The 57,671-nt window shown below is 71.1% G+C and carries 52 protein-coding genes (1 of these 52 only partly in view); 46 read left to right on the forward strand and 6 right to left on the reverse strand.

Going from position 1 to position 57,671, the window contains the following annotated elements:
* Nucleotides 1-53: 53 nt before the first annotated feature.
* The 17 genes from pgsA to QSK34_RS36120 all read left to right on the forward strand — a co-directional run bounded on the left by pgsA (nucleotide 54) and on the right by QSK34_RS36120 (nucleotide 16,820).
* The gene (pgsA, locus tag QSK34_RS36040; RefSeq protein WP_285591082.1) at nucleotides 54-659 is read left to right on the forward strand and encodes a phosphatidylinositol phosphate synthase; all 606 of its coding nucleotides are present in this window, start codon (nucleotides 54-56) and stop codon (nucleotides 657-659) included.
* Nucleotides 646-1,560 (forward strand): phosphatidylinositol mannoside acyltransferase, encoded by a 915-nt coding sequence (locus QSK34_RS36045; protein WP_285591084.1) that lies wholly within the window; start codon nucleotides 646-648, stop codon nucleotides 1,558-1,560. The genes pgsA and QSK34_RS36045 overlap by 14 nt, the downstream gene beginning before the upstream one ends.
* The gene (locus QSK34_RS36050) at nucleotides 1,557-2,681 is read left to right on the forward strand and encodes a glycosyltransferase family 4 protein (protein WP_285591086.1); all 1,125 of its coding nucleotides are present in this window, start codon (nucleotides 1,557-1,559) and stop codon (nucleotides 2,679-2,681) included. The genes QSK34_RS36045 and QSK34_RS36050 overlap by 4 nt, the downstream gene beginning before the upstream one ends.
* On the forward strand, nucleotides 2,681-3,208 hold the full coding sequence (locus tag QSK34_RS36055; RefSeq protein ID WP_161484268.1) for a hypothetical protein: 528 nt from the start codon (nucleotides 2,681-2,683) through the stop codon (nucleotides 3,206-3,208). The genes QSK34_RS36050 and QSK34_RS36055 overlap by 1 nt, the downstream gene beginning before the upstream one ends.
* Nucleotides 3,209-3,290: 82 nt before the next feature.
* Nucleotides 3,291-4,301, forward strand: coding sequence for a DUF3048 domain-containing protein (locus QSK34_RS36060; RefSeq protein WP_285591090.1), 1,011 nt, complete (start codon nucleotides 3,291-3,293; stop codon nucleotides 4,299-4,301).
* A gap of 111 nt (nucleotides 4,302-4,412) precedes the next feature.
* Nucleotides 4,413-5,315 carry a pyridoxal 5'-phosphate synthase lyase subunit PdxS gene (pdxS, locus tag QSK34_RS36065; protein WP_030456898.1) on the forward strand — a complete coding sequence of 301 codons (903 nt, stop codon included), beginning with the start codon at nucleotides 4,413-4,415 and terminating at the stop codon, nucleotides 5,313-5,315.
* Nucleotides 5,309-5,893: a pyridoxal 5'-phosphate synthase glutaminase subunit PdxT gene (gene pdxT / locus QSK34_RS36070; protein WP_030456899.1), complete on the forward strand. Its 585-nt coding sequence runs from the start codon at nucleotides 5,309-5,311 to the stop codon at nucleotides 5,891-5,893. Before pdxS ends, pdxT begins: the two co-directional genes overlap by 7 nt.
* Before the next feature lie 3 nt (nucleotides 5,894-5,896).
* Nucleotides 5,897-6,676, forward strand: coding sequence for a YebC/PmpR family DNA-binding transcriptional regulator (locus QSK34_RS36075; protein ID WP_030456900.1), 780 nt, complete (start codon nucleotides 5,897-5,899; stop codon nucleotides 6,674-6,676).
* 49 nt (nucleotides 6,677-6,725) lie between these two features.
* Nucleotides 6,726-7,874: a GNAT family N-acetyltransferase gene (locus QSK34_RS36080; protein WP_285591093.1), complete on the forward strand. Its 1,149-nt coding sequence runs from the start codon at nucleotides 6,726-6,728 to the stop codon at nucleotides 7,872-7,874.
* Nucleotides 7,875-7,918: 44 nt separating this feature from the next.
* Nucleotides 7,919-8,449 (forward strand): crossover junction endodeoxyribonuclease RuvC, encoded by a 531-nt coding sequence (gene ruvC / locus QSK34_RS36085; RefSeq protein WP_161484266.1) that lies wholly within the window; start codon nucleotides 7,919-7,921, stop codon nucleotides 8,447-8,449.
* A gap of 148 nt (nucleotides 8,450-8,597) precedes the next feature.
* On the forward strand, nucleotides 8,598-9,218 hold the full coding sequence (ruvA, locus tag QSK34_RS36090) for a Holliday junction branch migration protein RuvA (protein ID WP_285591096.1): 621 nt from the start codon (nucleotides 8,598-8,600) through the stop codon (nucleotides 9,216-9,218).
* On the forward strand, nucleotides 9,215-10,393 hold the full coding sequence (gene ruvB, locus QSK34_RS36095; RefSeq protein WP_285591098.1) for a Holliday junction branch migration DNA helicase RuvB: 1,179 nt from the start codon (nucleotides 9,215-9,217) through the stop codon (nucleotides 10,391-10,393). Before ruvA ends, ruvB begins: the two co-directional genes overlap by 4 nt.
* A 255-nt stretch (nucleotides 10,394-10,648) precedes the next feature.
* Nucleotides 10,649-11,011, forward strand: coding sequence for a preprotein translocase subunit YajC (gene yajC / locus QSK34_RS36100; RefSeq protein ID WP_285591100.1), 363 nt, complete (start codon nucleotides 10,649-10,651; stop codon nucleotides 11,009-11,011).
* Nucleotides 11,012-11,052: 41 nt separating this feature from the next.
* Complete coding sequence (gene secD, locus QSK34_RS36105; protein WP_285591101.1) at nucleotides 11,053-12,846, forward strand: protein translocase subunit SecD; 1,794 nt, start codon at nucleotides 11,053-11,055, stop codon at nucleotides 12,844-12,846.
* Complete coding sequence (gene secF / locus QSK34_RS36110) at nucleotides 12,846-13,853, forward strand: protein translocase subunit SecF (protein WP_285591102.1); 1,008 nt, start codon at nucleotides 12,846-12,848, stop codon at nucleotides 13,851-13,853. Before secD ends, secF begins: the two co-directional genes overlap by 1 nt.
* Nucleotides 13,854-13,939: 86 nt before the next feature.
* Nucleotides 13,940-14,446 carry an adenine phosphoribosyltransferase gene (locus QSK34_RS36115; RefSeq protein WP_285591103.1) on the forward strand — a complete coding sequence of 169 codons (507 nt, stop codon included), beginning with the start codon at nucleotides 13,940-13,942 and terminating at the stop codon, nucleotides 14,444-14,446.
* Nucleotides 14,447-14,630: 184 nt separating this feature from the next.
* Nucleotides 14,631-16,820, forward strand: coding sequence for a RelA/SpoT family protein (locus tag QSK34_RS36120; RefSeq protein WP_161484284.1), 2,190 nt, complete (start codon nucleotides 14,631-14,633; stop codon nucleotides 16,818-16,820).
* A 30-nt stretch (nucleotides 16,821-16,850) separates the two neighbouring features.
* Here QSK34_RS36120 and QSK34_RS36125 read toward each other — a convergent pair whose 3' ends face one another.
* Together QSK34_RS36125 and QSK34_RS36130 are read right to left on the reverse strand one after the other, a co-directional pair.
* Nucleotides 16,851-18,089: a DUF349 domain-containing protein gene (locus tag QSK34_RS36125; RefSeq protein WP_285591104.1), complete on the reverse strand. Its 1,239-nt coding sequence runs from the start codon at nucleotides 18,087-18,089 to the stop codon at nucleotides 16,851-16,853.
* 42 nt (nucleotides 18,090-18,131) lie between these two features.
* Nucleotides 18,132-18,971, reverse strand: a complete 840-nt coding sequence (locus QSK34_RS36130; RefSeq protein WP_285591106.1) for a peptidylprolyl isomerase — start codon at nucleotides 18,969-18,971, stop codon at nucleotides 18,132-18,134.
* Between the two features lie 146 nt (nucleotides 18,972-19,117).
* Here QSK34_RS36130 and QSK34_RS36135 point away from each other — a divergent pair, with 146 nt between their 5' ends.
* The 3 genes from QSK34_RS36135 to aspS are packed head-to-tail and all read left to right on the forward strand — an operon-like array spanning nucleotide 19,118 to nucleotide 22,778.
* A complete protein-coding gene (locus tag QSK34_RS36135) occupies nucleotides 19,118-19,798 on the forward strand; it encodes an MBL fold metallo-hydrolase (RefSeq protein WP_285591109.1) in 681 nt (226 codons plus the stop codon).
* Complete coding sequence (gene hisS / locus QSK34_RS36140; RefSeq protein ID WP_285591111.1) at nucleotides 19,798-21,054, forward strand: histidine--tRNA ligase; 1,257 nt, start codon at nucleotides 19,798-19,800, stop codon at nucleotides 21,052-21,054. Before QSK34_RS36135 ends, hisS begins: the two co-directional genes overlap by 1 nt.
* A complete protein-coding gene (gene aspS, locus QSK34_RS36145; RefSeq protein WP_030456914.1) occupies nucleotides 21,051-22,778 on the forward strand; it encodes an aspartate--tRNA ligase in 1,728 nt (575 codons plus the stop codon). The genes hisS and aspS overlap by 4 nt, the downstream gene beginning before the upstream one ends.
* A 44-nt stretch (nucleotides 22,779-22,822) precedes the next feature.
* On the opposite strand, the gene QSK34_RS36150 is transcribed toward aspS, so the two are convergent.
* Together QSK34_RS36150 and QSK34_RS36155 are read right to left on the reverse strand one after the other, a co-directional pair.
* Nucleotides 22,823-23,671 (reverse strand): SAM-dependent methyltransferase, encoded by an 849-nt coding sequence (locus tag QSK34_RS36150; protein WP_285591113.1) that lies wholly within the window; start codon nucleotides 23,669-23,671, stop codon nucleotides 22,823-22,825.
* A gap of 117 nt (nucleotides 23,672-23,788) precedes the next feature.
* Nucleotides 23,789-24,580, reverse strand: coding sequence for a peptidylprolyl isomerase (locus QSK34_RS36155; protein ID WP_285591115.1), 792 nt, complete (start codon nucleotides 24,578-24,580; stop codon nucleotides 23,789-23,791).
* Between the two features lie 215 nt (nucleotides 24,581-24,795).
* Between QSK34_RS36155 and QSK34_RS36160 the strand changes: the two genes are divergently transcribed.
* The 19 genes from QSK34_RS36160 to QSK34_RS36250 all read left to right on the forward strand — a co-directional run bounded on the left by QSK34_RS36160 (nucleotide 24,796) and on the right by QSK34_RS36250 (nucleotide 48,433).
* A complete protein-coding gene (locus QSK34_RS36160) occupies nucleotides 24,796-27,981 on the forward strand; it encodes a S41 family peptidase (RefSeq protein ID WP_285591117.1) in 3,186 nt (1,061 codons plus the stop codon).
* A gap of 86 nt (nucleotides 27,982-28,067) precedes the next feature.
* The gene (locus QSK34_RS36165; protein WP_285591119.1) at nucleotides 28,068-28,520 is read left to right on the forward strand and encodes a DUF2231 domain-containing protein; all 453 of its coding nucleotides are present in this window, start codon (nucleotides 28,068-28,070) and stop codon (nucleotides 28,518-28,520) included.
* Nucleotides 28,521-28,586: 66 nt separating this feature from the next.
* Nucleotides 28,587-29,831 carry a replication-associated recombination protein A gene (locus QSK34_RS36170; protein ID WP_285591173.1) on the forward strand — a complete coding sequence of 415 codons (1,245 nt, stop codon included), beginning with the start codon at nucleotides 28,587-28,589 and terminating at the stop codon, nucleotides 29,829-29,831.
* Nucleotides 29,832-29,935: 104 nt separating this feature from the next.
* Nucleotides 29,936-30,316: a DUF948 domain-containing protein gene (locus QSK34_RS36175; protein ID WP_030456920.1), complete on the forward strand. Its 381-nt coding sequence runs from the start codon at nucleotides 29,936-29,938 to the stop codon at nucleotides 30,314-30,316.
* Nucleotides 30,313-30,543: a hypothetical protein gene (locus QSK34_RS36180; protein ID WP_161484253.1), complete on the forward strand. Its 231-nt coding sequence runs from the start codon at nucleotides 30,313-30,315 to the stop codon at nucleotides 30,541-30,543. Before QSK34_RS36175 ends, QSK34_RS36180 begins: the two co-directional genes overlap by 4 nt.
* A 1-nt stretch (nucleotide 30,544) precedes the next feature.
* The gene (gene alaS / locus QSK34_RS36185; protein ID WP_285591122.1) at nucleotides 30,545-33,208 is read left to right on the forward strand and encodes an alanine--tRNA ligase; all 2,664 of its coding nucleotides are present in this window, start codon (nucleotides 30,545-30,547) and stop codon (nucleotides 33,206-33,208) included.
* A gap of 4 nt (nucleotides 33,209-33,212) precedes the next feature.
* A complete protein-coding gene (ruvX, locus tag QSK34_RS36190) occupies nucleotides 33,213-33,701 on the forward strand; it encodes a Holliday junction resolvase RuvX (protein ID WP_285591124.1) in 489 nt (162 codons plus the stop codon).
* A complete protein-coding gene (gene mltG, locus QSK34_RS36195) occupies nucleotides 33,698-34,789 on the forward strand; it encodes an endolytic transglycosylase MltG (RefSeq protein ID WP_285591126.1) in 1,092 nt (363 codons plus the stop codon). Before ruvX ends, mltG (QSK34_RS36195) begins: the two co-directional genes overlap by 4 nt.
* Nucleotides 34,790-34,925: 136 nt before the next feature.
* Nucleotides 34,926-36,050 carry an endolytic transglycosylase MltG gene (gene mltG, locus QSK34_RS36200; RefSeq protein ID WP_285591128.1) on the forward strand — a complete coding sequence of 375 codons (1,125 nt, stop codon included), beginning with the start codon at nucleotides 34,926-34,928 and terminating at the stop codon, nucleotides 36,048-36,050.
* A 4-nt stretch (nucleotides 36,051-36,054) separates the two neighbouring features.
* On the forward strand, nucleotides 36,055-36,855 hold the full coding sequence (locus QSK34_RS36205; protein WP_502875563.1) for a shikimate dehydrogenase: 801 nt from the start codon (nucleotides 36,055-36,057) through the stop codon (nucleotides 36,853-36,855).
* Nucleotides 36,856-37,080: 225 nt separating this feature from the next.
* Nucleotides 37,081-37,659 (forward strand): translation initiation factor IF-3, encoded by a 579-nt coding sequence (gene infC / locus QSK34_RS36210; RefSeq protein ID WP_285591177.1) that lies wholly within the window; start codon nucleotides 37,081-37,083, stop codon nucleotides 37,657-37,659.
* Between the two features lie 129 nt (nucleotides 37,660-37,788).
* A complete protein-coding gene (gene rpmI, locus QSK34_RS36215; protein ID WP_030456928.1) occupies nucleotides 37,789-37,983 on the forward strand; it encodes a 50S ribosomal protein L35 in 195 nt (64 codons plus the stop codon).
* A gap of 23 nt (nucleotides 37,984-38,006) precedes the next feature.
* Entirely contained in the window at nucleotides 38,007-38,387 is a 381-nt protein-coding gene (gene rplT, locus QSK34_RS36220; protein WP_030456929.1) for a 50S ribosomal protein L20, read from the forward strand.
* 76 nt (nucleotides 38,388-38,463) lie between these two features.
* Nucleotides 38,464-39,255, forward strand: coding sequence for a TrmH family RNA methyltransferase (locus QSK34_RS36225; RefSeq protein WP_285591132.1), 792 nt, complete (start codon nucleotides 38,464-38,466; stop codon nucleotides 39,253-39,255).
* 108 nt (nucleotides 39,256-39,363) lie between these two features.
* Nucleotides 39,364-40,437, forward strand: a complete 1,074-nt coding sequence (locus tag QSK34_RS36230) for a sensor histidine kinase (RefSeq protein ID WP_285591134.1) — start codon at nucleotides 39,364-39,366, stop codon at nucleotides 40,435-40,437.
* Nucleotides 40,438-40,705: 268 nt separating this feature from the next.
* The gene (pheS, locus tag QSK34_RS36235; RefSeq protein WP_456319075.1) at nucleotides 40,706-41,842 is read left to right on the forward strand and encodes a phenylalanine--tRNA ligase subunit alpha; all 1,137 of its coding nucleotides are present in this window, start codon (nucleotides 40,706-40,708) and stop codon (nucleotides 41,840-41,842) included.
* Nucleotides 41,842-44,394, forward strand: a complete 2,553-nt coding sequence (locus QSK34_RS36240) for a phenylalanine--tRNA ligase subunit beta (RefSeq protein WP_285591137.1) — start codon at nucleotides 41,842-41,844, stop codon at nucleotides 44,392-44,394. The genes pheS and QSK34_RS36240 overlap by 1 nt, the downstream gene beginning before the upstream one ends.
* A 224-nt stretch (nucleotides 44,395-44,618) precedes the next feature.
* Nucleotides 44,619-46,400 carry an ATP-binding protein gene (locus tag QSK34_RS36245; RefSeq protein ID WP_285591139.1) on the forward strand — a complete coding sequence of 594 codons (1,782 nt, stop codon included), beginning with the start codon at nucleotides 44,619-44,621 and terminating at the stop codon, nucleotides 46,398-46,400.
* The gene (locus QSK34_RS36250; protein ID WP_285591141.1) at nucleotides 46,400-48,433 is read left to right on the forward strand and encodes an ATP-binding protein; all 2,034 of its coding nucleotides are present in this window, start codon (nucleotides 46,400-46,402) and stop codon (nucleotides 48,431-48,433) included. Before QSK34_RS36245 ends, QSK34_RS36250 begins: the two co-directional genes overlap by 1 nt.
* 293 nt (nucleotides 48,434-48,726) lie before the next feature.
* On the opposite strand, the gene QSK34_RS36255 is transcribed toward QSK34_RS36250, so the two are convergent.
* Nucleotides 48,727-50,022: an MFS transporter gene (locus QSK34_RS36255; protein WP_285591143.1), complete on the reverse strand. Its 1,296-nt coding sequence runs from the start codon at nucleotides 50,020-50,022 to the stop codon at nucleotides 48,727-48,729.
* A 46-nt stretch (nucleotides 50,023-50,068) separates the two neighbouring features.
* Nucleotides 50,069-51,706 (reverse strand): class I adenylate-forming enzyme family protein, encoded by a 1,638-nt coding sequence (locus tag QSK34_RS36260; RefSeq protein ID WP_285591146.1) that lies wholly within the window; start codon nucleotides 51,704-51,706, stop codon nucleotides 50,069-50,071.
* 184 nt (nucleotides 51,707-51,890) lie between these two features.
* On the opposite strand from QSK34_RS36260, the gene argC reads away from it, so the two are divergent.
* The 7 genes from argC to argH form a co-directional block, all read left to right on the forward strand.
* Nucleotides 51,891-52,913 carry an N-acetyl-gamma-glutamyl-phosphate reductase gene (gene argC / locus QSK34_RS36265; protein WP_285591148.1) on the forward strand — a complete coding sequence of 341 codons (1,023 nt, stop codon included), beginning with the start codon at nucleotides 51,891-51,893 and terminating at the stop codon, nucleotides 52,911-52,913.
* 31 nt (nucleotides 52,914-52,944) lie between these two features.
* Nucleotides 52,945-54,096: a bifunctional glutamate N-acetyltransferase/amino-acid acetyltransferase ArgJ gene (gene argJ / locus QSK34_RS36270; protein WP_161484241.1), complete on the forward strand. Its 1,152-nt coding sequence runs from the start codon at nucleotides 52,945-52,947 to the stop codon at nucleotides 54,094-54,096.
* Entirely contained in the window at nucleotides 54,093-54,974 is an 882-nt protein-coding gene (argB, locus tag QSK34_RS36275; RefSeq protein ID WP_062357333.1) for an acetylglutamate kinase, read from the forward strand. Before argJ ends, argB begins: the two co-directional genes overlap by 4 nt.
* Complete coding sequence (locus QSK34_RS36280) at nucleotides 54,971-56,143, forward strand: acetylornithine transaminase (protein ID WP_285591151.1); 1,173 nt, start codon at nucleotides 54,971-54,973, stop codon at nucleotides 56,141-56,143. The genes argB and QSK34_RS36280 overlap by 4 nt, the downstream gene beginning before the upstream one ends.
* A complete protein-coding gene (gene argF / locus QSK34_RS36285) occupies nucleotides 56,136-57,053 on the forward strand; it encodes an ornithine carbamoyltransferase (protein WP_285591153.1) in 918 nt (305 codons plus the stop codon). The genes QSK34_RS36280 and argF overlap by 8 nt, the downstream gene beginning before the upstream one ends.
* Nucleotides 57,050-57,565 carry an arginine repressor gene (locus QSK34_RS36290; RefSeq protein ID WP_030456947.1) on the forward strand — a complete coding sequence of 172 codons (516 nt, stop codon included), beginning with the start codon at nucleotides 57,050-57,052 and terminating at the stop codon, nucleotides 57,563-57,565. Before argF ends, QSK34_RS36290 begins: the two co-directional genes overlap by 4 nt.
* Nucleotides 57,566-57,648: 83 nt before the next feature.
* On the forward strand, nucleotides 57,649-57,671 hold the beginning of the coding sequence (gene argH, locus QSK34_RS36295) for an argininosuccinate lyase (RefSeq protein WP_502875565.1). The gene runs 1,375 nt beyond the window's last position; only the first 23 of its 1,398 coding nucleotides appear in the window; it begins with the start codon at nucleotides 57,649-57,651; the stop codon falls past the right edge of the window.

Raw genomic sequence — 57,671 nt, forward strand, 5'->3', positions numbered from 1 at the left:
AAGACCCCGACGGGGAATGTGGGGGCGGGCGCATGCCCTACGATCAGACCGCCATGCTGAACGTTCTGCGTCCCGCCATGACCAGGCTCATGAGCCCGCTGGGCCGGTTCCTCGCGCGCCATGGCGTCACCCCCAACATGATCACCGCCGCCGGAACACTCGGCACGGTGGCCTCGTCCCTGTGGTTCTACCCACACGGGCAGCTCGTCGCCGGCAGCCTCGTGATCACCTTCTTCGTGCTGGCCGACCTGCTCGACGGCATCCTGGCCCGGATGACCAGGGGCTCCACCTGGGGCGCCTTCCTCGACTCGACCCTCGACCGGGTCGCCGACGCGGGCGTCTTCTCCGGCCTGATCATCTACCTGGTCCTCGACGGCCAGCACGTCCTGGCCCTGGGCGGCCTGCTCTGCCTGGTCGGCGGCGCGGTCGTCTCCTACGCCAAGGCGCGGGCCGAGGGGCTGGGCATGACCGCCAACGTCGGCATCGCCGAGCGCGGCGAACGACTGCTCGTCGTCCTCGTGGTGGCCTTCCTCGACGGATTGGGCGTGCCGTACGTTCTGGCTGTGGGTCTTTGGGGGCTGGCCGTCGCCAGCGTGATCACCGTGGGGCAGCGCATGCACGTCGTCTACAAGCAGGCGGTGGAGCATGACGCTCGCTGACCGGATCGTGGCGTCGGCCTACACGGTGGGATGGGCCGTCGTCCGGTTCGTCCCGGAGAAGGTGGCCGCCTTCGTGTTCCGGCTGATCGCCGACGTCATGTGGCGGCGCCGGGGCAGGTCGGTCCAGCGCCTGGAGTCCAACCTGGCCAAGGTGACCGGCCGCGAGGGGGAGTCCCTCCGGGAGCTCTCCCGGGCGGGCCTGCGCTCCTACATGCGCTACTGGATGGAGATCTTCCGGCTTCCGGCCATGGACCCGAAGAAGATCCACGCTCAGACCCGCGCCGTCGGCGGCGACTACCTCATGGAGACCATCGCCGAGGGCCGGGGCGTCGTGATCGCGCTGCCCCACATGGGCAACTGGGACGCCGCCGGGGTCTGGCTCGTGCAGTCCGGCCACCCGTTCACGACCGTCATGGAACGGCTCAAGCCCGAGTCGCTGTTCGAGCGGTTCGTCGCCTTCCGCACCGCCATCGGCATGGAGGTGCTCCCGCTCACCAAGCAGGGCGGCGGCAGCGCCCAGGCGTTCGGCACCCTCGCCCAGCGCATGCGGGCGGGCAAGGTGGCCTGCCTCCCGGCCGACCGCGACCTCACCGAGAGCGGGATCGAGGTCGACTTCTTCGGCCGCCGCACCCGCATGGCCGCCGGGCCGGCGCTGCTGGCGCTCCAGACCGGGGCCGCGCTGGTGCCCGTGACCATCTGGTTCGACGGCGACGGGTGGGGTTTAGACGTTCATCCGGAAGTGCCCGTGCCGGCTGAGGGGACCCGGCAGGAGAAGGTCGTCGAGCTCACCCAGGGCATGGCCGACGCCTTCGAGAAGGGCATCGCGGAACACCCCGACGACTGGCACATGCTGCAGCGGTTGTGGCTCGAAGACCTGGAGCCGAGGGAGTCCCGGCCGTGAGGATCGGGATCGTCTGCCCCTACATGTGGGACGTCCCGGGCGGGGTGCAGGCCCACGTGCGCGATCTGGCCGAGGCGCTGATCGACGACGGGCACCGGGTCTCGGTCATGGCGCCGGCCAGTGACGACGCGCCGCTGCCGGCCTACGTGGTGTCGGCCGGCCGGGCCGTGCCGGTGCCCTACAACGGGTCGGTGGCCCGGCTGACCTTCGGGTTCCTGTCGGCCAACCGGGTCCGCAAGTGGATCCGCGAGGGCCGCTTCGACGTGCTCCACGTCCACGAGCCGGCCGTGCCGTCGGTCGGGCTGCTGGCCTGCTGGGTGGCGCGGGGCCCGATCGTGGCGACCTTCCACGCCTCCTACGAGCGCTCGCGGGCCGTCTCGGTGACCGCGCCCGTGCTCCACACCGCGCTGGAGAAGATCACCGGCCGGATCGCCGTCTCCGACGCGGCCCGCAAGACCCTGGTCGAGCACATGGGCGGCGACGCCGTGCTGATCCCCAACGGGGTCACGGTCGACCGCTACGCCGAGGCCGAGCCCCTTCCGGGCTGGGGCCCCGACGGCACCGTCCTGGGCTTCCTCGGGCGGATGGACGAACCCCGCAAGGGCCTGGCCGTGCTGCTGGAGGCGTTCGCCCGGCTGGCCCCCGAGCGGCCCGGTGTGCGCCTGCTGGTCGCGGGGCCCGGCGACGCCGACGACGTCTACGCCAAGCTGCCCAGGAACCTCCACGACCGGGTCGGCCTGCTCGGCATGGTCAGCGAGGCCGACAAGATCCGCGCCCTCCACTCCGTCGACGTCTTCGTCGCCCCCAACCTGGGCGGCGAGAGCTTCGGCATCGTGCTGACCGAGGCCATGTCGGCGGGCGCGACCATCCTGGCCAGCGACATCCCGGCCTTCCGCAGGGTGCTCGGCGACGGCCAGGCCGGGGCCCTGTTCGCCACCGGCGACGCCGCCGCGCTGGCCCGCGAGGCGGCCCGGCTGCTCGACGATCCGCAGCGCCGGGCCAAATACTCCGACGAGGCCCGCCTCGCCGTCCGCAAGTACGACTGGTCGACCGTCGCCCGCGACGTCCTGCGGGTCTACGAGACCGTCACCGGCGTCCCCGTCGGCGTGGAGGACGAGTAGTGAACACCACGGTCATCCTGGTCGTCGGCGTGGTGATCGTGCTGACGGCCGTCTACATCTCGTGGCGGGCCGGGCGGCTCGACCGGCTGCACATCCGCCTGGAGACCGCCCACGCCGCCCTCGACGCCGCGCTCCTGCGGCGGGCCGCGGTCAGCCTGGAGCTGGCGGGCTCGCGCCTGCTCGACCCGGCCACGTCGCTGGTGCTGGCGGCGGCGGCGCACGAGGCGCGTACGGCCGGTCCCGACGAGCGCGAGCACGCCGAGAGCGACCTGTCGCGCACCCTCCGGGCGGTCGTCGACCAGGAGACCTTCGCCGAGAAGGTGCAGGCCCCCGAGCTGCTGGCCGAGCTCGACGCCGCGGTGGCCAAGGTGGTCTACTCGCGCCGGTTCTACAACAACGCCGTCGACGTCACCCGGGTCGCCCAGCGCCGCTTCCTGGCCCGGGTGCTGCGGCTGGCCGGGCACACGCCCTACCCCGAGTTCTTCGACATCGACGACGACCCTCCGAAGGCCATGGCGGGCGCCTGACCGACTTGACGGACTCTGACCGAATTACCAGCTAGCGCCGGTAAGCTAGCGCCGATTTTTCGGGACTCGGGAGGAGTTGTCCGTGCGGGCACATCGGATGGGCGTTCTCATGCTCGCGGCGGCGACACTGCTGACCACCGCGTGCTCGTCGGGGGGCGAGAGCGGCAACCCCGGCACGACGCCGCAGGCCGCCGATGTCACCGCGTCGGCCTCGCCGACCAAGCCCCCGGAGCACCCCTTCACCGGCATGCCGGTCGCCGCCCGCAAGCCGGTGCTGGCCGTCAAGATCGAGAACACCCACTCGGGCAAGCCGCAGATCGGCGTGAAGTCCGCCGACATCGTCTACGTGGAGCAGGTCGAGGGCGGCCTGACCCGGTTGATGGCGATCTTCTCCTCCAGACTGCCCAAGGAGGTCGGCCCGGTCCGCTCGGCCCGCATCTCCGACCTGCACATCCTGCCGATGTTCGGCAAGCCCGCCCTGGCCTACTCGGGCGTGCAGACCAAGATGATCCCGTTCGTCCAGCAGGCCTCGCTGGTCGACGTCTCCGACAGCTCGGCCCCCGGCGCCTACTTCCGCTACCCGGGCCGGGTCGCCCCCTACAACCTGGTCGGCCGCCCCGCCCAGCTCCTCAAGGGCGCCAAGGCCAGCCGGGCGAAGGACATCGGGTTCACCTTCTCCGACGAGGCCCCGGAGGGCGGCAAGCCGATCCGGCGCTACACGGTGAAGTATCCGGCCGCGACCTTCACCTTCCAGTGGAACGCCGGCGCCAAGAAGTGGGCCGTCGTCCAGGACGGCGAGAAGGACATGGCCGCCGAGGGCGGCCAGATCGCCCCCGCGACCGTGGTCGTGCAGTACACCAAGACCGAGCGCTCGCAGTTCCACGACTTCACCGGCAGCTACACGCCATTGGTCCACTCGACCGGCAAGGGCACCGGCGTCGTGCTGCGCGACGGCCAGGCCTACAAGGTCCGCTGGCAGCGCCCGACGGAGGAGGACGGGACCACGTTCACGCTGGCCGACGGCACCCCGATGCCCTTCGCGCGCGGTCAGGTCTGGGTGGTGCTGGCGTCCAGGACCCCGGTCGCGCCGTAGACAGACTGTCCGGTTCCGCCAGTCTTTCGGTACGAAATGGACTGTCGTTTTGGTTCGCTCGGGCGCCTAATATAGAACCAATTCACCAGTCCCCTCGAGTGAGGTAGCGCCGTGTCCAGCCCCGAAACGACCCCGTCCGTCGGCACCGCGCGTGTGAAGCGCGGCATGGCCGAGATGCTCAAGGGCGGCGTGATCATGGACGTCGTCACGCCCGACCAGGCCAAGATCGCCGAAGACGCCGGCGCGGTCGCCGTCATGGCGCTGGAGCGGGTGCCCGCCGACATCCGCGCGCAGGGCGGCGTGTCCCGCATGAGCGACCCCGACATGATCGACGGCATCATCTCCGCCGTCTCGATCCCGGTCATGGCCAAGGCCCGCATCGGCCACTTCGCCGAGGCCCAGGTCCTGCAGTCGCTCGGCGTCGACTACGTCGACGAGTCCGAGGTGCTCACCCCGGCCGACTACGCCAACCACATCGACAAGTGGCGCTTCACCGTGCCGTTCGTGTGCGGCGCCACCAACCTGGGCGAGGCCCTGCGCCGCATCACCGAGGGCGCGGCCATGATCCGCTCCAAGGGCGAGGCCGGCACCGGCGACGTCTCCAACGCCGTCACCCACATGCGCACCATCCGCGCCGAGCTCAAGCGCCTCTCCTCGCTGCCCGAGGACGAGCTCTACGTCGCGGCCAAGGAGCTGCAGGCGCCCTACGAGCTGGTCGCCGAGGTCGCCCGCGAGGGCAAGCTGCCGGTCGTGCTGTTCACCGCGGGCGGCATCGCCACCCCGGCCGACGCCGCCATGATGATGCAGCTCGGCGCCGAGGGCGTGTTCGTCGGCTCGGGCATCTTCAAGTCGGGCAACCCCGCCCAGCGGGCCGCCGCGATCGTCAAGGCCACCACGTTCTTCGACGACCCCGACGTGATCGCCAAGGTCTCGCGCGGCCTCGGCGAGGCCATGGTCGGCATCAACGTCGACGACATCCCGGTGCCCCACCGCCTGGCCGAGCGCGGCTGGTGAGCACCCCCACGGTCGGCGTGCTCGCGCTCCAGGGCGACGTCCGCGAGCACGCCCGTTCCCTGGTGGAGTCGGGCGCCGTGGCGGTGGCGGTCCGCCGTCCCGAGGAGCTCGACCAGGTCGACGCCCTGGTCATCCCGGGCGGCGAGTCGACCACGATGTGGAAGCTCGCGGTCGCCTTCGAGATGTTCGACCCCATCCAGCAGCGGGTGAAGGCGGGCATGCCCGCCTACGGCTCCTGCGCCGGCATGATCATGCTGGCCGACCGCATCGAGGGCGGCATCGAGGGCCAGCAGACCCTGGGCGGCCTCGACATGGTCGTGCGCCGCAACGCCTTCGGGCGCCAGGTCGACTCCTTCGAGTACGATCTGGACCTCCCGGGGATTCAGGGCTTCCGGGCGATCTTCATCCGGGCGCCCTGGGTCGAGTCCGTCGGAAACGATGTCGAAGTGCTGGCCCGCGCCGGGGATAGGATCGTCGCGGTCCGCCAAGGCCCGCTGCTCGCCACGTCGTTCCATCCGGAACTGACCGGCGACGCGCGGGTCCACTCGTATTTCGTTGAGATGGTAAGGGAGCTCTAGCCGATGTCCGGCCACTCCAAATGGGCGACGACGAAGCACAAGAAGGCCGCGCTCGACGCCAAGCGCGGGAAGCTGTTCGCCAAGCTCATCAAGAACATCGAAGTGGCGGCCAGGACCGGTGGCCCCGACCCTGATGGCAACCCGACCCTCTACGACGCCATCACCAAGGCCCGCAAGAGCTCGGTCCCGGTCGACAACATCGAGCGCGCCCGCAAGCGCGGCGGCGGTCTGGAGGCCGGCGGCGCCGACTGGCAGACGATCATGTACGAGGGCTACGGCCCGAGCGGCGTCGCCATGCTCATCGAGTGCCTCACCGACAACCGCAACCGCGCGGCCTCCGAGGTCCGGGTCGCGCTGACCCGCAACGGCGGCTCGCTGGCCGACCCCAACTCGGTGTCCTACATGTTCAACCGCAAGGGCGTCATCCTGGTGCCCAAGCTGGTGTCGGAGACCAAGGCCGGCCGCGTCGAGCTCACCGAGGACCAGGTCCTCGAAGTGGTCCTGGAGGCGGGCGCCGAAGAGGTCAACGACCTGGGCGAGTCGTTCGAGATCGTGACCGAGGCCAGCGACCTCGTGCCGGTCCGCAAGGCCCTCCAGGACGCCGGCATCGACTACGACTCGGCCGACAGCAGCTTCCTGCCGACGATCAACGTCCCGGTCGACGAAGACACCGCCCGCAAGGTCTTCAAGCTGATCGACGCGCTCGAAGACAGCGACGACGTGCAGAACGTCTACGCCAACGCCGACGTCTCCGACGAGATCCTGGCCAAGCTCGACGCCTGAAACCGGCGGGTTTGCGCGGTTCTGTAAGGCCTGCGTAGGTTGTCGTCCCGTGGACATCCGTGATCTCGGCGAAGACGATCTCGACGCGGTGCTCGACAACCGCAAGCGGGCCTTCGGGCCACTCTCGGCGTCCGACGCCGCGGTCTGGCGCCGCATGGTCACGCCGCTGCTGGCCCAGGGCCGCTGCCTGGGGGTCTTCGACGGCGCCCGCCTGGTCGCCACGGCCCGGCTCAACCCCTTCACGCAGTGGTGGCACGGCCGCCCGCAGCCCATGGGCGGCGTGGCCGGCGTCACCGTCGCGCCCGAGGACCGGGGGAGGGGCGTCGGCCGCCTGCTGATGACCGCCGTGCTCGACCGCTGCTCCGACCTCGGCTCGGCGGTCTCGGCGCTCTACCCGGCGACCACCCCCGTCTACCGGAGCGCGGGCTTCGAGCACGCCGGCAGCCGCCTGATCGCGACCCTGCCCACCGAGGCGCTGCGGACCATCGCCCCCGGCGGGCCGGTCGCGCTGCGCCGCATGGGCCCGGCCGACACCGACGAGCTGGTGGCGCTGATCGGCCGCGTCCACGCCGCCACCCGCGCCTCCGGCCCGCTCTCCTACAGCCCGGAGACCTGGCGGGTCTGGCTGGAGGACGACGACGACTTCTGCTACCTCGCCGACGACGGCTACGTGATCTACCGCTGGTCGGGCGGCGACATCGAGGTCGACAGCCTCGTCGCCGCCTCCGAGGCCACCACACGGGCCCTGTGGGCCCTCGTGGGCACCTCCTCGTCGGTCGCCAAGCGGGTGACCGCCACCGTCGCCCCCGACGACCCGGTCCTGTGGCTGCTGCGCGAACGCTCCAAGGACGTCGTGTCGTCCACCCGCTGGATGTTCCGCCTCGTCGACCCCGCCGACGCGATCGCCCGGCGCGGCTACTCCCCGGCGGTGACCGCCTCGGTCCCCTTCGAGCTCACCGACCCGGCCCGCCCGGCCAACGACGGCACCTGGCTCCTGGAGGTCGCCGACGGCGCGGGCGCCCTGACGAAGGGCACGGGCACCGGCCCGGCCCTCACGATCAACGCCCTCTCGGCCCTGTACGCCGGCGTGCCCGCCGCCACCCTCCGCCTGTCGGGCGGGCTGACCGGCTCCACGGTGTTCGACGACACGTTGGACGCGGTGTTCGCGGCGAAGCCGTACCTGCTCGATTACTTCTAGTGTAAGATCGCCGAACACATGTTCGGAGCGGAAGGGGGCCGCAGGTGCGCGTGCTGGGTGTCGACCCCGGGCTCACCCGCTGCGGCGTCGGCGTCGTCGAGGGCCGCCCCGGATCGCCCGCCCGCCTGGTGGCCGTCGGCGTGATCCGCACCCCGGCAGACGACGAGATCGGCGCCCGCCTGGTGGCCGTCGAGCGCGGCCTGGAGAAGTGGCTCGACGAGACCACACCCGACGCGGTGGCCGTCGAGCGGGTGTTCGCGCAGCACAACGTCCGGACCGTCATGGGCACCGCCCAGTCGGCTGCCGTGGCCATCCTCTGCGCGTCCCGCCGCGGGCTGCCCGTGGCGCTCCACACGCCCTCCGAGGTCAAGGCGGCGGTCACCGGCAGCGGCACCGCCGACAAGAAGCAGGTCGGCACCATGGTCACCCGCATCCTCCGCCTCGACGCCATGCCCAAACCCGCCGACGCCGCCGACGCCCTGGCGCTGGCCATCTGCCACGTGTGGCGCGGGGGAGTGCAGAACCGCCTGGCGAGCGCCGTGGCGACGGCCCGATCCGGCCGGAGCCCGCGGTGAGACCGTGCCCGCCGCTGATCGCCTGCGACGGGGGTCGCGAGGTGGCCGGGGCGGTCGGCGTTCGTGGAGCGTGCCCCCCGTTCCGGCCGTCCGTCCGTCCGGGCCGGGACGTCCTTCCGGTCCTTGTCCGCAATCCCGGGAGCGCCTGATGATCGCATCGGTGTCCGGTCTGGTCACCGCCATCGCCCCCGACGCCGCCGTGGTCGAGGTCGGGGGGGTGGGCGTCCTCGTCCACTGCACGCCCGGCACGCTGGGCCTGCTGCGGGTGGGGGAGAACGGCCGCTTGTCGACCTCGCTGGTCGTCCGCGAGGAGTCGCTGACCCTCTACGGGTTCGCCTCCGACGACGAGCGGGTGGTGTTCGAGATGCTGCAGACCGCCAGCGGCATCGGGCCCCGGCTCGCGCTGGCGATGCTCGCCGTCCACTCGCCCAACGCGCTGCGGATCGCGGTCGCCTCCGGGGATCTCAAAGCCCTCCAGATGGTGCCGGGGATCGGCCAGAAGGGCGCGCAGCGCCTCGTGCTCGAACTCAAGGGCAAGCTGGGCACCCCCGAAGAGGTCGTCAACGCCGCGATCAACGGGCCCGCCCGCGAGGCCGTCTGGCGTGAGCAGGTGCATTCCGGTCTCGTCGGGCTCGGCTACTCCGCGCGCGACGCCGACGAGGCCCTCGCCGTCGTCACCCCCGAGGCCGAGGCCGAGCTGGCCGCCGGGCGCCAGCCCCAGATCGCGCCGCTGCTGAAGGCCGCCCTCCGGGCGCTGAGCGTGCGATGAAAGATTCACCGCCGGGCATCCCGGCCGAGTCCTCTCGCGGCCGTGCCGACCTGTCGCCCGGCTCGCCCGGCGGGTTCCGCGAAGGGTCGATCCACGGGTCCGGCGACGGGTCCTACGAGGTCGAGATCGCCGGCTCCTTCGAGCGGGAGCTGGTCTCCGCCGACGTCCAGGGCGACGAGCGGCTGATCGAGGCGGCGTTGCGGCCCAAGCGGCTGGCCGAGTTCATCGGGCAGCCCCGGGTCAGGGAGCAGCTCTCCCTCGTGCTCGAAGGGGCGCTGCGGCGCAACCGGCCGCCCGACCACGTGCTGATGAGCGGGCCGCCCGGCCTCGGGAAGACCACCCTCGCCATGATCATCGCCGCCGAGCTGGGGGCCCCGCTGCGGGTGACCTCGGGGCCGGCGCTGGAGCGGGCCGGCGACCTGGCCGCGATCCTGTCGACGCTGACCGACGGCGAAGTGCTCTTCATCGACGAGATCCACCGCATGGCGCGGCCCGCCGAAGAGATGCTCTACCTGGCGATGGAGGACTTCCGGGTCGACATCGTCGTCGGCAAGGGGCCCGGCGCGACGGCGATCCCGCTGGAGGTGGCCCCGTTCACCCTCGTCGGGGCCACCACCCGCGCGGGCCTGCTGCCGGCCCCGCTGCGCGACCGCTTCGGCTTCACCGCCCACATGGAGTTCTACGACCAGGGCGAACTCGAGACCGTGCTCCACCGGTCGTCCCGCCTGCTCGGCGTCCACCTGCCGGAAGAGGGGGCCGCCGAGATCGCCGGCCGCTCCCGGGGCACCCCCCGCATCGCCAACCGGCTGCTGCGGCGGGTCCGCGACTTCGCCGAGGTGCGCGCCGACGGGCTGATCACCCGGGAGATCGCCGCGGCCGCGCTGAATCTTTACGAAGTCGACGCCGAGGGCCTCGACCGGCTCGACCGGGCGGTCCTGGGCGCGCTGCTGCGCAAGTTCGGCGGCGGGCCCGTCGGGTTGTCGACACTGGCCGTAGCCGTCGGCGAGGAGCCCGAGACCGTCGAGGTGGTGGCCGAGCCGTTCCTGGTCCGGCAGGGGCTGCTCGCCCGGACCCCGCGCGGGCGCGTCGCCACGGCCGCCGCCTGGGTTCATCTGGGGCTGGTCCCGCCGCCCGACGCGTTCGGGGCCGGCGTCGCCTTCGACGACCCCCCCTGATAACCCACAGTGATGCCGGAAAGGACCTTGGGGATCACGGAATGGTTGCAATAGGCGTGAAAACGGAACTTTCCCGCGCGGCGGATCGTGGCCTCGTTGCCGGGGTTCTGACAGCTCGCCTACACTGCGTGGCTTGGCTGGGTGGCTAGGCTCGCTATGTAAGGTGACGTGCCGAGCGTGTGGCCCGGACCGGCGTCAAAACCTCGTGTGACCTCCGGCGAATGGCCGGTCATCTCTTCAACGAAGGAGAGCCCCGTGGAAGGGCTTGCGCAGCTACTCCCGATCGTCCTGCTCTTCGTGGTCTTCTACTTCCTGCTGATCCGCCCCCAGCGGAAGCGGCAGCAGGAGCAGGTCGCGATGCAGAACTCGCTCAGCGTGGGTTCCCGCGTGATGACCACGACGGGTCTGTTCGGCACCGTGGTGGGCTTCGCCGACGACGACGTCATCCTCGAGGTGGCGCCCGGCATCGAGACCCGCTGGGTCAAGGCGGCCATCGGCCGCGTCCTCACCGAGGAGCCCGGCGACGCCATCGACTCGACCGAGACCGATGAGAAATCCGACGGCGACAACGTCGCGGAAAGCCCGGAGACTGGAGACTCCAGCACCCGCAAGTCCTGAGTACCCTCATTGAAGACCCCTTGACGAAAGACTGACCACCAGTGGCCCCACCGACCAGCAGCCAGATCAAGCCGGGACGCACGCTCCTGCTTCTTCTGGCGATCATCGCCGCCATGGGCGCGGCCGTGGTCCTGCAGAACGCGTACATCCCGAAGTTCGGTCTTGACCTCGCGGGCGGCACGACAGTCACGCTCTCGCCTCAGACCCTCGACAACAAGGCGCCCTCGCAAGAGAGCCTCGATCGGGCCGTCAACATCATCCGTGACCGCGTCAACGGGCAGGGCATCTCCGACGCCCAGGTCGCGAGGGCCAGTGACAACATCCTGATCCAGATCCCGGGCGCGGGTCAGGAAGAGGCGTTGAAGCTGGTGGCCACGACCGCCGAGCTCCGCTTCCGCCAGGTGCTCGCCGTCGCCCCGGCCCAGGAGCAGCCGGCCGCGCTGCCCAGCGACGCGGCCTCGCCGGCCCCGTCGGGCACGCTCCCGGCCGTGACGCCCTCGGCCGCCGCCTCTCCGGCCGCCAGCCCGGCGGGCCGGGCGGTCTCCAAGGCCCTTCAGGCGCCCTCGCCGGGTGCGAGCGCCGAGGCGGGCCAGGGGAACAACCAGCAGGGGAACAACCAGCAGGGCGGCAACCAGCAGGGCAACGGCAAGAAGAAGAACGCCGAGCCCAGCCCGGCCGCCTCGCCGCTCGTGACGACGCAGCCCTCGGCCGACCCGAACGCCGCCGCCGACCCGCTGGCGGGCCAGGACCTGTCGGGCATCGACCCGGCCGTCCTGCAGCAGTTCAAAGACCTCAAGTGCACGGCCAACAACAAGGGCGCGGGCGTCCTCGACGACCCGAACAAGCAGTTCGCGGCGTGTGACGAGAGCGGCACCGCCAAGTACATCCTCGACGTGGCCGCGGTCCAGGGTTCGGAGATCAGCACCGCCTCGTCCGGCGTGCGCCAGGACACCGGCGAGTGGGTCGTCAACCTCGACTTCAAGAGCGCGGGCGCCACGAAGTGGTCCGAGCTGACCAACAAGACCTTCAACAGCCAGCCGCCGCGCAACCAGATCGGCGCGGTGCTCGACGGCGTGGTCGTCACGGCCCCGGTCTCCAACGGCCGCATCACCGGCGGCAAGACCGAGATCTCCGGCAGCTTCACCTCGCAGACCGCGACCGAGCTGGCCGACCAGCTCAAGTACGGCGCGCTGCCGCTGAAGTTCAAGGTCAGCTCGACGGTGTCGGTCTCCTCGACCCTCGGCGCCGACCAGCTCCGCGGCGGTCTGATCGCGGGCGGCATCGGCCTCGTGATCGTCATGCTCTACCTGCTGCTCTACTACCGCGGCCTCGGCCTGGTCGGCATCGCCAGCCTCATGGTCGCGACGGTCGTCACCTACCTGTCGGTGGTGGTGCTCAGCGCCAACGCGGGCTTCCGCCTGTCGCTGCCGCACATCATCGGCCTGGTGGTCTCGATCGGCATCACCGCCGACTCCTTCATCGTCTACTTCGAGCGCATCCGAGACGAGATGAAGGAGGGCCGGCGCAGCCTGCGCACGGCCGTCGAGGTGGCCTGGAAGCGGGCCCGCCGCACGATCCTCGTGGCCGACGCGGTCATGTTCATCGCGGCCCTGGTGCTCTACTTCCTGGCCGTGGGTGACGTCGCCGGCTTCGCGTTCGCGATGGGCCTGACGACGGTCATCGACATCGTGGTGGTGTTCCTCTTCACCAAGCCGCTCATGTCGCTGGTGGCGCGCATGAAGTTCTTCGCCAAGGGCCACCCGCTGTCCGGACTCGACGCCGAGCGCATGGCGCGCACCGATTCGTCGTCCACCTCGACCCTCCAGGAGGCGTGATGGCCACGGGCCTCGCGCGCCGCCTCTACCGCGGCGACATCGACATCGACTTCGTCGGTAAGCGCAAGCTCTGGTACGGCCTGTCGATCGCGCTGCTGGTCATCTCGATCGCGGGTCTGTTCATCAAGCCGCTCAACCTGGGCGTCGAGTTCACCGGCGGCTCGGTCTTCGACTTCACCCGCACGCCCGGCTCGTCCATCGAGCAGGTGCGCGAGGTGGTCGGCTCGGCCGGTCCCCACCAGGTGATCGTGCAGGAGGCCGGGCCCAACTGGCGGGTGACCACCGAGAGCCTGGAGGGCCCCGAGGTCACCAAGGTCCAGCAGACGGTCGCGGGTGAGTACAAGCTCCAGCCCAACGACGTGAGCACCCAGGTGATCGGTGCGACGTGGGGTGGCGAGGTCTCCACCAAGGCCTGGATCGGCCTGATCGTCTTCATGGTCGCGATCATGCTCTACCTGAGCATGGCGTTCGAGTGGCGGATGGCGCTGGCGGCGATCGTCGCGCTCATCCACGACCTCGTGATCACGGCGGGCGTCTACTCCTGGTCGGGCTTCGAGGTCACCCCGGCGACCATGCTGGGCTTCCTGACCATCCTCGGTTATTCGCTCTACGACGCGGTCGTCGTGTTCGACATGATCAAGGAGGTCACGACCCCGCTGAAGACGTCGGCGAAGATGACCTACACCCAGGCGGCCAACAACGCCCTGAGCCACACCCTGATCCGGTCGCTCAACACCTCGCTGGTGGCGATCCTGCCGGTCGCGGCGATCCTGTTCATCGGGACCACGCTGCTCGGCGCCGGTGTGCTGAAGGACCTCTCGCTGGCCCTGTTCGTCGGCATGCTCGTCGGCACCTACTCCTCGCTCTGTGTGGCGACCCCGATCCTGGTGTCGCTCAAGGAGCGCGAGCCTCAGTGGATCGCCCTCGCCAAGCGGGTGGCCCAGCGTGAGGCCTCCGAGGCCAAGCAGGCCTCCGCCAAGGAGAAGAAAGAGCACGCGAAGAAGTAGCAAACGCTGGACGAGGCCCCGCGGGCACCCGGGAAGATCGGGAGCCCGTGGGGCGTTCGCTTTTGAGTAGCCATTAGTGTTGGCAGGTGACCGAGTGGATCTCGCTGATCAGGGACGTTCCCGACTATCCGCAGCCTGGCATCCTGTTCAAGGACATCACCCCCCTGCTGGCCGACCCGGCAGCGTTCACCACGGTCGTCGACGACCTGGCTGAGGGGTACTCCTTCGACAAGGTGGTCGGCATCGAGGCCAGGGGGTTCATCCTGGCCGCCCCCGTGGCCCTCAGAAGGGGCGCGGGCTTCGTGCCGGTACGCAAGAAGGGCAAACTGCCCGCCGAGACGCTTGAGGCGTCCTACGATCTGGAATACGGCTCCGCGACGATCGAGGTCCACGCCGACGCGTTCGCCCCGGGCGAGCGGGTCCTGGTGGTCGACGACGTCCTGGCGACCGGCGGCACGGCTGCCGCGGCGGTCGACCTGGTGCGGCGGGCCGGCGCCGAGGTGGTGGCCGTGAGCTTCCTGATGGAGTTGTCCTTCCTCCCCGGTAGGGAGAGGCTGCCCGATCTCGACGTCAGAGCTTTGGTTACCGTTTGACCTACACTGAGTGATCTGGACTCGAATGTGAGGAGTCTGAGTGCCCCGTGATGTGGCCCCGGGCAACGCGCCCGTCGAATCGCCCGGCGCGCCGGTTCCCGACGTGCCCGCCGAGGCGGCGCCCCCGGAGAAGGGGACGGCCGTCCGGCGCAGGCTGGGCCGGTTCGGGGGGCAGTGGGGTGCGATGAACCCCGTCCTCGAGCCCCTGTTCAAGACGGTCCGGGCCACTCACCCCAAGGCCGATCTGCGGCTGATCGAGCGTGCCTACGAGACGGCGGCCTACCACCACCGCGACCAGAAGCGGAAGAGCGGTGACCCCTACATCACCCATCCGCTGGCCGTGGCGACCATCCTGGCCGAGCTGGGCACCGACGACGAGACCCTGTGCGCGGCGCTCCTCCACGACACCGTGGAGGACACCGCCTACGGCCTCGACGAGCTGCGCGCCGACTTCGGCGAGAACATCGCCCTGCTCGTCGACGGCGTGACCAAGCTCGACAAGGTCAAGTTCGGCGACGCCGCGCAGGCCGAGACGGTGCGCAAGATGGTCGTGGCGATGAGCCGCGACATCCGCGTGCTGGTGATCAAGCTGGCCGACCGGCTCCACAACATGCGCACCATGCGCTACATGCCCGAGCACAAGCGGCAGCAGAAGTCGCGCGAGACGCTGGAGATCTTCGCGCCGCTGGCCCACCGCCTGGGCATGAACACGATCAAGTGGGAGCTGGAGGACCTCGCGTTCACCATGCTCTTCCCCAAGCGCTACGACGAGATCGCCCGCATGGTCTCCGAGCGCGCCCCCCGGCGCGACCTGTTCCTCCAGGAAGTGATCGAGAACGTCCACTCCGACCTGCGGGAGCAGAAGATCCGGGCGACCGTGAAGGGCCGCCCCAAGCACTACTACTCGATCTATCAGAAGATGATCGCCAAGGGCGTCGCCTTCGACGACATCTACGACCTGGTGGGCATCAGGGTGCTGGTCGACACGGTGCGCGACTGCTACGCCGCGCTCGGAACGATCCACGCGCGGTGGAACCCGGTGCCCGGCCGGTTCAAGGACTACATAGCGATGCCCAAGTTCAACATGTACCAGTCGCTCCACACGACGGTCATCGGGCCCGAGGGCAAGCCGGTCGAGCTGCAGATCCGCACCCGCGCGATGCACCACCGCGCCGAATACGGCGTCGCCGCCCACTGGAAGTACAAGGAGGAGATGGTCGCCTCCAACCCGGGCGGCAAGGTCAAGGACGTCAACGACATGGCGTGGCTGCGCCAGCTCCTCGACTGGCAGAAGGAGACCTCCGACCCGGGCGAGTTCCTCGAGTCGCTGCGCTTCGACCTGTCGGTCTCCGAGGTGTTCGTCTTCACCCCGCGCGGCCAGGTCATCGCGCTGCCCGACGGCGCCACCCCGGTCGACTTCGCCTACGCCGTCCACACCGAGGTCGGCCACCGCTGCATCGGCGCCCGGGTCAACGGGCGGCTGGTGCCGCTGGAGTCGCGCCTGGGCAACGGCGACACGGTCGAGATCTTCACCTCGAAGTCGCCCGACGCGGGGCCCTCGCGCGACTGGCTGAAGTTCGTCAAGTCGGGCCGGGCCCGCAACAAGATCCGCCAGTGGTTCTCCAAGGAGCGCCGCGAGACCGCGATCGAGGCCGGCAAGGAGGCCATCGGGCGGGCGATGCGCAAGCAGGGCCTGCCGCTCCAGCGGCTCATGTCGGGGGAGGCGCTGCTCGCCCTGGCCCGTGATCTGCACTACGTCGACGTGTCGGCGCTCTACGCGGCGGTGGGCGAGGGCCACATCGCGGCCCAGGCGGTCGTCCACAAGCTCGTACAGGCCCTGGGAGGGGTCGAGGGGGCCGAGGAGGACATCGCCGAGGCGGCGCTGCCCACGCAGCTCAAGGGGCGTCCCAGGGCCGGCACCAACGCGGGTGTCATGGTGGCGGGCGACCCCGACGTGTGGGTGCGGCTGTCGCGGTGCTGCACGCCCGTCCCGGGCGACGACATCACCGGCTTCGTGACCCGCGGCCACGGCGTCTCGGTGCACCGGGTCGACTGCGCCAACGTGGGTCAGCTCCAGGAGCAGCCCGAGCGGCTCGTCGAGGTGGCCTGGTCGCCCGGCGACGACTCGGTGTTCCTGGTGGCCATCCAGGTCGAGGCGCTCGACCGGCCCCGGTTGCTCTCCGACGTGACCCGGACGTTGTCCGACCACCACGTCAACATCCTGTCGGCGTCGGTGACGACCTCGCGCGACCGGGTGGCGGTCAGCAAGTTCACCTTCGAGATGGGCGACCCCAAGCACCTGGGCCACGTGCTCAAGGCGGTGCGCAACATCCCGGGCGTCTACGACGTCTACCGGGTGACCAGCGGCGCCTGACCCAGCAGGTCAGGCGCCGCCGGCGTCACCTCAGGAGAACTCGGCGAGCGTGCGCTCGGCCTCTTCGAGCCAGGAGCGGCGGGCGGCGATGCCCTCCTCGGCCTCCTTGGCCTGCTTGCTGCCGGGCTGGGCCTTGGCCAGGCGGGTCTCCAGCTGCTCGATCGAGCGGCGGAGCTGGTTGACCGTGTCCTGGGCCCGCGCGCGGGCCTCGGGGTTGGAGCGCTTCCACTCCGCCTCCTCGGCCTTGCGGACCGCGTCGTCGATCTTCCGCAGGCCGCCCTCGAGCCGGTCGCGCTGCTCGCGCGGCACCGGGCCGACGGCCTCCCACCGCTCGACCAGGGCCCGGAGCTGGCTGCGCGCCGTGCGGACGTCGGTCACCGGGAGGATCTTCTCCGCCTCGACCAGCAGCAGCTCCTTGGCGTCGGCGTTGGCCGCGAACGACGCGTCGCGCTCGGCGAACACCGCCGAGCGGGCCTGGAAGAACTGGTCCTGGGCGCTCTTGAAGCGGTTCCAGAGCTCGTCCTCAGCCTCGCGGGAGGCCCGGCCGGCCGCCTTCCAGCGGCGCATCAGCTCGCGGTAGGCCGCGGCCGTGGCGTTCCAGTCGGTCGAGGACGACAGTTCCTCGGCCTCGCTCACGATGCGCTCCTTGGCGGAACGCACCTGGTCGCGCTGCTCGTCGAGCGAGGAGAAGTAGGCCTTGCGGCGCTTGGCGAAGGCCGTGCGGGCCGTCGACAGGCGCTTCCACAACGCCGCCTCGGTCGCGCGGTCGATCCGCTCGGCGGCCTTCCACTCCTCGACGAGCTGACGCAGCCGCTCGCCGCCGGACTTCCAGTGAGTGGCGTCCTCGGCGATGCGCTCGGCCTCGCCGACGATCCGCTCCTTGATCTCCTTGGCCTGGCCGCGGGCGACCTCGCGGGCCGCCTTCACCTCCTCGCGGCGCTTGCCCACCATCTCGGAGAGGGCCTGCAGCCGGTTGTTCAGCGAGTCGAGGTCACCGACCGCGTTCGCTCCGGTGATCGCCTCGCGCAGCTTCAGGATGCCGGCCTCCGCCTGTGCGGGCGGCAGGTCGGTGCCCTTCACCCGCTGTTCGAGGAGCTGGACCTGACCGGCCAGCTCGTCGAACTTGCGGTGGAAGTAGGCCAGCGCCTCTTCCGGTTCCCCGGCCTGCCAGGACCCGACGGCCCGTTCTCCCTCAGCCGTACGCACGTAGACGGTGCCGTCGTCGTCTACCCGGCCCCACGGGTCGGTGGTCACCGTGTCCTCCCGCACTCGAATCAGCCTCCAGGGCGTTTAGCCCTTGGTTGTATTACGTCAGCTCTTGCCGGTAATTGTCACGTCTTTGATTTCCACAGCCTGCTTCGGCGTTCCGTCGCCGCCGCCGCCCTCGACGCCCGCCTTGGCCACCTTGTCGACGAGGTCCAGGCCCTTGGTGATCGTGCCGAAGGGCGTGTACGAGTCGGGCAGGGTGTCGGTCTCGTCGCCGTAGACGATGAAGAACTGGCTGCCGTTGGTGTTCGGGCCGCTGTTGGCCATGGCCAGCACGCCCCGCTTGTAGCTGGCGCCCTCAAGGTTCTCGTCGACGAAGCGGTAGCCGGGGCCGCCGCTGCCGGTGGCGGTGGGGTCGCCGCACTGGAGCACCTTGATGCCCTCGGTGGTGAGGCGGTGGCACTTCGTGTTGTCGAAGTAGCCCTTGCTCGCCAGGTGCGTGAACGAGCCGACCGTGCACGGCGCCTTGGCGCCGTCGAGGTCGGCCTGGATGACGCCCAGGTTGGTGTCGATCTTCATGACCGCCGGGGCCGCGGCGACCTTGGGGTCGGGCTTGCCGACGTCCTTGGCCCCACCCGCCGGGTCGCTCACGTAGTCGCACCTGCCGGTGCCCTTGTCGAAGGGCAGGGGTTCCGCGGGGGCCGCCGCCGCGCTCTCGGCCGGGTTGGCCGAGGCGGACGCCGCCGCGGTGGCCGGGTCGGCGTCGTCGCCGCCCGTCAGGAAGATCGCCGCCGCGACGATGCCCGCGATGACGACCACGACACCGGCGGTGGTCCCGATGGCGGCGTTGCGCTTCGCGATGCGCTCACGTTGGACGCGTGCGGCCTGCTGGCGCTCGTGGTGTTCGCGCGCGAGTTGCTTCTGCCGGTCCTTCCCGGTGACCACTTCGTCCTCCCGACTGTCCAAGAATGACTATTGAGGTGGGCGAATCGTATCGGCACACGGGTATTGGTTCGCAGCCCGCCGACCCGCACCGGTACCCTTCGGTTACATTCGCTCGCTCAATCCTTTGAGACATCGAGGCCGCTCCGTTGTTGATCGCAGGGTTCCCAGCCGGGTCGTTCCAGACCAACTGCTACGTCGTCGCGCCCGCCGCGGGCGCCGAGTGCGTGGTCGTCGACCCAGGTCAGAACGCTGTTGAGGGCCTCGACGAGCTGATCCGCGAGCACCGGCTGAAGCCGGTCGCGGTGGTCCTGACCCACGGGCACATCGACCACATGTGGTCGGTCGGTCCGGTTTGCGGAGCTCGTGAAATTCCTGCCTGGATTCATCCCGATGATCGGGTTCTGCTGAGCGATCCGGGCCGTGGATTCGGCGCGATGAGCAAACAGTTGTTCGGCGGGCTGGAGTTCAGCGAGCCCGACGACGTCCGCGAGCTCACCGACGGCGCCGTCCTGGAGCTGGCCGGCCTCGAGCTGGTCGTCGACCACCGGCCGGGCCATACCGGGGGGTCGGTGACCTTCAGGCTCGACGACGAACACGTGCTGTTCAGCGGCGACCTGTTGTTCCGCGACTCCATCGGCCGCACCGATCTGCCCGGCGGCGACCACCAGGCCATGCTCGGCAGTCTCGCCAAGACGTTGACACTGCCGGACGAAACGGTGGTTCTCCCCGGTCACGGACCCCAGACGACCATCGGCCGCGAGCGCGCCAGCAACCCGTTCCTGAAAGATCTGGAGCACGGGGCGCCCGGCCCGAACCGAGGACTGTGATGACCTTCCAGGCGCCCAAGGGCGTTAGCGAATACACGCCGCCCCGTTCGGCGGCGTTCCGGCGGGCGATCGACACCTTCGCCGCCACCGTGACCAGGGCCGGTTACGGCTACCTCGAACTGCCGGTGTTCGAGGACACCCAGCTCTACGCGCGCGGCGTCGGCGAGTCGACCGACGTCGTGACCAAGGAGATGTACACCTTCCAGGACCGGGGCGGCCGATCGGTCACGCTGCGGCCCGAATTCACGGCGGGTGTGCTGCGGGCGGTGCTGGAGCACGGCCTGCACAACGGCCAGCTGCCCGCGAAGGTCTGGGCCGTCGGCCCCGCCTTCCGCTACGAGCGGCCCCAGGCCGGGCGTTACCGGCAGTTCTACCAGGTCGACCTCGAGGCGATCGGCAGCGACGACCCGCTGGTCGACGCCGAGACGATCGCCATCGCGTGGGACTGGTACCAGCAGCTCGGCCTCCAGCGGCTGACGCTGCTGCTGAACACGCTCGGCTGCGCCGAGTGCCGCCCGATCTACCGGGCCGCCCTGCAGGACTTCCTGCGCGCCCTCGACCTCGACGAGGCCACCCGCGCCCGCGTCGAGATCAACCCGCTGCGGGTCCTCGACGACAAGCGGCCCGAGGTCAAGGCCCAGCTCGAAGGGGCGCCGCTGGTCACCGACCACCTGTGCGCCGCCTGCAAGGCTCACCACGACCAGGTGCGCACCGCCCTGGCCGACCTGTCGATCCCGTGGACCGACAACCCGCGCCTGGTGCGCGGCCTCGACTACTACACCCGCACCACCTTCGAGTTCGACCACCCGCTGCTGGGGGCGCAGTCGGCCGTCGGCGGGGGCGGCCGCTACGACGGGCTGTCGGAGTCCATCGGCGGGCCGCCGCTGCCCGGCATCGGCTTCGGGCTCGGCCTCGACCGCACCGTGCTGGCCATGGAGGCCGAGCAGGTCGCCGCCGCGGCCGTCTCGACGGTCGACGTCTACGCCGTGCCGCTGGGCGATGAGGCCCGCCGTCGCGCGTTCGCGCTGCTCACCGAGCTGCGCCGGGCGGGGCTCGCGGCCGACATGGCCTACGGGGCCCGAGGACTCAAGGGGTCCATGAAGGCGGCGTCGAAGTCGGGGGCCCGATACGCGCTGATCCTCGGTGAGCGCGACCTGGAGGCGGGGGCCGTACAGCTGAAGGACCTGGAAACCGCTGAACAGACCGAGGTGTCCCTCGCCTCGATCGTCGACACCCTGAAAGGGAAACTCTTGTGATCCGCACCCACCAGGCCGGGACGTTGCGCCCCGAGCACGCCGGCCAACAGGTGACGCTGGCCGGATGGGTCGCCCGTCGTCGTGACCACGGCGGCGTGGTCTTCATCGACCTGCGCGACTCCTCCGGCTCCGCCCAGGTCGTCTTCCGCGAGGAGGACGACGCCCACGGCCTGCGCTCCGAATACTGCGTGAAGGTCGTCGGAGAGGTCCGGGTGCGGCCCGAGGGCAACGAGAATCCCGACATCCCCACGGGCGGGATCGAGGTCGTCGCCTCCGAGGTCGAGGTGCTGAGCGAGGCGGCCCCGCTGCCGTTCCCGATCGAGGGCGCCTCGGGCGTCTCCGAGGAGGCCCGGCTCAAGTACCGCTACCTCGACATCCGCCGCCAGCAGCTCGGCGACGCGCTGCGCATCCGGTCGAAGGCGACCTACCTGGTCAACGAGGTGATGAACGAGCGCGGGTTCGTCTACGTCGAGACGCCGAACCTGACCCGTTCGACCCCCGAGGGCGCCCGCGACTTCCTGGTGCCCGTGCGACTCCAGCCGGGCAACTGGTACGCCCTGCCCCAGTCGCCCCAGCTGTTCAAGCAGCTCCTCATGGTGGCCGGCCTGGAGCGCTACTACCAGCTGACCAAGTGCTTCCGCGACGAGGACCTGCGGGCCGACCGGCAGCCGGAGTTCACCCAGATCGACATCGAGATGTCGTTCGTCGACCAGGACGACGTCATGGAGCTCGGCGAGGCGCTCATCGGCCGGGTGTGGAAGGAGACGCTCGGCTACGAGCTGCCCTCCCCGCTGCCCCGCATGACCTACGCCGACGCGATGGCCCGATTCGGCTCCGACAAGCCCGACCTGCGGTTCGGCTGCGAGCTGGTCGACCTGACCGACTACTTCAAGGACACCACCTTCCGGGTGTTCCAGAACGAGTACGTCGGCGCGGTGGTCATGCCGGGCGGCGCGTCGCAGACCCGCAAGGAGCTCGACGGCTGGCAGGAGTGGGCCAAGTCGCGGGGCGCGCGCGGGCTCGCCTACGTGCTCGTCCAGGAAGACGGGTTCGGCGGCCCGGTGGCCAAGAACCTGTCCGAGGCCGAGACCGCCGGGCTGCGCGCGGCGACCGGCGCCGAGGTCGGCGACGCGATCTTCTTCGCGGCCGGCGCCCGGCACGCCTCGCGTGAGCTGCTCGGCGCGGCCCGGCTGGAGATCGGCCGCCGCAAGCAGCTGATCGACGAGTCGCAGTGGTCGTTCCTGTGGGTCGTCGACGCGCCGATGTTCGAAGACGACGGCGAGGGCGGCTGGACGGCCGTCCACCACCCCTTCACCGGCCCCAAGCCCGAGTGGAGCGACAACTTCCAAGACCACCCGGGCGAGGCCCTGGCCTACGCCTACGACATGGTCTGCAACGGCATGGAGATCGGCGGCGGCTCGATCCGAATCCACCGCGCCGAGATGCAGCAGCGGGTCTTCGACGTGCTGGGCATCTCCAAGGAGGAGGCCGAGAGCAAGTTCGGCTTCCTGCTGGAGGCGTTCAAGTACGGCCCGCCGCCGCACGGCGGCATCGCCTACGGCTGGGACCGGATCTGCATGCTGCTGGCGGGTGGTGAGTCGATCCGCGACGTGATCGCCTTCCCGAAGACGGCCTCCGGCTTCGACCCGCTGACCGCCGCGCCCACGCCGATCACCCCGGCGCAGCGCAAGGAGGCGGGCGTCGACGCCACGCCCAAGGCCTAGCAAAGGGAAAGGGCCGGTCCGTAAAGGACCGGCCCTTTCTGCTTTTACCTGACGACGCCGACGGCGCCGAAGAAGCCGGCCTTGCGGGGGTCGGCGTCGGCCAGACCCTTGATCTCCGGTCGCCAGACCCCCACTTGGACGATTCCGGGCTCCAGCAGCTCCATGCCCTCGAAGTAGGCCGCGACCTGCGAGGAGGTGCGGGCCGTGATGTTCCCGCTGGTGGTCTGCCGGTACGTCTTGTACACGACCTCCTGGAGGTCGTCGTCGACCTCGCCCATGTGGCCGTGGGACATCACCAGGTAGCTGCCCGGCGCCATCGGCACCCGCAGCTCCCGCACGATCCGGGACGCCTCGTCGTCGTCGGGCACGAAGTGCAGGATGGCCAGCAGCATGATCGCCACCGGCTGGGAGAAGTCGATGAGGGACCGTACCTCGGGGTGGTCGATGATGCCCTTGGGGTCGTGCAGGTCGGCCCGGACGACGGCGGTGTTGCGGTTCTTGGCCAGCAGCGCCCGCCCGTGGGCCAGCACGATGGGGTCGTTGTCGACGTAGACGACACGGGCGTCGGGGGCGACCGCCTGGGCGACCTGGTGGGTGTTCTCCCGGGTCGGCAGGCCGGAGCCGATGTCGAGGAACTGCCGGATCCCCTGGGCGGCCAGCAGCCGGACGACCCGCGACAGGAACGCGCGGTTCTCCCGGGTGAAGTCGCGGACGTACGGCATGCGGGCGAGGATCTCGTCGGCGGCTTCCCGGTCGGCGGCGAAGTTGTCCTTGCCGCCGAGGTAGTAGTCGTACATCCGGGCGACGCTGGGCTTGTGCGGGTCGATGACCCACGACGGTGCCGGCTCGTGCTCGGACAACGGGTGGCCTCCGGTCAGGGGAATGGCACTCATGCCTGGAATCTGGGGAAAGATTCGCCTTTCGCGAGATTCTAGGGGTTCTGATGGGATTCATGTCTCCAGAAACACCGAAGGGCGGGTCCGGGTGGACCCGCCCTTCGATGGAAACGGCTACTTGACGATGACGTCCTTGATCACCACGCGGATCTTCGGCGCGTTGGAGCCGCCGTCCTCCGACAGGATGTCGTCCTCGTTCTTGATGACCCCGCCCGCGGCGATCTTGTCGACCACCTCGATGCCCTTGACCACCACTCCGAACGGCGTGTACGCCGCCGGGAGCTGGGCCGCCTCGTCGCTGAAGGAGATGGCGAACTGGCTGCCGTTGGAGTTGGCCGCGTCGCCGCCCTGGGCCATGAAGACCACGCCGCGCGTGTAGGCCGGGCCGAGGTTCTCGTCGGGGAACAGGTAGCCGGGGCCGCCGGTGCCGTCGGTCTTGTTCTTGCCGTCGCCCTTGGCCTGCGGGTCACCGCACTGCAGCAGGTCGAGACCGTTGCTCTCGGTCGTGGTGAGCCGGTGGCACAGGGTGTTGTCGAAGTAGTTCTTCTTCGCCAGGAAGTAGAACGAGTTGACCGTGCACGGCGTCGACTCGGGCACCAGCTCGATGACGATGTCGCCCTGGTTGGTCTTCAGCGTCATGTTCTTGGCGTTGAGCGCGGCCTTCATCGGCTTGGCCGGGGGCATGCCCACGAACTTGCTCGGCACGCCGGTGTCGTCCTTGCGGTACTCGCACTTGACGTCCTTGGGGTCGACCGGCGTCGGGGGCGCGGTCGGCTGGTCCGGCAGCGTCGAGGGGATCGCCGAGATCGACGGGGCGGCCGACGACGGGGCCGGCTCTTCGCCGGGCGCCGCCGTGTTGCCGTCCGCGCTCGTGCACGCGGTCACCGCGAAGAGCGAGAGGATCACTGCACCGACCCCCAACCGGATGCGACGGGCCTGGCTGAGGGCCAGGGGTTTCTGCCGATTCGTGTGGGTCACTGCGTTGCCTTCCCTTTATTCGTCCATTGCTGAAGTTTCGCGTCACTCTATCCGTGATCGTGTTCGCTTCGCGTAAGCCACGTCCCACCCGCCCCATGCGTAACGATCTTGCCTTCACCAGGGCTGGGATTAGCATTGTGGGGGTGCCTAGCGGGTCATACCTCCGGTTTCCTCACATCCATCGTGATCTCCTGACGTTCGTCGCCGAAGACGACGTTTGGATCGCTCCGCTCGACGGCGGGCGGGCCTGGCGCCTCACGGTCGAGCAGGTGGGGGCCGCCCATCCCCGGTTGTCGCCCGACGGCGCGTCGGTCGCCTGGCAGGGCGGCCGGATCCCCGCGGAGGTGTACGTCGCCCCGGTCGACGGCGGCGCGATCGAGCAGCTCACCCACTGGGGCGGCAGCGGCGCGCGGGTGCACGGCTGGCGCGACGCCCGCACTGTGATCGCCGGCAGCTCCCACGACCAGCCGTTCGCCCACTGGACGTGGGCGCGGACCGTGCCGGTCGACGGCGGCCCGGGGGAGCGGCTGCCCTACGGCCCCGTCAGCGACCTCGACCTGCGCGACGGGCGCACGCTGCTGCTGACCGCCTCGGCCGGGCACGACCCCGCCCACTGGAAGCGCTACCGGGGCGGCGGCATGGGCCGCCTGTGGCTCGACGGACGCCGCCTGCTGCCCGGCCACGAGGGCCAGCTCGCCGCGCCGATGCTGGTCGGCGGCCGGATCGTGTTCCTCTCCGACCACGAGGGGACCGGCAACCTCTATTCGGTCCGGTACGACGGCGGCGACCTCCGCAAGCACACCCACCACGAGGACTTCTACGCCCGCCAGGCGGCCACCGACGGCACCCGGATCGTCTACGCCCGCGCGGGGAGCCTGTGGCTGCTGCCCGGCCTCGACGCCGAGCCCGAACCGCTGGAGGTGCGCCTCGGCGGCGCCGGCCGGGGCCGCCAGCCCTTCTGGGCCAGCCCCCGCCCCGAGGACGCCGCCTGCGACACCACCGGCCGCGCCAGCGCCGTGGAGGTGGGCGGGGCCGTCCACTGGGTGACCCATGAGGACGGCCCGGTCCGGCTGCTGTCCGGGCGCGGCCGGGCCCGGCTGCCCATCGTGCTGGGCCGGTTCGAACGCGCCGACGACGCCGAACCCGACGACCTGGGCAGACGCGTCAACGGTCCGGCCGCGTGGGTGACCGACGCCCCCGGCGAGGACGCCATCGAGCTGGGCGTGCCCGGCGGCCCCACCCGGACCGTCGCCGCCGGCGAGCTGGGCCAGGTCGAGGAGATGGAGGCCGCCCCCGACGGCTCGGTGATCGCGGTCGCCTCCCACGACGGCCGCCTGCTCCTGGTCGACCCGGAGACCGGGACGGTCACCGAGCTCACCCGGACCGAGCACGGCGTGATCAGCGACCTCGGGTTTGACCCGCGCTCCCAATGGCTGGTGTGGTGCCACCCGGTGTCCCGCGGCCACGCCATCCGGATGGCCCGGCTCCAGCGGCCCGGAGCGCCGGAGGAGGACACGGGCTCGGGCGCCGAGGTGACCGAGACCCCCGCCCCGGAGACCCCGGCGACGGAGATCGTGCACGTCACCGACGGCCGTTTCACCGACATGTCGCCCGCCTTCACCGGCGACGGCCGCAACCTGGTCTTCCTGTCGCTGCGCGGCTTCGAGATGATCCGCGACTCCCACAGCTTCGACCTGGTGATCACCCACGGCACCCGCCCCTACCTGCTGCCGCTCGCGGCGGGCGCGGCCTCCCCGTTCGCCCCCTCCGTCGAGGGCAGGCCGGCCGACGGCGGCGACTCCGGCGACGGGCCCGTCACCGTCGACCTGGCCGGGCTCGACGGCCGGATCGTGCCGCTGCCGGTCCTGGAGGCCCACTACTGGGCCCTGCGCCCGGTCAAGGGCGGTCTGGTCTGGTGCCGCGGCGGCGCCGGCGAGCCGACCGTGCTCGAACGGTTCGACCTCGACAAGCGCAAGACCGAGGAGCTCGCCACCGACGTCCACTTCTTCTCCGTCAGCGGGGACGGCTCCCGCATCGTCGTGGGCGACGCCTCGGAGCTGCGGGTCATCTCGGCGACGAGCAAGAACGGCGACGGCGTGACCGTCGACCTCGACCGCGTCCGGGTGCGGATCGACCCGGCCCGGCGCTGGCGGCAGGCCTACGCCGAGGCCGGGCGCATCATGCGCGACCACTTCTGGGTCGGCGACATGGCGGGGGTCGACTGGCCGGAGGTGCTGGAGACCTACCGTCCGTGGCTCGACCGGGTCGGCGGCCCGGAGGACTTCGCCGACCTGGTCCGCGAGGTCGTCGGGGAGCTCGGCGCCTCCCACGCCTACGTGTACGCCGCCCGGCACCACTGGCGCAGCCCCACCGGCCGCCTCGGGGCCGACATCGGGCCCGACACCGACGGCCTGTGGCGCATCCTGCGCATCTTTCCCTCCGAGTTGTCCGACAGCGCGGCCCGTTCGCCGCTCCAGGGCTCCGGCGTGCGGGCCGGCGACGCGATCCTGGCCGTCGACGGCGTGCCGGTCGACCCGGTGACCGGCCCCGCGCCGCTGCTGTGGGCCGCCTACGGGCACCCCGTCGAGCTGACGGTGGAGTCGGGCGCCCGCGTCTTCCGTGTGGCCGTGGTCCCGCTGGTCAACGACCGGCGGCTGCGCTACCACTCCTGGGTGGCCGACCGGCGCCGGCTGGTCCGCCGCCTGTCGGGCGGGCGGATCGGCTACCTGCACGTGCCCGACATGCAGCGGGAGGGCTGGGCGCAACTGCACCGCGACCTGTCCCACGAGCTCGCCAAGGACGCCGTGATCGTCGACGTGCGCGCCAACCAGGGCGGCAACACCTCCCAGCTCGTGGTGGAGAAGCTCTCCCGGCGCATCGTCGGCTGGAAGCTCTCCCGGCGGGAGGAGCCGAGGAGCTACCCCATGGACGCCCCGCGCGGCCCCGTCGTGGTGCTGTGCGACGAGGAGACCTCCTCGGACGGCGACATCATCACCGCCGCCGTCCAGGCGCTCGGCCTCGGGCCGGTCATCGGGACCCGGACGTGGGGCGGCGTCATCGGCATCCGGGGCGTCTACCGGCTCGCCGACGGCACCCGGATGCGGGTGCCGGGGTTCGCCCACTGGAGCGAGAACTACGGCTGGGAACTGGAGAACCGGGGCGCGACCCCCGACGAGGAGGTGCTCATCACCCCCGCCGACTGGGCCCGCGGCGCCGACCCGCAGCTCGACGCCGGGGTGCGGCACGCCCTGCGCGCGATGGAGGGCCGGCCGGTCAGCGTGCCGCCCGACCCGGCGACCCGCCCCTACCGGGGACGGGTCAGGAGCTGACGGCTCTCATCCCGCTCTCACATCCGTCTGGGAACCTGCGCGGTATCGCTCGTGTATGAGTGGATGACGAAGGAGATGTCCCCCGCATGTTCGATTCCGTTTTCGGCCTCCCCCTGCATCCGCTGGTCGTCCACGCCGCGGTGGTCTTCACCCCGCTGCTGGCCGCCGTCTCCGTCGCCTACGCCCTGCTGCCCCGGTTCCGCGCGCGGCTCGACTGGGCCGTGGTGCTGCTGGCCGTCGCCGCGCCGATCAGCGTGCTCGCCGCCCGGATGAGCGGCGAGGCGCTCAAGGAGTCGCGCTACGGCGGGCAGGCCCCCGCGCCGGTGGCCGAGCACGAGTCGTTCGCCACCCCGCTGCTGCTCACCTCGATCGCCCTGGCGGTCGTCGCGCTGGTGCTGGTCTGGGCCGTCTCCAAGGGCCGGACCGGCACGCTGACGACCGTGTTGTCGGTCCTGGCCGTGGCCGGCGCGATCGCGGTCACGTTCTACGTCGTGCGCGCCGGGCACACCGGGGCCACCGCCGTGTGGGGCCTAGGCTAGGGGTTCGTGGAGAGCCTGTTCGATTCGGCCGCACGGGACAACACGCCCGAACCCCTCGCCGTGCGCATGCGCCCGCGCGCCCTCGACGAGGTCATCGGCCAGCGCCACCTGCTCGGCCCCGGCACCCCCCTGCGGCGGCTGGTCGAGAGCGAGGCCCCGATGTCGCTGTTCCTGTGGGGGCCGCCCGGCACCGGCAAGACCACGCTGGCCTACGTCGTGTCCAACGTCACCAAACGGCGGTTCGTCGAGGTCTCGGCCGTCTCGGCGGGGGTCAAGGACGTCCGTACGGCCATCGAGAACGCCCGCCGCGAACTGGGCATGACCGGCCGGCAGACCGTGCTGTTCGTCGACGAGGTCCACCGCTTCAACAAGGCCCAGCAGGACGCCCTGCTCCCGGCCGTGGAGAACCGCTGGGTCACCTTCATCGGCGCCACCACCGAGAACCCGTTCTTCTCCGTGATCTCGCCGCTGCTGTCGCGCTCGCTGCTGCTGACCCTCGAGTCGCTCACCGACGACGACGTCGGCGCCGTCCTCGACCGCGCCGTGGCCGACGAACGCGGCCTCGACGGCGCGGTCACCCTCCGGCCCGAGGCCAGGGAGCAGCTCGTCCGGCTGGCCGGGGGAGACGCCCGGCGCTCCCTCACCTACCTGGAGGCCGCCGCCCTGCTGGCCGACGACGTCACCGTCGAGGTGGTCGAGAGGGCCGTCGACAAGGCAGCCGTCCGCTACGACCGCCAGGGCGACCAGCACTACGACGTCATCAGCGCCTTCATCAAGAGCATGCGCGGCTCCGACGCCGACGCCGCCCTCCACTACCTGGCCCGCATGGTCGAGGCGGGGGAGGACCCCCGCTTCATCGCCCGCCGCATCGTCGTCTTCGCCTCCGAGGACGTCGGCATGGCCGACCCGACCGCCCTCCAGGTGGCCGTGGCCGCCGCCCAGGCGGTCGACTTCATCGGCCTGCCCGAGGGCCGCATCAACCTGGCCCAGGCGGTCATCCACTGCGCCCTGGCGCCCAAGTCGAACGCCGTGGTGAAGGCCATCGGCGCCGCCCAGGCCGACGTCCGGGCCGGGCACATCGGGCAGGTCCCGCCACACCTGCGCGACGCCCACTACCCGGGCGCGAAGAAGCTGGGCCACGGGGAGGCCTACCGCTACCCCCACGACTTCGACCACGGCGTGGTGCGCCAGGACTACGCGCCCGAGGAACTGCGCGACCGGCGCTACTACGAGCCGACCACCCACGGTGCGGAGGCCCCGGTGGCCGAGCGGTGGGGGAAGCTGCGCGCCTTCCTGCGCGGCGAACGCTGACCCGAACACGCATGCCCGGCGATCGCCGTGGCAGAAGGCGGACCTGGAATACGCGATAGGGTTTCTGCCATTCAACGCAGGGGCCCCGCCAAGGAGGTTCGCCCATGCTCACCGCCGGAGAGGTCGCGGGCCTGATCGTCGCCATGTTCTGGGCGATCCTCGTCTGCTTCCTGGCCTACGTGCTGATCAAGCTGGCCCGGCTGCTCACCGCCACCACCAAGGTCGTCAACGAGCTCGGCGACAAAGTGGTGCCCCTGCTCAACGAGGTCAGCTACACGGTCAGCGAGACCAACCGCCAGCTCGTCGCGGTGGAGGCGATAGCCTCCAACGTGAAGGAGGTCAGCGACGACGTCGCCAAGATCACCGGGCTGGCCTCGACGGTCGTGACCGGGCCGCTGATCAAGGTCTCCTCGATCGCCCACGGCATCCGCGGCGCCCTGTCGCGGCGCGGCCGGCGAAGGAAGTCGCTGGAGCCGCGGCCGTGATCCGCCGCCTCTTCTACATGACGCTGGGCGCCTCGCTGGCGGTCTGGGTCATGCGCAAACTGGAGTCACTGAGGCCCGACCACGTCGCCCGGCGCACCGCCCACCAGGTGCGCGACTTCGCCGGCGACGTGCGCGCCATGGCGGCGAGCAGGGAAAACGAGTTGCGGGCCCGGCACGGGCTCGGAACAGTCGGACATATCACCAACGACGTAAAGGACGGCCGCTGAAATGGAGTCGGCAGAGATCGTACGCCGCTTCCTGCGCTTCTTCGAAGAGCGCGGGCACACCGTCGTGCCCTCGGCCAGCCTGGTCGCAGAGGACCCGACGCTGCTGCTGGTCAACGCGGGCATGGTCCCGTTCAAGCCCTACTTCCTCGGGCAGCAGAAGCCGCCCTACAAGCGGGCCGCCAGCGCGCAGAAGGTCATCCGCACCCTCGACATCGACGAGGTCGGCAAGACCACGCGGCACGCCAGCTTCTTCCAGATGCTCGGCAACTTCTCGTTCGGCGACTACTTCAAGGAGCAGGCGATCCCCTTCGCGTGGGAGCTGCTCACCAGCCCGGTCGCCGCGGGCGGCTTCGGGTTCCCCGAAGAGAAGATGTGGGTCACGGTCTACCTCGACGACGACGAGGCGATCGAGATCTGGAAGCGGGCCGGCGTCCCGGCCGAGCGCATCCAGCGCCGCGACCTGGCCGACAACTACTGGCACATGGGCGTCCCGGGCCCCGGCGGTCCCTGCTCGGAGATCTACTTCGACCGGGGCCCCGAATACGGCCGCGAGGGTGGTCCCGTCGCCGACGAGACCCGGTATCTCGAGGTCTGGAACAACGTCTTCATGCAGTACACGCTCGGCGCGGTCCGCTCGAAGATCGACTTCGACGTGGTCGGCGAGCTGCCCGCCAAGAGCGTCGACACCGGCATGGGCCTGGAGCGCATGGCGGCGATCCTGCAGGGCGTCGACAACATCTACGAGATCGACACCACCTTCAAGATCCTCAGCCGGGCGGCCGAGCTGACCGGCACCCGCTACGGCGCCGACGCCCGCAACGACGTGTCGCTGCGGGTCATCGCCGACCACCTGCGGGCGGGCGTCATGCTCGTCGGCGACGGCGTGCTGCCCTCCAACGAGGGCCGGGGCTACGTGCTGCGGCGCATGCTCCGCCGGGCGATCCGCAACCTGCGCCTGCTCGGCTCGGGCGAGGAGCGCTACATGCACGAGCTCACCGCCACCACCATCGGCACGATGGGCGAGCAGTACCACGACCTGATCGCCGACGCGGCGCAGATCCACGGCGTGATCGACGCCGAGGAGGCGTCCTTCCTGGGCACCCTCCGCACCGGCACCACGATCTTCGACACGGCGGTCGCCGAGAGCAAGAAGGCGCACACGTCGGTCCTGTCGGGCGACAAGGCGTTCCAGCTCCACGACACCTACGGCTTCCCGATCGACCTGACCCTCGAGATGGCGGCCGAGCAGGGCCTGAAGGTCGACGAAGAGGGCTTCCGCCGTCTCATGGCCGAGCAGCGCGACCGCGCGAAGGCCGACTCGAAGCTGAAGAAGACCGGCAACGCCGACATCTCGGTGTTCGGCCAGATCCTCGAGAAGGCGGGCAAGGTCGAGTTCCTCGGCTACGACCACCTGACCACCGACACCGAGATCGCGGGCGTCATCGTCGACGGCGCGCCGGTCCCGGTCGCGGGCGCGGGCACCACCGTCGAGGTCGTGCTGCTGCGCACCCCGTTCTACGCCGAGGGCGGCGGCCAGCTCGCCGACCAGGGCGTCATCAAGGTCGAGAACGGCGAGATCGAGGTCGTCGACGTGCAGTCGCCGATCGCGGGCCTGGTCGTCCACCGCGGCAAGGTCACCTCCGGCGAGGTCAAGGTCGGCGACGCCGCCCACGCGGCGATCGACGTCGACCGCCGCCGGTCGATCTCGCGCAGCCACACCGCGACCCACCTGGTCCACCGGGGCTTCCGCAACGCGCTCGGCGAGACCGCCGCGCAGGCCGGTTCGGAGAACTCGCCGGGCCGCTTCCGGTTCGACTTCACCTCCGCCGGCGCGGTGCCGGTCAGCGTGCTGCGCGACGTCGAAGACGAGGTCAACGCGACCCTGATCGACGACCTCAAGGTCAACGTCCTGCACACCTCGCAGGCCGAGGCGCGCAAGATGGGCGCCCTGGCCCTGTTCGGCGAGAAGTACGGCGACGTCGTGCGCATCGTCGAGGTCGGCGACTACTCGCGCGAGCTCTGCGGCGGCACCCACGTCGCCAGCTCGGGCCAGCTCGGCCTGATCAAGGTGCTCGGCGAGTCGTCCATCGGCGCCGGGGTGCGCCGCGTGGAGGCCCTGGTGGGACTCGACGCGTTCCGCCACCTGGCCCGCGAGAGCGTGCTGGTCTCGCAGCTCAGCGGGGCGCTCAAGGCGCGGCCCGAGGAGCTGCCCGAGCGGCTCGACGGCATCGTCACCCGGCTGCGCAACGCCGAGAAGGAGCTGGAGAGACTGCGGTCGGCGCAGGTGCTCGCGGTGGCCGGGGAGCTCGCGGCCGGGGCCACGGACATCCAGGGCGTTTCCGTCGTAACGCACCGCGCGCCTGCTGGTACCACCCCTGATGACCTGCGTAAACTCGCTCTCGATGTGCGCGGCCGGTTCCCCGGAAGCGCCGCGGTGGTCGTCGTCGCCGGTGTCCCCTCGGACCGTCCCGTCGTGGTCGCCGCTGTCAACGAGGCGGGACGCGACCGAGGGCTGAAGGCGGGCCGTCTGGTAGGAGTCGCCGCCAAGGCACTTGGGGGTGGCGGTGGCGGCAAGGACGATGTCGCGCAGGGCGGGGGGACGAACGCGGGCGCTGTCGACGACGCGCTGCGTGCGGTCATCGAGGCGATCAACGCCAGCCTGTGACGTCATGAGACGGGGCACACGACTCGGCGTCGACGCCGGGTCGGTCCGCATCGGCGTGGCCCGCAGCGACCCTTCGGGGCTGCTGGCCACGCCGGTCGAGACGGTGAAGCGCGGCAAGGGCGACCTCGACCGCCTGGCCGCGCTGGTCGCCGAACACGAGGTCGTCGAGGTCGTCGTCGGCCTCCCCACCTCCCTGTCGGGCCGTGAGTCCCACGCGGCCGGGGCCGCCCGTGAGTTCGCGGCGGCGCTGGCCGCCCGGGTCGCGCCGGTCCCGGTCCGCCTCTACGACGAGCGCCTGACCACCGTGACCGCGCAGGCCAACCTGCGCCAGAGCGGCCGCAAGGCCAGGAACCAACGCGACGTCATCGACCAGGCGGCGGCCGTGGTGCTGCTCCAGGCCGCCCTCGACGGCGAGCGTGCGTCCGGCAAACCACCAGGTCATCCCCTCGACCCACCCCCCGGTGGAGAAACGAGTCCCGGGACCGAGCGGTGAGCCCGCAGGAGTGGGACACGTTCCTGCTTGCCGGTGAGGCCGAGCCCGTCGACCACGAGGTCCGCCGCGACCGCACCCGGAAGATCGTCTACGCCGGGCTGGCGGCCGTGGCGACCGCCGGGATCGTCGGCCTCTACACGCTGACCCGCCCGTTCCTGGGACCCGACGACTTCGAGGGCGCCGGAACCGGCGCGGTCGTGGTCCGCATCAGCCCCGGCGAGAGCGCGGTCCAGATCGCCGAGACGCTCGCCAAGGCGGGCGTGGTGGCCAGTTCCGGGGCGTTCGTCCGGGAGGTTGAGGCCCGCGCCAAGTCGGGCAGCCTGCGGCCGGGGGACTACCGGCTGAACAAGGGCATGTCCGCCTCGATCGCGCTCGACCGGCTGCTCGACCGCGACTCGCGGGTGTCCCGGCGGGTGACCATCCCCGAGGGGCTGCGCGCCAAGGAGGTGTACGTCCGCCTCTCGGCCGCCTCCGGTGTCCCGGTCGCCGAGTTCGAGAAGGCGGCGGCGCAACCCGCGGCGCTCGGGCTGCCGTCCTACGCCAAGTCGGTCGAGGGCTTCCTGTTCCCGGCGACCTACGAGGTCGAGCCGTCGAGCACCGCCAGGAGCCTGCTGCGCGACATGGCCGCCCAGTTCGGCCGGGTCGCCGACCGCCTGGGCCTCGACGCGCGCGAGGGCATGAGCCCCCTCGACGTGGTGACCACGGCCAGCATCGTGCAGGCCGAGGGCGGGCGTGACGACGACTATCCCAAGATCGCTAGAGTGATCTACAACCGCCTGAAAAAGGGCGGGCGCCTCGAAATGGACTCGACGACCATGTACGGCCTCGGCAAGTACGGCATCGCCGCGACCATCGACGAGACCCGCGACGACTCTCCGTACAACACCTATCGGATCGATGGTCTACCGCCTGGTCCGATCGGAAACCCCGGTGAGCAGGCACTTCGGGCGGCCTTGAAGCCAGCGAAGGGTGATTGGTACTGGTTTGTCACTACAGATCCAGGCCGTAGAATCACCAAATTCACTGACAACGAAGGCGAGTTCGTGAAATATCGGGAAGAGCTGAACAGGTACCTCGGGACGAACTAGGCCGAACGATGACCGACGGTCCGCGTGTCGGGCCGAGATCCATACCGAAGCTTGATCCCCCCTCGGTTTGGCGCATCGCTTGACGCGAGGCCAGTCCTACCGAGAGATTGGCCAGCGCACTATGAACGACCTCGACATGGACTCTTTGCTCGGCGCCTCCGACGAGGGGGGGCCGAGGCGGTCGCGCCGACAGCAGAGCCGCAGCCGGCGCCGCAGGCGGCGTACCAGGCGCAAGGGCGCCGCCGCGTCCCTGATCGCGATCGTGATCATCGTCGGCATCCTGGGCGGCGGCGGTTACCTGGGCTACAAGTGGGTCAGCGACGCCGTGACGGCCGACGACTACACCGGCTCGGGCACCGGTGAAGTGGTCATCGTGATCGAGGAGGGCGCCTCCGCCGGCGACGTCGCCGCCGAACTGGAGAAGGAGGACGTCGTGGCCAGCGCCCGTGCCTTCATCCAGGCCGTCGACGCGGCCGGCAAGGGCGGCTCGCTCCAGCCCGGCCACTACGCGATGAAGAAGCGCATGTCGGCCGCCGCCGCCGTCGGGCTGCTCGACCCCGACAAGCGCCTGCGCGACAGCCTGACCATCCCCGAGGGCTACCGCGCCACCCGCGTCTACGACACCCTCGCCGAGGCGACCGGCATCCCCGCCAAGGAGTTCGCCGACGCCGCCAAGGGCGACATCGGCCTGCCGTCCTACGCGAAGGGCAAGGCCGAGGGCTTCCTGTTCCCGGCGACCTACGAGCTGCCGCCGAACATCACCGCGAGCGAGATCCTCACCCGGATGACCGACCGCTTCAACGAGACCGCCCGGAAGTTCGACCTGAACGCCGAGGCGAAGCGGCTCGGCTTCACCCCGATGGAGATCATGACCGTCGCGAGCATCGTGCAGGCCGAGTCGGGCACCCCCGACGACATGGGCAAGGTGGCCCGGGTCATCTACAACCGGCTGGCGCTCAACCCGCCGATGAAGCTCCAGATGGACTCCACCACGATGTACGGCCTGGGCAAGTACGGCATCGCCGCGACCTTCGAGGAGACCCGCGACGACTCGCCCTACAACACCTACCGGGTCGACGGCCTGCCGCCCGGCCCGATCGCCAACCCCGGCGACCACGCCATCGAGGCCGCGCTGAAGCCGACCAAGGGCGACTGGTTGTTCTTCGTGACCACCGACCCGGAGAACGGCGTCACCGAGTTCACCGCCAGCGAGGCCGAGTTCGTCCGCCTGCGCGACAAGTTCCACGCCACCCAGAATTGACCCCGTGAACAAGAGAGCAGCCGTCCTCGGCTTCCCGGTCCGCCACTCGTTGTCGCCCTACCTCCACCGGGCGGCCTACGCCGCGCTCGGCCTGACCGGCTGGCGGTACGACGCGATCGAGTGCCGGGAGGAGGAACTGGCCGCCTTCGTCGGCGGCCTCGGCCCCGAGTGGGCCGGGTTGTCGCTGACCATGCCGCTCAAGCGGGTGGTGTTCCCGCTGCTCGACACGGTCGCGCCGCTGGCGGTCGAGGTCGGCGCGGCCAACACCGTGATCTTCCGCGACGGCGCCCGGCACGGCGCCAACACCGACGTCCACGGCATCGTCGCCGCCCTGGCCGAGGCGGGGGTGCCGGCCCCCGCCAGCGCGACCGTCCTCGGGGGCGGCGCCACCGCCGCCTCCGCGCTGGCCGCGCTGCGCGAGCTCGGACTCGGGGAGGCGACCCTGGTGGTACGCGACCCGCGCCGCGCCGGGGAGACCCTGGAGGTGGCCGAACGGCTGGGAATGTCCGTCGACGTCCAGGCGTTCGACAGTTTCGACACATCCGTGGATCTGCTGATCTCCACGCTGCCCTCGGGGGCGGCCGACGGGCTGGCCGTCGAGGCCTCCCGGGCGCGGGCCGTCTTCGACGTCGTCTACTCGCCGTGGCCGACGGAGCTGGCCCAGGCCGTGCGGAAGGAGGGCGGGACGATCGTCGGGGGCTTCTCGATGTTGCTGCACCAGGCGGTGCGGCAGGTCGAGCTGATGACCGGGCGGTCGCCGGCGCCGGTGGAGGCCATGCGGACCGCGGGTGAGTCGGCGTTGTAATCGTGCTAAACTCATGAACCGATCGGTCCGGCACGTGCCGGACGCGCAAGCGGAGGTCTTCCTCCCACCTGATCAGCCGCGAGGCAGACGGGTTCAAGGATCACAATCGAGTTCTCGGACTCAGTGGCCCCGCATGCGTGACGTGCCGGGGTCTATTCGTGTTTCCGGCACGGTCGAACACACAGGCGAAGGTCCCTTGGAGGTCCCATCAGCACCGAGCCCCGCATCAACGATCGTATTCGTGTCCCCGAGGTCCGCCTCGTCGGCCCGAACGGCGAGCAGGTCGGCATCGTCTCCATCCACGACGCCCTGAAGCTCGCCCAGGAGTCCGACCTCGATCTCGTTGAGGTCGCGGCGACGGCACGCCCGCCCGTCTGCAAGCTCATGGACTACGGCAAGTTCAAGTACGAGTCGGCCATGAAGGCGCGCGAAGCCCGCCGCAACCAGGCACACACGATCATCAAGGAGATCAAGCTCCGGCCGAAGATCGACCCGCACGACTACGAGACCAAGAAGGGTCACGTCGTGCGCTTCCTCAAGGCGGGGGACAAGGTCAAGGTCACGATCATGTTCCGTGGACGTGAGCAGTCCCGTCCCGAACTGGGCTTCCGGCTCCTGCAGCGGCTCGCTGAGGATGTCACCGAGCTGGGCTTCGTGGAGTCTCAGCCCAAGCAGGACGGCCGAAACATGATCATGGTGATCGGTCCGCACAAGAAGAAGGCCGAGGCCAAGGCCGAGAAGGCCGCGGCTCGGGCGACCCGCGACGACGACTCGGTGGCCGACTCGGTCGCCGCCGAGGAATAAAAACCGCCGCGCGGACGCACAGACTGGGAGCCCGTTCTTCGCGGCTCTTGCGAGTCAGGAACGCCGGTTACCCGGCCCCCCTGCGGGGCCGGGAGATCGGCTTGGAACAACGAGGGAGAGACGGCTGAGATGCCGAAGATGAAGACGCACAGTGGTGCGAAGAAGCGTTTCCGGGTCACCGGCTCCGGCAAGATCGTGCGCCGCCGGGCCAACCGGAAGCACCTTTTCGAGCACAAGCCGTCCACCCGCACGCGCAGGCTTGAGAACGACGTGGTCATGTCCGACGCGGACACCAAGAAGATCAAGAAGCTGCTCGCTAAGTAACGACCCCCGGGGAGAAGAACAACATGGCACGCGTGAAGCGGGCGCTCAACGCCAAGAAGAAGCGCAGGGTCGTCCTCGAGCGGGCGAGCGGTTACCGGGGTCAGCGGTCGCGTCTGTACCGCAAGGCCAAGGAGCAGATGCTCCACTCGATGACCTATGCGTACGCCCACCGCAAGGACAAGAAGGGCGCGTTCCGCCGCCTCTGGATCCAGCGGATCAACGCCGCCGCTCGTCAGAACGGCATGACCTACAACCGGCTCATCCAGGGTCTGCGCCTGGCCGGCATCGAGGTCGACCGCAAGATCCTCGCCGATCTCGCGGTGAACGACTCGCAGACCTTCGCCACGCTGGTCGAGGCCGCCAAGAAGGCGCTCCCGTCCGACGTGAACGCTCCGGTCGCCTAAGCGATCATCTGCTTTCCGGAAGGGCTCACCGTTCCTGGTGGGCCCTTCTTTCCGTCTCGGAGGGAAACGTGACCGAGTGACCGAGTTGACCAATCCCAAGTCGCCGCGCGTCAAAGCCGCTCGGAGGCTGACCAAGCGGGCCTTCCGGGACCGCGACCGGGCCTTCCTCGCCGAGGGGCCCCAGGCGGTGCGGGAGGCGCTGGCGCTGCCCGGGGTGACGGTGGAGCTGTTCGCCACCGCCGAGGCCGAGACCCGGCACGCCGACATCGTCGGCGCGGCCGTGAGCGCCGGGGTGCCGGTGTTCCGGGCCAGCGGCGAGGTGATGGCCGAGCTCGCCCAGACGGTCACCCCGCAGGGGCTGATGGCGGTGTGCAAGTTCGTCCACGTGCCCCTGTCCTCGGTCGAGGAGACCCGGCTGGTGGCGGTGCTGGCGCACGTCCGCGACCCCGGCAACGCCGGCACCGTGCTGCGCACGGCCGACGCCGCCGGAGCCGACGCGGTGGTGTTCACCGACGCGTCCGTCGACCCCTACAACGGCAAGTGTGTACGGGCCAGCGCGGGCAGCCTCTTCCACCTGCCCGTCGTGACGGGGCTGCCGGTCGACAAGGCCGTGGCCGCCCTGAAGGACCGGGGGTTGCGCATCCTGGCCGCCGACGGCACCGGCAAGGCGACCCTCGACGACGTCGACCTGTCGGCCCCCACGGCCTGGGTGTTCGGCAACGAGGCCTGGGGCCTGCCGCCCGAGGTGCTGGCCCTGGCCGACGAGGTCGTCCGGGTGCCGATCTACGGCCGCGCCGAGAGCCTGAACCTGGCCACCGCCGCCGCGGTGTGCCTGTACGCCAGCGCGCGAGTTCTCCGGCAGATCTGACATTCCGTGTAATAGGTGCGTACCCGGTCCGTGACGGGCTGCCGAAGGGCTCCGGAAACCCGCTATTGTCGGCGGAGACGGCTCGCGGAGCACGGCTGGAGGGGTCCTTTGCGCGGCGAGAACACCCATGGACGGGTCGCCGACCCGTCGAGTGTGATCGCCATCGACGCCCTTCCCGACGGCGTCGTCGTGGTCGACGGCGACGGCGTCGTGATGGCCGTGAACAGGGCGGCCGAACGCCTGACCGGGCTGCACCGCAAGACGTCCCCCGGGCGTCACGTGGGCGATGTGCTCCCGTTGCGCGACGCCGAGGGGCGCGACTGGTGGAAGTGGCTCGACCCTCAGGGCGGCCTGTCCATCCGGTCCCGCCAGGTCGAGCTCCCGCTCCAGCTCGACGGCCGCGACCTGCTGGTCACGGCGGCGTTCGTGCGCACCCCCGCGCGGGCCGGCCGGGTGATCCGCGTGGTGATCACCCTGCGCGACGCCGGGGCCCGCCGCCGCCTGGAGCGGAGCCGGGCCGACCTCGTCTCGACCGTGGCCCACGAGCTGCGCTCGCCGCTGACCAGCGTGAAGGGCTTCACCGCCACGCTGCTGGCCAAGTGGGACCGGTTCAACGACGCCCAGAAGCTCGTGATGCTCCAGACGGTCAACTCCGACGCCGACCGGGTGACCCGGCTGATCACCGAACTGCTCGACGTGTCCCGCATCGAGTCGGGGCGGGTGGAGATCCGGCGGCAGGTCGTCGACATCCCCGCGCGCGCGCGGCGCATCATCGCCGGCCGCGTGGCCGCCGGCGAGCCCGAAGACCGGTTCTCGCTCACGGTCGTGGGCGACCTGCCGGAGATGTGGCTCGACCAGGACAAGATGGATCAAATCCTCGGCAACCTCGTCGAAAACGCGGTGCGACACGGCGGCGGTAAGGTGACAATCGTCGTAGAGCCCGTCGAATGGGGAGTGGCCGTGTCCGTGCGTGACCAGGGCGAGGGCGTCAAGCCCGAGCTGGCCTCGCGCGTCTTCCGCCAGTTCTGGCGCGGCAACGACCGCCGCCGCGGCGGCACCGGCCTCGGCCTCTTCATCGTCAAGGGCCTCGTCGAGGCCCACGGCGGCACCATCACCGTCGAACGCGCCCCCGGCGGCGGCGCGGAGTTCCGATTTATCATGCCCACCGGCACTCCTGTCTGATTGCCGCGCCTCCGGCGCGGCGGGCCAAGCGCTCTGGACCCGGTGGGCTCCTTCGTCGCTCTAGTCGCTTCGCTCCTGCCGCTCCTCCTCGCCCACCGGCGCGCTTGGCCGGATGTCTGGCCACATTTCTTGGTCTGGCGGGTCACTCCATGTCGGACCACAGGGGTGAGACCAGGTGCGGCCTGGGGAATCGACCGGATTTCAAGCGGCCCGCTTCCGACGGCGCAGGTCCGGCGGGCGGGCTTAGGGCTTTCCTTTAGCTAATAGAATCAGGGGCCGCCATTCCGGCCCTGGATACGGAGTTCCCTTGTCTGATTACGACCCGGTCGAGGTGACACCGCTGCACGCCGACGAGCTGGCGCGCGCGGAGGCCGATGCCCTCGCCGCCATCTCCTCGGCCGCGGATCTCGACGAACTGAAGCAGGTCAGGCTGGCCCACGCCGGTGACCGGTCCCCGATCGCGCTGGCCAACCGGGAGATCGGCGCGCTGCCGCCGGCCGCCCGTGCCGAGGCCGGCAAGCGGATCGGCGCCGCCCGCAGGGCCGTCGGCGAGGCGCTGGCCGCCCGCCAGACCGAGCTGGAGGCCGAGCGCGACGCTCGCGTGCTGGTCGAGGAGACCGTCGACGTCACCCTCCCGTGGGACCGCGCGCCGCGCGGGGCCCGCCACCCGCTGACCACGCTCCAGGAGCGGATCGCCGACTGCTTCGTGGCCATGGGCTACGAGGTCGCCGAGGGCCCGGAGCTGGAGGCCGAGTGGTTCAACTTCGACGCGCTGAACATCGCGCCCGACCACCCGGCCCGCTCCGACCACGACACCTTCTTCGTCGAGTCGGTCAAGTCGGGCAAGGTGCTGCGCACCCAGACCTCGCCGGTCCAGATCCGCGCCCTGCTGGAGCGCCCGCTGCCGGTCTACGTCATCTCGCCCGGCAAGGTGTTCCGCACCGACGAGCTCGACGCCACCCACACCCCGGTGTTCCACCAGGTCGAGGGCCTCGCGATCGACAAGGGCCTGACGATGGCCCACCTGAAGGGCACGCTCGACCGGTTCGCCGAGGTCATGTTCGGCGAGGGCATCTCGACCCGGTTCCGGCCCAACTACTTCCCCTTCACCGAGCCGTCGGCCGAGATGGACCTGCGCTGCTTCGTCTGCCGCGGCGCGTCCGCCGTGCCGGGCAACCCGCCGTGCCGGACCTGCAAGTCCGAGGGCTGGATCGAGTGGGGCGGCTGCGGCATGGTCAACCCGCGGGTGCTGATCGCCTGCGGCGTCGACCCCTCGGTCTACTCCGGCTTCGCGTTCGGCATGGGCATCGAGCGCACCCTGATGTTCCGCCACAACGCAGAAGACATGCGCGACATGGTCGAAGGCGACATCCGCTTCACCCTGCCGTTCGGGATGGAGGTCTGATGAAGGTCCCGCTTTCGTGGCTGCGGGAGTACGTCGATCTCCCGCCCGTCACCGCACACGAGGTCGCCGACAAGCTCACCGCCGCCGGTCTCAAGCTGGAGGCCATCGCCTCCCACGGTCACGACCTGAAGAACGTCGTGGTCGGCAAGGTCATCGAGATCGAGGAGCTGACCGGCTTCAAGAAGCCGATCCGCCACTGCCTGGTCGAGGTCGGCGAGGCCGAGCCGCGCGAGATCGTCTGCGGCGCGACCAACTTCGGCATCGGCGCGGTCGTCCCGGTCGCGCTGCCCGGCGCGGTGCTGCCGGGCGGGTTCGAGATCGCCTCCCGCAAGACCTACGGCCGCCTGTCCGACGGCATGATCTGCTCCGAGGCCGAGCTCGGCATCGCCGAGTCGTCGCCCGGCATCCTGCTGCTGCCCGACGACACCCCCCTCGGGGCCGACGTCGTCGAGCTGCTGGGGCTGCGTGACGACGTACTGGAACTGGAGATCACCCCCGACTGCGGCTACGCGTTGTCGATCCGGGGTGTGGCCCGTGAGGCGGCGACCGCGTTCGGCGTGCCGTTCCGCGACCCGGCCGCGCTGGAGCTCCCGGCCGCCGAAGGGGTCGCCCACCCCGCGGAGATCGGCGACCCGACGGCCTGCGACCGGTTCGTGCTGCGCGCCGTCTCCGGGTTCGACCCCTCCGCCGAGTCGCCGCTGTGGATGCGCGTACGGCTCACCCGCGCGGGCATGCGGCCGGTGTCGCTGGCCGTCGACGTCACCAACTACGTGATGCTGGAGCTCGGCCAGCCGCTCCACGCGTTCGACCGGAACACCATCCAGGGCGGCATCGTGGTGCGCCGCGCCCTGCCGGGCGAGCGCCTGGAGACCCTCGACCACGTCACCCGTGACCTGGCCGAAGACGACATCCTGATCACCGACGACTCGGGCGCGATCGGGCTGGCCGGCACCATGGGCGGCCTGTCGACCGAGATCTCCGGCTCGACGACCGACATCGTCATCGAGGCGGCCCACTTCTCGGCCACCGGCGTGGCCCGCATGTCGCGGCGGCACAACCTGGTGTCCGAGGCGTCCAAGCGCTTCGAGCGCGGCGTCGACCGCGAGCTGCCGCTCGTGGCGTCGTGGCGCGCGGTCCAGCTCCTCACCGAGCTGGGCGACGGCGTGGCGGAGCCCGGCGTGACCCACGCGCAGATCGACGTGGCGCCCGTGTCGATCACCATCCCGTCGGGTCACCCGGCGCGGGTCGCGGGTGTGCCCTACTCCCGCGAGACCGTGGTCACCCGCCTGGAGCAGGTCGGCTGCCGCGTCGTCGACGGCGTCGCCCCGGCCGCCGAGGGCGGTCGCGGCGTGGCCGCCACGGGTGTCGTGACCAGTGGCGACCTGGCCGCGAAGCTGGCCGTGACCGGCGACGACCCGATCACGGTCTACCCGCCGAGCTGGCGTCCCGACCTGACCGACCCCAACGACCTGGCCGAAGAGGTCATCCGGCTGGAGGGCTACGACACGCTGCCCTCGGTCCTGCCGGGCGCCCCGGCGGGCGCGGGCCTGACCGAGACCCAGCGGCTGCGCCGCCGGGTCGGCCGCTCGCTGGCCCTGTCGGGTTACGTCGAGGTGCTGTCCTACCCGTTCATCGGCGCCCGCGACCTCGACCACCTGCAGCTTCCCGCCGACGACGACCGCCGCCGCGCGACCCGGCTGGTCAACCCGCTCAGCGAAGACGAGCCGTTCATGCGGACCACGCTGCTGCCGGGCCTGCTCAAGACCCTGGTCCGCAACGTCGGCCGCGGCTTCACCGACCTGGCCCTGTTCGAGACGGGCCTGGTCTACCGCCCCGGCGCCGACGCCCCGGAGACGGCGCCGATCCTGACGGTGGAGCGCCGCCCGACCGACGAGGAGCTGGCGCTGTTCGCCGCGGCGCTGCCCGCGCAGCCGGTCCGCGTCGCGGCCGTCCTGGCCGGGGAGTTCGAGCGGTCCGGCTGGTGGGGCCAGGGCCGCGCCGCGACCTGGGCCGACGCGATCGAGGCCGCCCGCGCGGTGGCCCGCGAGGCGGGCGTCACTTTGGACGTCCGCGCCGACCAGCACGAGCCGTGGCACCCCGGCCGCTGTGCCGCCCTCTACGCGGGCGAGGTCCTGGTGGGCCACGCCGGCGAACTGCACCCGCGCGTCGTGGAGGCCTTCGGCCTGCCGAAGCGCACGGCGGCGATGGAGCTCGAACTGTCCCGCCTCGCCGCCCCGGCGCCGGTGCAGACCCCGTCGATCTCCGCCTACCCGGTGGCGACCCAGGACGTCGCGCTGATCGTGCCCGCCGACACCCCGGTGTCGTCGGTCGAGGCCGCCCTGCGCGACGGCGCGGGCGACCTGCTGGAGTCGGTGCGCCTGTTCGACGTCTACGAGGGCGCGCAGGCGGGCGAGGGCAACAAGTCCCTGGCCTACACCCTGCGTTTCCGCGCCACCGACCGGACCCTGACGGCCGACGAGATCGCCGCCGCCCGCGACGCGGCGGTCGACCTGGCCGCCGCCCGGGTCGGAGCCCGCCTGCGCGGAGTGTGATCGCGGTACGGAAGACGAGGGCGCCGGGTCTCCCCGGCGCCCTCGTCGTGGTCGAAGGCTCTTTTCCCGTTACGGCTCCGCCTGACCGCTCTCCCCGCCGCGCCGACTCCCACCCGGAGGAACAAAAGGACTCCCGGGTGGAAGAGGTGTGCTCCCCGGATGGCAGGGAGCGCTAAGTAGGCGGAACGTCACCGGCCTACGATGGCCCGGCCAAGGGGAGGCAGGTGATTGTCGTGTCCGGAGACGGGCTGGTCGGCAGGGACGCCGACGCGGACGGGATCGAGGAGGCCTTCCGGCACACCCGCCTGGTCACCCTGACCGGGCCTCCCGGTGCCGGGAAGACCGCGCTCGCGCGGGTCGTGGCGGCCAGACGCGGGGCACGGGTGGTCGACGCCGACGCGGGGCCCGCGGCGCTGGCCGAGATCGGTTCCTCGGGGGCGGAGTTCCTCGTCGTCGACGGGTGCGACCGGGCGCTGGAACTGCTGGTGCCGTACGTCGGGGTGATGCTGCAGCGGCGGCCGGGGCTCTCGGTCCTGGCGACCTGCCGCCAGTCGCTGGCGCTGCCGGGGGAGCGGGTGGTCGCGCTCGGCGAACTGGCCCCCGGGCACCGCGCCGAACTCCTCCGACGGCTGGGCGTGACCGCGCCCGCCGAGATCCTCGGGCGGGCCGACGGGCTGCCGCTGACGCTGGTACTGCTGGCGGCGGCGCTGAAGCGCGGCGAGACCGAGGGCCCGCTGCTCGACCTGCTCTGGGACCCCCACCATGACGGCCCGCCGCGGCACGCCGCCATGCGGACCGCGATCGGCTGGAGCCACGAGCACTGCACCCCCGGCGAACGGCTGGTCTGGGCCCGCCTCTCGGTGTTCGACGGCGGCTTCGACCTGGAGGCCGCGCAGGCCGTCTGCGGCGGCGGCGACGTGACCCACGCCGTCGCGGCGCTGGTCGACAAGTCGCTGGTCATGCGGTCGGAGACCAGCGAGGGCGTGCGGTTCCGGCTGCCCGCGACCGTCCGCGCGTTCGGCGCCGAGTGGCTCGTCCGGGCAGGTGAGCGCGAGGCCACCGAACACCGCCACTTTCGTCACTTCCGCCGCCTCGCCCGGCGGGCCGAGGCCGAATGGCAGGGCGGCCAGCTGCGCTGGTACCGGCGCATGCGCCTGGAACGCGGCAACCTGATCAAGGCCCTCGACTCCCGCCTGGCCGATCCGTCGGGCGCCGACGACGCCCAGGACCTCGCCGGCACCCTGTGGTTCCTCTGGGCCTGCTGCGGTCTCCAGCGGGAGGGCGCCGCGCAGCTCGCCCGCGTCCGGCGGGCCGGCGGATCGCCCGGCCCCGAACGGGACAAGGCGCTCTGGACCGCCGCCTGGCTGCACGCCGCGCTCGGCGAGCCCGACGCCGCCGAAGAGGCCCTCTACGCCTGTACGAACCAGGGCCCGCCCCGCCTGACCCAGGTCTCGGCGTGGGTGGCCGCCCAGCGGGGCGCGTTCCCCGAGGCGCTGCGGCTGATCAGAGACGCCCGCGAGGGCCACCGCAGAGACGCCGACCTGTTCCCGGGCTTCCTGCCCAGCTACCCGATCATCGCCACGACCCTGCTGCGCATGGGCGACCTGGCCCGTGCGGTGACGGTCCTGCGCGAGGGCCGCGAGTTGTGCGCGACGACCGGCGAGATCTGGACCCGCTCCCACCTCGACCACCTGCTCGCCCTGGCCGCCCTCCTCCGGGGCGACGTCCAGGCGGCCCTGGAGCCGGCCCGTGACGCCCTGACGGTGGCCCGCCAGTTCGGCGACGTCCCGGCGTCGGCGGCCGGAGTGGAACTGGTCGGCGTGCTGACCGGGAACGGCGTGCTGCTGGCCTCCGCCGACCGGGCGTGGGCGGGGATGGACGGGCTGCGCTCACCCGTGCTGGCCGGCGTCAGAGACCGCGCCCCGGCCGTCGCCGCCGCGCCCGGCCTCGACCTCGACGACGCCGTCGACCTGGCCCTGACCGCCGACGAGCCGACGGAGGCCTGATGACCGGCAACCTGCCCGCTGAGACCAGCAGCTTCATCGGGCGCAAGGACGAACTCGACCGGCTCGCCGGCCTGCTGGCCGAATCGCGCCTGGTGACGGTCACCGGGCCGCCCGGCGTCGGCAAGACCCGCCTCGCGCTGCGCGCCGCCGCCGACTGCGCCGAGGGCTACCCCGACGGGGCCTGGTTCGCCGAACTGTCGCCCGAGCAGGACGCCAACCTGCTGGCCAGCGTCGTGGCCCGGGCGCTGGGCCTGCGCGAGCAGTCGACCAGGCCCTACGAGCAGGTGCTGGCCGAATACCTGGCCGGGAAGCGGCTGCTGCTCGTCCTGGACACCTGCGAACACCTCGTCGGCGCCTGCGCCGCCCTCGTCGACGGCCTGATCGACGTCGCGCCGGGCCTGCGGGTGCTGGCGACCAGCAGGGTTCCTCTGGACGTGCCGTCGGAGAAGATCCTCGAAGTCGCCCCTTTCGCGCGCCCCGAACCCGAGTCCGACGACCTGCTCGGCTACGACGCGGTGCGCCTGTTCGTCGAGCGGGCGACGGACCGGATTCCCGGCTGGCAGGCGGGTGAGGGCGCTCTCATGGCGGTCGGCCGCCTGTGCCGCCGCCTCGACGGCATCCCCCTCGGCATCGAACTGGCCGCCGGTCACCTGCACGCCCTGTCGGCCGAGGAACTGGCCGACCGGCTCACCGACCCCTTCGACCTGCTGACCGCCGGTTACCGGGGCGGCCCGGCCCGGCACCGCAGCTTCCGCACCGCCGTCGGCTGGAGCCACGAGTTGTGCACCCCGCAGGAACGGCTGCTCTGGGCCCGCCTGTCGGTGTTCGCCGGATCGTTCGACGAGCGGACCGCCCAGGCCGTCTGCGCCGACGACCGGCTGCCCGACGTCGGGCGGGTGCTGGCCGAGCTGGTCCGCAAGTCGATCGTCGTGCGGACGGGCGACCGGCACCGGCTGCTCGACGGCATCCGCGAATACGGCCGTGAGTGGCTGCGTGAACTCGGCGAGGAACGGGTGATGCGCACCGCCCACCTGGCCCACTACCGGACGATGGCCGCCCGCCTCGACCGCGAGTGGTACGGCCCCGACCAGCTCGACTGGGCCGACTGGGCGGAGGCCGACCTGGCCGAGATCCGGCTGGCCCTCGACTACGGGATCAGCCACGGCGGCACCGCCTGCCTCGACCTGGTCTCGTCGTGCTGGATCATCTGGGGCGCGCTCGGCCAGATGCGCGAGGGCCGCTACTTCGTCGAACGCGCCCTGGCGGCCGGCCCCCGCGAAGGTTCGTCCTACGCGCGGGCGCTCTGGGTCCTCGGCTGGATCACCCTGTTCCAGGGCGACATGGGCCTGGCCGAACGCAGCTCCCAGCAGTCGCTGGCCGAGGCCCGCCGCATCGGCGACGTGGAGGCGATGGGCCACGCGCTGGTCCGGCTCGGGGGCGTGCGCCTGTTCAGCGGCGCCCCGCACAAGGTCGAGGAGCTCATGCACGAGGCCCGCACCCACCTGACGGCGGCCGGCGCCATCGACACGATCGACGACCTGGTGATGGACGGCGGCCAGGCCATGGCCTTCATCTTCCTTGGCGACCTGACCCGTGCCTGGGGCGTGCTCCAGGACATGCACACGAAGTCGCGGAGCCGGGGCGAGATCTGGATGCGCGCCTTCGGCGACCTGTTCCGGTCCCAGCTCATGCTGGCCCGCGACGAGGTCCACGGCGCCGACCGCGCCGGCCGCGAGTCCCTGGCGGTGAAGTGGCGGCTGAACGACGTGCTGGGCGTCGCGATGGGCGCCGACCACCTCGCGACGGTCACCATGGCTTTGGGCGACGCCCGCTCGGCGGCCTGGATGCACGGCGCGGCCGAACGCCTGTGGTTGACGTTCGGCCTGACGGCGATGGGGTCGGACGAACTCGCGGCCCCCCGGGTGGCGACGGCCGAACGCGCGCGTCTGGTGCTGGGCGACGAGGGGTACGAGCGGGCGTTCGAGGAGGGGTTCGCGGCGTCGCTGGAGGAAGTGCGCGACCGCCTCTCCTGATTTCAGAAAGGCAATGGACGACCGGAAGCCGTCGTTCACCTGATAATCGTGATAATCGTGGCCGCCGAAATAGGCGAGCAGCGTGTTCCGGGGCATGTGGGAGGCGGCGTGCCCGCTCTCACCCGGGAAACCGGCTGGTCGACAGGTGTGTCGCCGGTGAAGGTCTCCCCTTCGCGCCCGCGATTCGACATGGCAAATCAGGCGAATGGCAACCTCCAAGGGGGCACGCCGACCTTCGGCGAGAAAATGCGCAATTACCGCACCGGCGCCGCGCTGAACGTCCCGGCGAGGAGTCAGGCGTTCGCCCGTGCCACCCGTTGCGCCTCGGCGTGTTCGTCGGTGCGGGCGTCGTACCGGCGGAACTTCGGCAGGATCGCGGCCATCGCGAGCACGCCGCCCATGCACAACAATCCGCCCGCGCCCAACGAGAAGCGGGTGCCGCCGAGTTCGGCCATGGCGCTCGCGCGGGCGTTGCCCAGCATGGGGCCGGTCGAGTACGACAGCAGTTCGATGCCGGCCAGGCGGCCCCGGTACTCGTCGGGGATGGTCTGGTTCCAGATCGTGCCGCGGAAGATGCCGCTGATCATGTCGGCGCCGCCCGCCAGGGTCAGGAAGACGATCATCAGCCAGATGTTCGGCATCACCGACGCCACCGCGACGGCCGCGCCCCAGAGCAGGGCCGCGACGATGACCGCCAGGCCGTGCCGGTGCACGTGGGCCGTCCACCCCGAGGTCACCGAGGCCAGGACCGAGCCGATGCCCGCCGAGGCGTAGAGCAGGCCGAGGGCGATCTGCTCGTGCTCCCCGCCGAACTGCTCGGCCATGAACGGGTAGAGCGCGTTCGACATGGCGAAGAACATGGCCGCGATGTCGACCACGTAGGTGCCCATCAGGTCGGGGCGGCGGACGGCGTACCTGACCCCCTCGACGAGCGAGGCCAGGGAGGCCGGCTGGGTGACGGCCGCGCGGCGGGCCATCGGGGCCACCCGGAACAGCAGCACCAGCGAGATCAGGAACGTCAGCACGTTGATCCCGTACGACGGCGCCACGCCGAACGAGACGACGATCAGGCCGCCGAGGGCCGGGCCGGCGACCCCTCCGACGCTTCTGACCAGGCCCTGGAGGGCGAACGCGGCGCCCATCTGGTCGAGCCTGAGCACCTGGTTGATCACGGCCTGCTCGCTGGGACCCCGCACGCTGTACAGACCGGCGGTGAGGGCGCCCACGACGTACAGGACCCAGACCTGGGGGTTCGGGAGGAGGGCGTTGACCATCAGCATCAGGGCGGTCAGGCAGAGGCCGACCTCCGTGGTGATGATGATCTTGCGACGGTCCATCGAGTCGGCGATGGCGCCGCCCCACAGGCCGCAGACGACCATCGGGACGAACTCGGCCACGCTCACCAGGCCCACCGCGACGTAGGAGTCGGTGAGCTCCTTCATCTGGTAGGGCACCGCGACCAGGGTGATGAACGACCCGACCATGGTGATCGCGGCCGACCCCAGCAGCAGCCGGAAGTCGCGGGACGCGCGGAGCGGGCTGACGTCCATCTTCAGGCGTCGCAGCAGAGCGAGGGAACTTTTGGCCACGAACGGCCAGGTTGGCCGATTCGGCGGGTGATCCGCAACTCGATATTCAGTCGCGCAGAACCTGTCTGCGCAACACCGTCTTGAGGATCTTCCCGCCCGGGTTGCGCGGCAGCTCCTCCTCGTGGAACCAGAACCGCACCGGGATCTTGAACTCGGCCAGCCGTGTCCGCAGGAACGCCCGCAGGTCGCCGGCCGTCACCGGGCTGGTGACGCGCACCACCGCGCCCACCTGCTCGCCGAGTTCCTCGTCGGGGATGCCGATCACGGCCGCGTCGTCGATCGCCGGATGTTCGAACAGGGCCGCCTCCACCTCGGCGCAGTAGACGTTCTCGCCGCCCCTGATCACCATGTCCTTGGCCCGGTCGACGATGTAGACCAAACCCTCCTCGTCGACGCGCGCCAGGTCGCCGGTGTGCAGCCAGCCGTCCACGATCGCCTCGGCGGTCGCGTCGGGGCGGTTCCAGTAGCCCATGATCACCACGGGCCCGCGCATGCAGAGCTCGCCGACCTCGCCCCGGGGCAGTTCCCGGCCGCCGGGGTCGCAGATCTTCACGTCCATCACCGCGAGCGGGCGGCCGATGCTGTCGGGGTGGGCCGCGTACTCGCGGCCGCTGTTGTAGATCGCCAGGGCGGTCGTCTCGGTCATGCCGTAGCCGTTGGACGGGGTGCGGTCGGGCAGCAGCGCGGTGATGCGCTCCAGCAGCTTCGGGGGAGCGGGCGCGCCGCCGTAGGAGATCGCCGTCAGCGACGAGATGTCGTGCTTGTCGAGAGCGGGGTGGGAGAGCAGCTGCCACGCGTTGGTCGGCACCCCGCTCATCACCGTCGCGCGCTCCCGCTCGATGAGCTCCAGGGCGCGTCCCGGGTCCCACTTGTACATGAGCACCAGCCCGCCGCCGGTGAACATCGTGGTCATCAGCACCGCGAAACAGCCGGTCGCGTGGAACAGGGGCACGGTGAGCAGGGTGATGCGGCGCTGGCCGGCGCTCTCGGCCGGGTCCCTGCCCGCCATGGCGACGCCGCGCATCATCGCGTACGCCACCGTCATCGGCGCCTGCCCGAGGTTGCGGTGGCTGCCGAGGGCGCCCTTCGACCGGCCCGTGGTGCCGGAGGTGTAGAAGATGGTCGCCGGGTCGTCGGGGGAGAGCTCGACCGGGGGCAGGGTGGTCTTCTCGTCGGCCAGCACGTCGTCCCAGTCGCGCCCGCCCTCGAAGGAGCCCCGCCGCGTGACGATCAGCGGGACGCCGGCCACCCGATCGGCGCGCTCGCCGTCGGCGATGACCAGCCGGGCGCCGGAGTCGCCGAGGGCGTACTCCAGCTCGGCGGCCGTCCACCACGCGTTCAGCGGCACCGCGATGGCCCCGATGGCCAGCACGGCCGAGAACGAGACGATCCACTCGGGGTAGTTGCGCATCGCGATGGCCACCCGGTCGCCCTTGGCGATCCCCGAGTCGCGCAGCGCGTGGGCGAGCGTCGCGGTGGCGCGGAAGAACTCGGCGTAGGTGAGGCGCTCGTCCTCGTACACGACGAAGGTCTTGTCGCCGTGGAAGACGGTGGTCTCCAGCATGGCCCGGAACGTCGCCGGCGCGTGTTTCCAGACCCGGACGCCGCCGGGCGTCTCGGTCATCTCGAACAGCTGCCCCGGGGCGGTGAGCGCCGCCTGCGCCTGGTCATGCGAGATCGTCACGAGACGTCACGATACCGACCGGTAGGTACGGATCCAAGTGACCACCTCACAACGTTCGGCGGCCTTCGGTGTCATCTCGCACAATGAACCCCGGCTTGCATGATCATGTCGGCCGATGCATAATCTTCAGCAAGCAAGAAAATGTGAACCACTGCATGAACATGCAAAACCATCGGGGGGCGAGATGAAGGCGGCCATCGCCGGGGCCAGCGGATACGCCGGGGGCGAGCTGCTCCGGCTGCTGCTCGGGCATCCGGAGATCGAGATCGGCGCGGTCACCGCGGCCTCCAGCGCGGGCACCCGCCTGGGCGCCCACCAGCCCCATCTCGTGCCGCTGGCCGGGCGGGTCATCGAGCAGACCACCCGCGAGACCCTGGCCGGGCACGACGTCGTCTTCCTGGCCCTGCCCCACGGCGAGTCGGCCGCCCTCGCGGCCCAGCTCGGAGACGACACCCTGATCGTCGACTGCGGCGCCGACTTCCGGCTCACCGACCCCGCGGCCTGGGAGGAATTCTACGGCGGCGTCCACGCGGGCACCTGGCCCTACGGCCTGCCCGAGCTGCCGGGGCAGCGCGAGCTGCTGGCCAAGACCAGGCGGGTGGCCGTGCCCGGCTGCTATCCGACCACCGCCACGCTGGCCCTGTTCCCCGCCTTCGCGGCCGGGCTCGCCGGCCCCGACGTCGTCGTGGTCGCCGCCAGCGGCACCTCCGGCGCCGGGAAGTCGCCCAAGGCCCACCTGCTGGGCAGCGAGGTCATGGGCGCGGTCAGCGCCTACGGCGTCGGCGGCGTCCACCGGCACACGCCGGAGATCGAGCAGAACCTCTCGGCCGTCTCGGGGCAGCCGGTGACCGTCTCCTTCACGCCCACCCTCGCGCCCATGCCGCGCGGAATCCTGGCGACCTGCGTCGTCCCGGCCGCGCCGGGCACCACGCCCGAGTCGCTGCGGGAGGCCTACGAGGAGGCCGTCAAGGACGAGCCGTTCCTGACGCTGCTGCCCGAAGGCGTCTGGCCCTCGACCGCGATGACCCTGGGCGCGAACACCGCCGCCCTCCAGGTCACGCTCGACCGGCGGGCCGGCAGGATCGTGGCGCTGGCGGCGATCGACAACCTCACGAAGGGCACCGCGGGCGGCGCGATCCAGAGCGCCAACCTCGCGCTCGGCCTGCCCGAAGAGCTCGGCCTCCCCGTCGCCGGGGTGAGCCCGTGATGTCCGGTTCTGGAGATGAGGAGACCTCGCCATGAGCGTGACCGCCCCCCTGGGCTTCCGGGCCACCGGGATCAACGCCGGGATCAAGCCCGGCGAGCACCGTGACCTCGCCCTCGTCGTCAACGACGGCCCCTCGCGCGCGGCGGCCGCCGTCTTCACCCGCAACCGCGTGAAGGCCGCCCCCGTCATCTGGTCGCAGCAGGTCGTCAGCGGCGGCCGGGTCAAGGCCGTGGTGCTCAACTCCGGCGGCGCCAACGCCTGCACCGGCCCCGCCGGGTTCCAGGACACCCACGCCACCGCCGAGAAGGTCGCCGAGGTCATCGGCGACTCGGCCGGCGAGATCGTGGTCTGCTCGACCGGCCTCATCGGCGAGCGCCTCCCCATGGACGCGCTGCTCGGCGGCGTCGCCGACGCGGCCAAGCAGCTCTCCCGCGACGGCGGCGTGGCCGCGGCCGACGCGATCCGCACCACCGACACGGTCAGCAAGATCTCCTTCCGGCGCGGCGACGGCTACATGGTCGGCGGCATGGCCAAGGGCGCCGGCATGCTCGCGCCCGCCCTCGCCACGATGTTGTCGGTGCTGACCACCGACGCCGACCTGACCTCCGAGGAGTGCGACACCGCGCTGCGCGCCGCCACCGAGGTCACCTTCGACCGCCTCGACTCCGACGGCTGCATGTCGACCAACGACACCGTGCTGCTGCTGGCCAGCGGCGCCACCGGCGTCAAACCCGACCTGGCCGAGTTCACCAAGCGCCTCACCGAGGTCTGCGCCGACCTGGCCCGCCAGCTCCTCGTCGACGCCGAGGGCGCCTCCAAGGCCATCGCGATCGAGGTCGTCGGGGCCGCCTCGGTCGCCGACGCGGTCGAGGTCGGCCGGGCGATCGCCCGCAGCAACCTGTTCAAGTGCGCCATGCACGGCGAAGACCCCAACTGGGGCCGTGTCCTGTCGGCCATCGGCACCACCCAGGCGGAGTTCGAGCCCGACCGGCTCAACGTCGCGATCAACGGCATCTGGATCTGCCGGGGCGGCGCGGCCGGCGACGACCGCTCCAAGGTCGACCTGCGCCCGCGCGACATCCACGTCATCGCCGACCTGTCGGCCGGGCCCCACTCGGCGACCGTCCACACGACCGACCTGACGGCCGAGTACGTGCACGAGAACTCGGCGTACAGCTCATGACCCCGTTGCAGAAGTCCGAGGCGCTGATCGAGGCGCTGCCGTGGCTGGCCCGCTTCCAGGGCGCGGTCGTCGTGATCAAGTACGGCGGCAACGCCATGACCGAGGAGCACCTGCGCGAGAAGTTCGCCGACGACGTCGTGTTCCTGCGCTACGCGGGGCTGCGCCCGGTGATCGTGCACGGCGGCGGGCCGCAGATCAACGCCGCCCTCGACCTCCACGGCATCGCCTCCCACTTCACCGCCGGGCTCCGGGTCACCACGCCCGAGGCCATGCAGGTCGTCCGGATGGTGCTGGTCGGCCAGGTCAACCGCGACGTCGTCGGGCTGGTCAACCGGCACGGCCCGTTCGCGGTCGGCCTGTCGGGCGAGGACGCCCACCTGTTCACCGCCGCCCGCAAGCACGCGGTCGTCGACGGGATCCCGGTCGACATCGGCCAGGTCGGCGAGATCGTCGAGGTCAACCCGGGCGCGGTGCGGGCCCTGCTGGCCGACGGGCGGGTGCCGGTGGTGTCGTCGATCGCCCGGGGTCACGACGGGCAGATCTACAATGTAAATGCCGACACCGCGGCCGCCGCGCTCGCGACCGCGCTCGGCGCGGCCAAGCTCGTGGTCCTCACCGACGTCGAGGGCCTGTACGCCGACTGGCCCGCCAGCGACAAGGTCATCCGCCGCATCACCGCCGGCGAGCTGGCGCGCATGCTGCCCACGTTGTCGAGCGGCATGGTCCCCAAGATGGAGGCCTGCCTGCACGCCGTCCAGGGGGGAGTGCCGCAGGCCCACGTGGTCGACGGCCGGCAGCCCCACGTCCTGCTGAGCGAGATCTTCACCGACGAGGGCATCGGCACCATGGTCCTGCCCGACGAAGGAGACACCCCATGACCAGCCTCTTCGACCGCTTCGAGGCGGCGTTCATGCCGAACTACGGCGTGCCCCCGGTCGCCCTGGCGTGTGGCGAGGGCTCGGTGGTCTGGGGGACCGACGGGACCGAGTACCTCGACATGTTCGGCGGCATCGCCGTCAGCTCGCTCGGCCACGCCCACCCGGCGCTCGTCGAGGCGGTGTCGAAGCAGGTCGCGACCCTGGCCCACACCTCGAACCTGCTCCTGCACGAGCGCGAGGTCGAACTCGCCGAGAAGCTCCTGGAGCTGCTCCAGGCTCCCGGCAAGGTCTTCCTGGCCAACTCGGGCACCGAGGCCAACGAGGCCGCGCTCAAGCTGGCCATCAAGTACGGGAAGACCACCGGCCGCACCTACTTCGTCGCCGCCGAGATGGGCTTCCACGGCCGCACGCTGGGCGCGCTCTCGCTGACCGGCAAGCCGTCGATCCGCGACCAGTTCGGCCCGTTCCCGCTCGACGTCCGGTTCGTCCCGTACGGCGACGCCGACGCCCTGGCCGCCGCCGTCGACGGCGGTTGCGCGGCGGTGTTCCTGGAGCCGACCCAGGGCGAGGCCGGAGTGGTCCCGCCCCCCGACGGCTACATGGCCCGGGCCCGCGAGATCACCAGGGCCGCCGGCGCGCTGCTGGTCGCCGACGAGATCCAGTCGGCCATCGGCCGCACCGGCCACTGGTTCGCCCACCAGGCCGACGGCTACCTGCCCGACGTCCTCACCCTGGCCAAGGGCCTGGGCGGCGGCCTGCCGATCGGCGCCTGCGTCGGCTTCGGCCCGGCCGCCACGATCTTCGAGAAGGGCGACCACGGCTCGACCTTCGGCGGCAACCCCGTGTCGTGCGCCGCCGCGCTGGCCGTGCTCGGCAACGTCGACCTCGCCCACGTCCGGGTCGTCTCCGCCGAGTTGCGCGACGGCATCGAGGCGATCTCCCACCCCCTGCTGAAGGGGGTCAGGGGACGGGGCCTGTGGCTGGCCGCCGTCCTCACCGAAGACCGGGCCGCCCAGGTCCAAGCCGCCGCCCAGCGCGCCGGCTTCCTGGTCAACGCCGTGCAACCCGACGCGCTCCGGCTCGCCCCGCCGCTGGTGATCACCTCGGCGCAGGTGCGGAGCTTCCTGACCGCGTTCCCGTCGATCCTGGATGAGGCCGCCGATGGCTAGACACTTCCTGCGCGACGACGACCTGTCGCCCGCCGAGCAGGCCGACGTCCTCGACCTCGCCGAGGCCATGAAGAAGGACCGCTACGGCTACCGGCCCTTCGAGGGGCCGCAGACGGTCGCGGTCCTGTTCGACAAGCCGTCCACCCGCACCCGCATCTCCTTCGCGGTCGGCATCGCCGAACTCGGCGGCAACGCCCTGATCATGGACCTCGGCACCTCCCAGATGGGCCGCGGCGAACCGATCGAGGACACCGCCCGGGTGCTCGACCGCCAGTGCTCGGCGATCGTGTGGCGGACCGCGGGCCAGGAGCGGGTCGAGGCGATGGCCTCGGCCAGCCGGGTGCCCGTCGTGAACGCGCTGACCGACGAGTTCCACCCCTGCCAGATCCTCGCCGACCTGCTGACCGTCCGGGAACGCCGGGGCGGCCTGCGGGGGGTCACGCTCGCCTACTTCGGCGACGGCGCCAACAACATGGCCCACTCCTACCTGCTGGGCGGGGCCACGGCCGGCATGCACGTGCGGATCGCGACGCCGCCGGCCTACGACCCCGCGCCCGAGGTCGTCGAGCGGGCCGGGCGGATCGCCGCGGAGACCGGAGGGTCGGTCGAGGTCCTCGCCGACCCGCGCGCCGCCGCCGCGTCGGCCGACGTGCTGGCCACCGACACCTGGATCAGCATGGGCCAGGACGGCAAGGACGCCCGCGTCACGGCTCTGTCGCCCTACCAGCTCAACGCTGATCTGCTCGCCCTGGCCGCGCCCGAGGCGATCGTGCTGCACTGCCTGCCCGCGTATCGTGGCCTGGAAATCTCGGCCGACGTCATCGACGGGCCCCGCAGCGCCGTCTGGGACGAGGCCGAGAACCGTCTTCACGCGCAGAAAGCGCTGCTCCACTGGCTGGTAACCCGATGACGATTCCGCTCACCAAGGCCGCCCGGCACGCCAAGATCGTCGAGCTGCTGACCCGCAACAAGGTCCGGTCGCAGCCCGAACTGGCCCGCCTGCTGGCCGAGAGCGGGGTCGAGGTGACCCAGGCGACCCTCTCGCGTGACCTCGACGAGCTGGGCGCCCTCAAACTGCGCACCGACGACGGCACACTCGTCTACGCGGTGCCCGGCGAAGGCGGGGAGCGGGTGCCGATCTACCGGACCGCCACCCCCGCCGAACAGCCCGAGGTCCGGCTGCGCCGGCACGCCGAGGAACTCCTGGTGTCGGCCGAGGCGTCGGCCAACCTGGTCATCCTGCGGACGCCGCCCGGCGCGGCGCAGTTCCTCGCCTCCGCGATCGACCACGCCGGATGGCACTCCATCCTCGGCACGGTCGCCGGAGACGACACGATCCTGGTGATCAGCCGGGATCCCCTGGGCGGCGACGCCCTGGCGGCGGCGTTCTTGCGCCTGACCGCCCGCAACAAAGACCAGTGACCATCTGCATCGGCTAAGGTCGCCGATTGGACACGCACGTATTCGAAGGGTGGGCGTTTGCGGTGAGCTCGGAACGGAAGCCGATGCGGCTGTGGGGTGGCCGTTT

This window comes from Herbidospora sp. NBRC 101105 (assembly GCF_030269205.1).
Classification (GTDB): Bacteria; Actinomycetota; Actinomycetes; order Streptosporangiales; family Streptosporangiaceae; genus Herbidospora; species Herbidospora solisilvae.

What these genes read in the sequence shown, in the direction of transcription:
- pgsA (WP_285591082.1), top strand. Translation starts at nt 54, where the DNA reads ATGCTGAACGTTCTGCGTCCCGCCATGACCAGGCTCATGAGCCCGCTG.
- QSK34_RS36045 (WP_285591084.1), top strand. Translation starts at nt 646, where the DNA reads ATGACGCTCGCTGACCGGATCGTGGCGTCGGCCTACACGGTGGGATGG.
- QSK34_RS36075 (WP_030456900.1), top strand. Translation starts at nt 5,897, where the DNA reads ATGTCCGGCCACTCCAAATGGGCGACGACGAAGCACAAGAAGGCCGCG.
- ruvA (WP_285591096.1), top strand. Translation starts at nt 8,598, where the DNA reads ATGATCGCATCGGTGTCCGGTCTGGTCACCGCCATCGCCCCCGACGCC.
- ruvB (WP_285591098.1), top strand. Translation starts at nt 9,215, where the DNA reads ATGAAAGATTCACCGCCGGGCATCCCGGCCGAGTCCTCTCGCGGCCGT.
- secF (WP_285591102.1), top strand. Translation starts at nt 12,846, where the DNA reads ATGGCCACGGGCCTCGCGCGCCGCCTCTACCGCGGCGACATCGACATC.
- QSK34_RS36120 (WP_161484284.1), top strand. Translation starts at nt 14,631, where the DNA reads ATGAACCCCGTCCTCGAGCCCCTGTTCAAGACGGTCCGGGCCACTCAC.
- hisS (WP_285591111.1), top strand. Translation starts at nt 19,798, where the DNA reads ATGACCTTCCAGGCGCCCAAGGGCGTTAGCGAATACACGCCGCCCCGT.
- QSK34_RS36150 (WP_285591113.1), bottom strand. Translation starts at nt 23,671, where the DNA reads ATGAGTGCCATTCCCCTGACCGGAGGCCACCCGTTGTCCGAGCACGAG.
- QSK34_RS36165 (WP_285591119.1), top strand. Translation starts at nt 28,068, where the DNA reads ATGTTCGATTCCGTTTTCGGCCTCCCCCTGCATCCGCTGGTCGTCCAC.
- QSK34_RS36170 (WP_285591173.1), top strand. Translation starts at nt 28,587, where the DNA reads ATGCGCCCGCGCGCCCTCGACGAGGTCATCGGCCAGCGCCACCTGCTC.
- QSK34_RS36175 (WP_030456920.1), top strand. Translation starts at nt 29,936, where the DNA reads ATGCTCACCGCCGGAGAGGTCGCGGGCCTGATCGTCGCCATGTTCTGG.
- alaS (WP_285591122.1), top strand. Translation starts at nt 30,545, where the DNA reads ATGGAGTCGGCAGAGATCGTACGCCGCTTCCTGCGCTTCTTCGAAGAG.
- ruvX (WP_285591124.1), top strand. Translation starts at nt 33,213, where the DNA reads ATGAGACGGGGCACACGACTCGGCGTCGACGCCGGGTCGGTCCGCATC.
- mltG (WP_285591128.1), top strand. Translation starts at nt 34,926, where the DNA reads ATGGACTCTTTGCTCGGCGCCTCCGACGAGGGGGGGCCGAGGCGGTCG.
- rpmI (WP_030456928.1), top strand. Translation starts at nt 37,789, where the DNA reads ATGCCGAAGATGAAGACGCACAGTGGTGCGAAGAAGCGTTTCCGGGTC.
- rplT (WP_030456929.1), top strand. Translation starts at nt 38,007, where the DNA reads ATGGCACGCGTGAAGCGGGCGCTCAACGCCAAGAAGAAGCGCAGGGTC.
- QSK34_RS36240 (WP_285591137.1), top strand. Translation starts at nt 41,842, where the DNA reads ATGAAGGTCCCGCTTTCGTGGCTGCGGGAGTACGTCGATCTCCCGCCC.
- QSK34_RS36250 (WP_285591141.1), top strand. Translation starts at nt 46,400, where the DNA reads ATGACCGGCAACCTGCCCGCTGAGACCAGCAGCTTCATCGGGCGCAAG.
- argC (WP_285591148.1), top strand. Translation starts at nt 51,891, where the DNA reads ATGAAGGCGGCCATCGCCGGGGCCAGCGGATACGCCGGGGGCGAGCTG.
- argJ (WP_161484241.1), top strand. Translation starts at nt 52,945, where the DNA reads ATGAGCGTGACCGCCCCCCTGGGCTTCCGGGCCACCGGGATCAACGCC.
- argB (WP_062357333.1), top strand. Translation starts at nt 54,093, where the DNA reads ATGACCCCGTTGCAGAAGTCCGAGGCGCTGATCGAGGCGCTGCCGTGG.
- QSK34_RS36280 (WP_285591151.1), top strand. Translation starts at nt 54,971, where the DNA reads ATGACCAGCCTCTTCGACCGCTTCGAGGCGGCGTTCATGCCGAACTAC.
- argF (WP_285591153.1), top strand. Translation starts at nt 56,136, where the DNA reads ATGGCTAGACACTTCCTGCGCGACGACGACCTGTCGCCCGCCGAGCAG.
- QSK34_RS36290 (WP_030456947.1), top strand. Translation starts at nt 57,050, where the DNA reads ATGACGATTCCGCTCACCAAGGCCGCCCGGCACGCCAAGATCGTCGAG.